The organism is Herbiconiux sp. VKM Ac-2851 (genome assembly GCF_013205105.1).
In the GTDB taxonomy this organism is placed as follows: Bacteria; Actinomycetota; Actinomycetes; order Actinomycetales; family Microbacteriaceae; genus Herbiconiux; species Herbiconiux flava.
In genome coordinates this window covers 675510-732510 of record NZ_JABMLJ010000001.1, presented here as the reverse complement: position 1 = coordinate 732510, position 57001 = coordinate 675510, and the positions used below count along the sequence as shown (strand labels likewise).

At 70.6% G+C, this 57001-nt stretch carries 54 protein-coding genes and 4 tRNA genes (2 of these 58 only partly in view); 47 read left to right on the top strand and 11 right to left on the bottom strand.

Going from position 1 to position 57001, the window contains the following annotated elements:
• The 3 genes from HQQ85_RS03400 to HQQ85_RS03390 all read right to left on the bottom strand — a co-directional run.
• On the bottom strand, positions 1-935 hold the 5' portion of the coding sequence (locus tag HQQ85_RS03400; protein WP_173181079.1) for a thiolase family protein. The gene continues 274 nt to the left of window position 1, outside the view; the window shows 935 of its 1209 coding nt (coding positions 1-935); it begins with the start codon at positions 933-935; its stop codon lies beyond the left edge, outside the window.
• Positions 936-1005: 70 nt separating this feature from the next.
• Entirely contained in the window at positions 1006-2208 is a 1203-nt protein-coding gene (locus HQQ85_RS03395) for an HRDC domain-containing protein (RefSeq protein ID WP_173181701.1), read from the bottom strand.
• Between the two features lie 37 nt (positions 2209-2245).
• Positions 2246-2842 carry a DUF3000 domain-containing protein gene (locus tag HQQ85_RS03390; protein ID WP_173181078.1) on the bottom strand — a complete coding sequence of 199 codons (597 nt, stop codon included), beginning with the start codon at positions 2840-2842 and terminating at the stop codon, positions 2246-2248.
• 72 nt (positions 2843-2914) lie between these two features.
• Here HQQ85_RS03390 and HQQ85_RS03385 point away from each other — a divergent pair, with 72 nt between their 5' ends.
• On the top strand, positions 2915-4105 hold the full coding sequence (locus HQQ85_RS03385; RefSeq protein ID WP_216851413.1) for an alpha/beta fold hydrolase: 1191 nt from the start codon (positions 2915-2917) through the stop codon (positions 4103-4105).
• 24 nt (positions 4106-4129) lie between these two features.
• On the opposite strand, the gene HQQ85_RS03380 is transcribed toward HQQ85_RS03385, so the two are convergent.
• Both HQQ85_RS03380 and HQQ85_RS03375 read right to left on the bottom strand, forming a co-directional pair.
• Positions 4130-4567 carry a SufE family protein gene (locus HQQ85_RS03380; RefSeq protein WP_173181077.1) on the bottom strand — a complete coding sequence of 146 codons (438 nt, stop codon included), beginning with the start codon at positions 4565-4567 and terminating at the stop codon, positions 4130-4132.
• Between the two features lie 54 nt (positions 4568-4621).
• Positions 4622-5521: a sulfurtransferase gene (locus HQQ85_RS03375; RefSeq protein ID WP_173181076.1), complete on the bottom strand. Its 900-nt coding sequence runs from the start codon at positions 5519-5521 to the stop codon at positions 4622-4624.
• 136 nt (positions 5522-5657) lie between these two features.
• Here HQQ85_RS03375 and zapE point away from each other — a divergent pair, with 136 nt between their 5' ends.
• Complete coding sequence (gene zapE, locus HQQ85_RS03370) at positions 5658-6695, top strand: cell division protein ZapE (RefSeq protein ID WP_173181075.1); 1038 nt, start codon at positions 5658-5660, stop codon at positions 6693-6695.
• Between the two features lie 268 nt (positions 6696-6963).
• A complete protein-coding gene (locus HQQ85_RS03365) occupies positions 6964-8202 on the top strand; it encodes an ammonium transporter (protein WP_173181074.1) in 1239 nt (412 codons plus the stop codon).
• 39 nt (positions 8203-8241) lie between these two features.
• Here HQQ85_RS03365 and HQQ85_RS03360 read toward each other — a convergent pair whose 3' ends face one another.
• Both HQQ85_RS03360 and HQQ85_RS03355 read right to left on the bottom strand, forming a co-directional pair.
• The gene (locus HQQ85_RS03360) at positions 8242-8997 is read right to left on the bottom strand and encodes an EI24 domain-containing protein (RefSeq protein WP_173181073.1); all 756 of its coding nucleotides are present in this window, start codon (positions 8995-8997) and stop codon (positions 8242-8244) included.
• A 75-nt stretch (positions 8998-9072) separates the two neighbouring features.
• Positions 9073-9148 (bottom strand) — tRNA-Val (locus tag HQQ85_RS03355).
• A 137-nt stretch (positions 9149-9285) separates the two neighbouring features.
• Between HQQ85_RS03355 and HQQ85_RS03350 the strand changes: the two genes are divergently transcribed.
• From HQQ85_RS03350 to HQQ85_RS03270, 17 genes are all read left to right on the top strand, one after another.
• A tRNA-Gly gene (locus HQQ85_RS03350) sits at positions 9286-9357 on the top strand.
• A 63-nt stretch (positions 9358-9420) separates the two neighbouring features.
• A tRNA-Cys gene (locus HQQ85_RS03345) sits at positions 9421-9494 on the top strand.
• Positions 9495-9523: 29 nt separating this feature from the next.
• Positions 9524-9595 (top strand) — tRNA-Val (locus tag HQQ85_RS03340).
• Positions 9596-9682: 87 nt separating this feature from the next.
• On the top strand, positions 9683-10252 hold the full coding sequence (locus HQQ85_RS03335) for an alpha/beta hydrolase (protein ID WP_173181072.1): 570 nt from the start codon (positions 9683-9685) through the stop codon (positions 10250-10252).
• Between the two features lie 30 nt (positions 10253-10282).
• Positions 10283-10588: a PGPGW domain-containing protein gene (locus tag HQQ85_RS03330; protein WP_173181071.1), complete on the top strand. Its 306-nt coding sequence runs from the start codon at positions 10283-10285 to the stop codon at positions 10586-10588.
• Between the two features lie 50 nt (positions 10589-10638).
• Positions 10639-12630 carry a threonine--tRNA ligase gene (gene thrS / locus HQQ85_RS03325; protein WP_371741744.1) on the top strand — a complete coding sequence of 664 codons (1992 nt, stop codon included), beginning with the start codon at positions 10639-10641 and terminating at the stop codon, positions 12628-12630.
• The gene (locus HQQ85_RS03320; RefSeq protein WP_173181069.1) at positions 12630-13199 is read left to right on the top strand and encodes an HIT domain-containing protein; all 570 of its coding nucleotides are present in this window, start codon (positions 12630-12632) and stop codon (positions 13197-13199) included. Before thrS ends, HQQ85_RS03320 begins: the two co-directional genes overlap by 1 nt.
• 27 nt (positions 13200-13226) lie before the next feature.
• On the top strand, positions 13227-14126 hold the full coding sequence (gene pdxS, locus HQQ85_RS03315) for a pyridoxal 5'-phosphate synthase lyase subunit PdxS (RefSeq protein ID WP_173181068.1): 900 nt from the start codon (positions 13227-13229) through the stop codon (positions 14124-14126).
• Entirely contained in the window at positions 14116-14724 is a 609-nt protein-coding gene (pdxT, locus tag HQQ85_RS03310) for a pyridoxal 5'-phosphate synthase glutaminase subunit PdxT (protein WP_371741743.1), read from the top strand. Before pdxS ends, pdxT begins: the two co-directional genes overlap by 11 nt.
• 46 nt (positions 14725-14770) lie before the next feature.
• Positions 14771-15535, top strand: a complete 765-nt coding sequence (locus HQQ85_RS03305; protein WP_173181066.1) for a YebC/PmpR family DNA-binding transcriptional regulator — start codon at positions 14771-14773, stop codon at positions 15533-15535.
• A 68-nt stretch (positions 15536-15603) separates the two neighbouring features.
• The gene (gene ruvC, locus HQQ85_RS03300) at positions 15604-16188 is read left to right on the top strand and encodes a crossover junction endodeoxyribonuclease RuvC (protein WP_173181065.1); all 585 of its coding nucleotides are present in this window, start codon (positions 15604-15606) and stop codon (positions 16186-16188) included.
• Positions 16188-16814, top strand: coding sequence for a Holliday junction branch migration protein RuvA (gene ruvA, locus HQQ85_RS03295; RefSeq protein ID WP_173181064.1), 627 nt, complete (start codon positions 16188-16190; stop codon positions 16812-16814). Before ruvC ends, ruvA begins: the two co-directional genes overlap by 1 nt.
• Positions 16811-17848 (top strand): Holliday junction branch migration DNA helicase RuvB, encoded by a 1038-nt coding sequence (gene ruvB, locus HQQ85_RS03290; protein ID WP_173181063.1) that lies wholly within the window; start codon positions 16811-16813, stop codon positions 17846-17848. The genes ruvA and ruvB overlap by 4 nt, the downstream gene beginning before the upstream one ends.
• 79 nt (positions 17849-17927) lie before the next feature.
• Positions 17928-18365, top strand: coding sequence for a preprotein translocase subunit YajC (gene yajC / locus HQQ85_RS03285; RefSeq protein ID WP_173181062.1), 438 nt, complete (start codon positions 17928-17930; stop codon positions 18363-18365).
• A 68-nt stretch (positions 18366-18433) separates the two neighbouring features.
• The gene (secD, locus tag HQQ85_RS03280) at positions 18434-20155 is read left to right on the top strand and encodes a protein translocase subunit SecD (protein ID WP_173181061.1); all 1722 of its coding nucleotides are present in this window, start codon (positions 18434-18436) and stop codon (positions 20153-20155) included.
• Complete coding sequence (gene secF / locus HQQ85_RS03275) at positions 20155-21174, top strand: protein translocase subunit SecF (RefSeq protein ID WP_173181060.1); 1020 nt, start codon at positions 20155-20157, stop codon at positions 21172-21174. Before secD ends, secF begins: the two co-directional genes overlap by 1 nt.
• A gap of 144 nt (positions 21175-21318) precedes the next feature.
• Complete coding sequence (locus HQQ85_RS03270) at positions 21319-23577, top strand: bifunctional (p)ppGpp synthetase/guanosine-3',5'-bis(diphosphate) 3'-pyrophosphohydrolase (RefSeq protein WP_173181059.1); 2259 nt, start codon at positions 21319-21321, stop codon at positions 23575-23577.
• 93 nt (positions 23578-23670) lie between these two features.
• On the opposite strand, the gene HQQ85_RS03265 is transcribed toward HQQ85_RS03270, so the two are convergent.
• The 3 genes from HQQ85_RS03265 to HQQ85_RS20900 all read right to left on the bottom strand — a co-directional run bounded on the left by HQQ85_RS03265 (position 23671) and on the right by HQQ85_RS20900 (position 26505).
• Positions 23671-24243 (bottom strand): SAM-dependent methyltransferase, encoded by a 573-nt coding sequence (locus HQQ85_RS03265; protein ID WP_173181058.1) that lies wholly within the window; start codon positions 24241-24243, stop codon positions 23671-23673.
• Between the two features lie 137 nt (positions 24244-24380).
• A complete protein-coding gene (locus HQQ85_RS03260; protein ID WP_173181057.1) occupies positions 24381-25610 on the bottom strand; it encodes a DUF349 domain-containing protein in 1230 nt (409 codons plus the stop codon).
• Between the two features lie 79 nt (positions 25611-25689).
• On the bottom strand, positions 25690-26505 hold the full coding sequence (locus HQQ85_RS20900; protein ID WP_371741742.1) for a peptidylprolyl isomerase: 816 nt from the start codon (positions 26503-26505) through the stop codon (positions 25690-25692).
• A gap of 60 nt (positions 26506-26565) precedes the next feature.
• Here HQQ85_RS20900 and HQQ85_RS03250 point away from each other — a divergent pair, with 60 nt between their 5' ends.
• The 16 genes from HQQ85_RS03250 (at position 26566) to HQQ85_RS03175 (ending at position 43530) form a co-directional block, all read left to right on the top strand.
• Positions 26566-27972, top strand: coding sequence for a replication-associated recombination protein A (locus HQQ85_RS03250; RefSeq protein WP_173181056.1), 1407 nt, complete (start codon positions 26566-26568; stop codon positions 27970-27972).
• A 192-nt stretch (positions 27973-28164) separates the two neighbouring features.
• Complete coding sequence (gene rpsD, locus HQQ85_RS03245) at positions 28165-28794, top strand: 30S ribosomal protein S4 (RefSeq protein WP_173181055.1); 630 nt, start codon at positions 28165-28167, stop codon at positions 28792-28794.
• A gap of 99 nt (positions 28795-28893) precedes the next feature.
• Entirely contained in the window at positions 28894-29325 is a 432-nt protein-coding gene (locus HQQ85_RS03240; protein ID WP_173181054.1) for a DUF948 domain-containing protein, read from the top strand.
• A gap of 458 nt (positions 29326-29783) precedes the next feature.
• Positions 29784-32189, top strand: a complete 2406-nt coding sequence (locus HQQ85_RS03235) for a carboxypeptidase-like regulatory domain-containing protein (RefSeq protein WP_173181053.1) — start codon at positions 29784-29786, stop codon at positions 32187-32189.
• Positions 32190-32286: 97 nt separating this feature from the next.
• On the top strand, positions 32287-32496 hold the full coding sequence (locus HQQ85_RS03230; RefSeq protein WP_173181052.1) for a hypothetical protein: 210 nt from the start codon (positions 32287-32289) through the stop codon (positions 32494-32496).
• An 86-nt stretch (positions 32497-32582) separates the two neighbouring features.
• Complete coding sequence (gene alaS / locus HQQ85_RS03225; RefSeq protein WP_173181051.1) at positions 32583-35273, top strand: alanine--tRNA ligase; 2691 nt, start codon at positions 32583-32585, stop codon at positions 35271-35273.
• Positions 35274-35275: 2 nt separating this feature from the next.
• Positions 35276-35776 carry a Holliday junction resolvase RuvX gene (gene ruvX, locus HQQ85_RS03220; protein WP_173181698.1) on the top strand — a complete coding sequence of 167 codons (501 nt, stop codon included), beginning with the start codon at positions 35276-35278 and terminating at the stop codon, positions 35774-35776.
• Positions 35769-37229, top strand: a complete 1461-nt coding sequence (mltG, locus tag HQQ85_RS21565; RefSeq protein WP_371741741.1) for an endolytic transglycosylase MltG — start codon at positions 35769-35771, stop codon at positions 37227-37229. Before ruvX ends, mltG begins: the two co-directional genes overlap by 8 nt.
• Positions 37230-37236: 7 nt before the next feature.
• Positions 37237-38148, top strand: a complete 912-nt coding sequence (locus tag HQQ85_RS03210) for a shikimate dehydrogenase (protein ID WP_173181050.1) — start codon at positions 37237-37239, stop codon at positions 38146-38148.
• 83 nt (positions 38149-38231) lie between these two features.
• Positions 38232-39431 (top strand): chorismate synthase, encoded by a 1200-nt coding sequence (gene aroC / locus HQQ85_RS03205; protein ID WP_173181049.1) that lies wholly within the window; start codon positions 38232-38234, stop codon positions 39429-39431.
• Complete coding sequence (locus tag HQQ85_RS03200) at positions 39428-39952, top strand: shikimate kinase (protein WP_173181048.1); 525 nt, start codon at positions 39428-39430, stop codon at positions 39950-39952. Before aroC ends, HQQ85_RS03200 begins: the two co-directional genes overlap by 4 nt.
• Complete coding sequence (aroB, locus tag HQQ85_RS03195; protein WP_173181047.1) at positions 39949-41028, top strand: 3-dehydroquinate synthase; 1080 nt, start codon at positions 39949-39951, stop codon at positions 41026-41028. Before HQQ85_RS03200 ends, aroB begins: the two co-directional genes overlap by 4 nt.
• A gap of 8 nt (positions 41029-41036) precedes the next feature.
• Positions 41037-41471, top strand: coding sequence for a type II 3-dehydroquinate dehydratase (locus tag HQQ85_RS03190; protein WP_173181046.1), 435 nt, complete (start codon positions 41037-41039; stop codon positions 41469-41471).
• A 106-nt stretch (positions 41472-41577) separates the two neighbouring features.
• Positions 41578-42138, top strand: coding sequence for an elongation factor P (gene efp / locus HQQ85_RS03185; RefSeq protein ID WP_173181045.1), 561 nt, complete (start codon positions 41578-41580; stop codon positions 42136-42138).
• A gap of 9 nt (positions 42139-42147) precedes the next feature.
• Positions 42148-42558 carry a transcription antitermination factor NusB gene (nusB, locus tag HQQ85_RS03180; protein ID WP_173181044.1) on the top strand — a complete coding sequence of 137 codons (411 nt, stop codon included), beginning with the start codon at positions 42148-42150 and terminating at the stop codon, positions 42556-42558.
• A gap of 18 nt (positions 42559-42576) precedes the next feature.
• Entirely contained in the window at positions 42577-43530 is a 954-nt protein-coding gene (locus HQQ85_RS03175) for a hypothetical protein (protein ID WP_173181043.1), read from the top strand.
• A 30-nt stretch (positions 43531-43560) separates the two neighbouring features.
• Here HQQ85_RS03175 and HQQ85_RS03170 read toward each other — a convergent pair whose 3' ends face one another.
• A complete protein-coding gene (locus tag HQQ85_RS03170; RefSeq protein WP_216851411.1) occupies positions 43561-45477 on the bottom strand; it encodes a choice-of-anchor I family protein in 1917 nt (638 codons plus the stop codon).
• Positions 45478-45714: 237 nt separating this feature from the next.
• On the opposite strand from HQQ85_RS03170, the gene pyrR reads away from it, so the two are divergent.
• The 11 genes in view from pyrR to metK are tightly spaced (at most 34 nt apart) and all read left to right on the top strand, a layout consistent with a single transcriptional unit that may run on beyond the window.
• Entirely contained in the window at positions 45715-46251 is a 537-nt protein-coding gene (pyrR, locus tag HQQ85_RS03165; RefSeq protein WP_173181042.1) for a bifunctional pyr operon transcriptional regulator/uracil phosphoribosyltransferase PyrR, read from the top strand.
• Positions 46248-47213, top strand: coding sequence for an aspartate carbamoyltransferase catalytic subunit (locus HQQ85_RS03160; protein WP_173181041.1), 966 nt, complete (start codon positions 46248-46250; stop codon positions 47211-47213). The genes pyrR and HQQ85_RS03160 overlap by 4 nt, the downstream gene beginning before the upstream one ends.
• Positions 47210-48535, top strand: coding sequence for a dihydroorotase (locus HQQ85_RS03155; RefSeq protein WP_173181040.1), 1326 nt, complete (start codon positions 47210-47212; stop codon positions 48533-48535). Before HQQ85_RS03160 ends, HQQ85_RS03155 begins: the two co-directional genes overlap by 4 nt.
• Positions 48535-49068: a hypothetical protein gene (locus HQQ85_RS03150; RefSeq protein ID WP_173181039.1), complete on the top strand. Its 534-nt coding sequence runs from the start codon at positions 48535-48537 to the stop codon at positions 49066-49068. The genes HQQ85_RS03155 and HQQ85_RS03150 overlap by 1 nt, the downstream gene beginning before the upstream one ends.
• Entirely contained in the window at positions 49068-50246 is a 1179-nt protein-coding gene (gene carA, locus HQQ85_RS03145) for a glutamine-hydrolyzing carbamoyl-phosphate synthase small subunit (protein WP_173181696.1), read from the top strand. Before HQQ85_RS03150 ends, carA begins: the two co-directional genes overlap by 1 nt.
• Entirely contained in the window at positions 50246-53557 is a 3312-nt protein-coding gene (carB, locus tag HQQ85_RS03140) for a carbamoyl-phosphate synthase large subunit (protein ID WP_173181038.1), read from the top strand. Before carA ends, carB begins: the two co-directional genes overlap by 1 nt.
• Positions 53554-54432: an orotidine-5'-phosphate decarboxylase gene (gene pyrF, locus HQQ85_RS03135; protein WP_173181037.1), complete on the top strand. Its 879-nt coding sequence runs from the start codon at positions 53554-53556 to the stop codon at positions 54430-54432. Before carB ends, pyrF begins: the two co-directional genes overlap by 4 nt.
• Positions 54429-55343 (top strand): guanylate kinase, encoded by a 915-nt coding sequence (gmk, locus tag HQQ85_RS03130; RefSeq protein ID WP_173181036.1) that lies wholly within the window; start codon positions 54429-54431, stop codon positions 55341-55343. Before pyrF ends, gmk begins: the two co-directional genes overlap by 4 nt.
• Positions 55344-55348: 5 nt before the next feature.
• Entirely contained in the window at positions 55349-55612 is a 264-nt protein-coding gene (rpoZ, locus tag HQQ85_RS03125; protein WP_173181035.1) for a DNA-directed RNA polymerase subunit omega, read from the top strand.
• A gap of 34 nt (positions 55613-55646) precedes the next feature.
• A complete protein-coding gene (coaBC, locus tag HQQ85_RS03120) occupies positions 55647-56903 on the top strand; it encodes a bifunctional phosphopantothenoylcysteine decarboxylase/phosphopantothenate--cysteine ligase CoaBC (protein ID WP_173181034.1) in 1257 nt (418 codons plus the stop codon).
• Positions 56900-57001, top strand: the 5' end (the start) of a protein-coding gene (gene metK / locus HQQ85_RS03115) for a methionine adenosyltransferase (protein ID WP_173181033.1). Its footprint extends 1107 nt past the window's final position; 102 of the gene's 1209 nt are visible here — the first part of the coding sequence; the start codon lies at positions 56900-56902; its stop codon lies beyond the right edge, outside the window. The genes coaBC and metK overlap by 4 nt, the downstream gene beginning before the upstream one ends.

Here is a 57001-nt window from a genome sequence, read left to right as displayed (position 1 = left end):
AGCTCGAACAGGCCGATGTCGTCGATCGACAGCCCGGCCTTGCGCAGCGCCTTCTCGGTGGACGGCACCGGGCCGATGCCCATGATCTCGGGCTCGACGCCGGCGAAGGCGAACGAGACCAGCCGCATGCGCACGGGCAGGCCGAGCTCCCGGGCCGCGGTCTCGCTCGCGATCAGCGAGGCGGTGGCGCCGTCGTTCAGCCCCGAGGAGTTGCCCGCGGTGACGCGGCCGTGCGGGCGGAACGGGGTGCGGAGGCCGGCGAGGCCCTCCATCGTGGTCTCGGGGCGCGGCGCCTCGTCACGCGTGGCGAGCCCCCAGCCCTCACCGCTCCGGATGGCGACCGGCACCAGGTCGGGCTGGATCTTGCCCGCCTCATAGGCCGCCGTGACCTTCTGCTGGCTGCGCAGCGCGTAGCGGTCGGAGCGCTCCTTGGTGAGCTGCGGGAAGCGGTCGTGGATGCGCTCGGCCGTGTTGCCCATGTTGAGCGCCTCGCCGCTGACCAGCCGCTCCGCGAGGAAGCGCGGGTTCGGGTCGGCGTTGAAGCCCATCGGGTGCCGGCCCATGTGCTCGACACCGCCCGCGATGGCGAAGTCGTAGGCGCCGAAGGCGATCGCCCCGGCCACCGTGGTGACGCTGGTCATGGCACCGGCGCACATGCGGTCGATCGCGTAGCCGGGCACCGAGAGCGGCAGGCCCGCGAGGATGGCGGTGGTGCGGCCGAGGGTCAGCCCCTGGTCGCCCTGCTGGGTGGTCGCCGCGATGGCGACGTCGTCGATGCGGTCTTTGGGGAGCTGCGGGTTGCGCTCGAGCACTCCGGTGATCGCCTTGACCGCAAGGTCGTCGGCGCGGGTCTGCCAGTACATGCCCTTCTCGCCCGCGCGCCCGAAGGGGGTGCGCATTCCATCGACGAAAACGACTTCAGTTCTTTCGGCCACAATGCCTCCTGGTTGGGAACGTCTCGATCGTAGAGGGGCCCCCTGACAGCCAGGAATCGTTTGATTCTTCCTACGAATCGGCTTTCTCGGCCGGATCGGCGCTTTGGTGGGGTTCCACAAAGGCTTGCAGGATCGGCTGTGCAGTGAGTTCAATCTGCCACGGGCGCGCACCGAGCTCGGCGAGGGCGTCGGAGAGGCTCTCGAGGGTGAGCGGCGACGGCGGATTCCAGGCCACGCGGCGCAGGAAGTCGGGCGTCAGGAGGTTCTCGAGCGGGATGGCGCGGTCGGCGGAGAGCTCGGCGAGGGCCGTGCGCGCGGTCTTCAGCCGCGCATCCGCTTCGGGATTGCGGTCGCCCCAGCTGCGCGGGGGAGGGAGGGCGTCGGTGCCACGGCGCTGCACGGGGATGTCGTCGGTCGTCAGTGCGCGCTCGATGGCGGCCCACCAGCGGTCGATCTCGCTGCGGCTGGCGCGGCCCGAGAACTGCTTCAGCGAGGCGAGCTCCCGGCGCGAGGTGGGCAGGGCGCGGGCGGCGACCATCAGCGAGGCGTCGGGCACGAGACGCCCGGGAGCGGTGTCGGTGGCCCGGGCGAGCTCGTCGCGGGCGAGCCAGAGCTCGCGGGCGGCGGCCAGGTGCCGGTCGGCCCGCAGCGCCGAGATGCCGGTGAGGCGGCGCCACGGCTCGGCGAGCGGCGGCTTGTCCTCCTTCGCCACGACGGCGGCGAACTCCTGCGCGGCGATCTCGAGCTTGCCCTGCTCCTGGAGGAGCACGGCCATCGAGTCACGCAGGTCGATCAGCAGCTCGACGTCGAGGGCGGCGTACTCGAGCCACGAGGCGGGCAGGGGGCGGGTCGACCAGTCGGCTGCCGAGTGCTCCTTCGCCAGGTGGATGCCCAGCAGCTCCTCGACCACGGTGCCGAGCCCCACCCGGGGGATGCCCAGCAGCCGCGCGGCGAGCTCGGTGTCGAAGACCGTGCTCGGCTCGAGGCCCACCTCCCGGAGGCAGGGGAGGTCCTGACTGGCGGCGTGCAGCACCCATTCGATGTCGCCGATCACCGACTGCAGGGGAGCGAACTCCTCGATCGCGGGCGGGTCGATCAGGAAGGTGCCCGAGCCGCGCCGGTAGAGCTGGATCAGATAGGCCCGCTGGGAGTAGCGGAAGCCGCTCGCGCGCTCCGCGTCGACGGCGATGGGGCCGTGGCCCGCGGCGATGGCCTCGACCGCGTCGTGGAAGTCGTCGACCGTGGTGATGACGGTGCGCGCCGGGACGGCGATGGGGGCGGGGGATGAAGCCGGTGTCTCGATGGGGTCCTCAGTCACGTCGTGCTCGCCTGGTCTGCAGCATCGTCACCCCGTCGACCACGGGGGGAAGGCCGGCCAGCATGCACAGCAGTTCGCTCCAGCCCTCGACGTGGGCCTGGATGTTGTGGTCGGTGGGGGTCCAGGATGCGCGGAGTTCGATCTGGGCCCCGTCACCCTGTGCCTGCAGCTCGCCGAAACCGGTCGAGATGATCTTCGTGGCGGTGCCCGAGGCGTTCAGGTAGTTGGCGCCGCGCGCGTCGAGCGCGTCGACGAGCCACGACCAGGCGACGTCGGCGAGGAACGGGTCGAGCCCGATCTCGGTCTCGAGCGGGGCCTGCGCGAAGCAGACCACCCGGAACTCGCCGCCCCAGGCCTCGGGGCGCTCCTCGTCGTGGAGCAGGATGAACCGCCCCGTGCCGAGCTCGGAGTCGGCGCCGTGCCGGGCAGGCGTGACGTCGGCCGCGAGCGCCACGGCGTTGGGGGCCAGGTTGCCGGGGGCGGGGATCTCGTGCACGACGAGCTCCTCGCGCGTGTCGGCCCGGCGCAGCGAGTCGAGCGCCGCGCCGAACGCCGCCGGAATGTCCGGGCTGAAGGGAGAATCGGGCACGTCTGCAGACTAGAGTTCTTTGCGTTCCACCCGGCGACGGCACGCCGGGTGCCGCCCGAAGGGAGAGCCCGCGTGAGCCCTGCGTCGACCCGGCCGAACGTCCGGCCGAACGTCCCTGTCTGGGCCGTGGTCGCCCTCGCCGCCGGAACCGCCGCCACGGTGGTCACCGCCGCGGGCGCCGTGGTCGCCGCCCTGACCTCCCGCGCGATCGTGACCCCGTCGCTCCCGGTCGACGACGTGCGCATCCTGGGCTACGACGAGGCGGGCGGCACGGTCGACCTCGCCGTCACGGCCGATTCGATCCTGCCCGGGCTCTACAGCCTCCGCTTCTCGGCCGACACCGGCCACGCGCGGATCGGTGAAGTGCTCTCGGTCTCCGACGGCGTCGTGCGGCGCTCGGTGCTGACCGTCGACTACGGCGACCTCTCCCGCGCGCGGAACGGCCGGATCAGCGGCTGGTACTACATCCACCCGAGCGAGCTCGGCGTGGCCGTCGAGGAGGTCGGCGTCCCGACCGCGGTGGGGCCGGCGCCCGCCTGGTACGTACCGGCGGTCGATCCCGCGTCCACCAAGTGGGTGGTGCAGGTGCACGGGCGCGGGGTGCGGCGCGGCGAGACCATCCGGGCGCTGCCGGTCTTCCACGAGCACGGCTACCACGTGCTGCACATCTCCTACCGTAACGACGGCGAGGCCCCGCGCTCGGCCGACGGCCGCTACGCGCTCGGCGACACCGAATGGGAGGACCTCGACTCCGCCATCACCTGGGCGGTCGAGCACGGCGCCCGCGACGTCGTGCTGATGGGCTGGTCGATGGGCGGCGCGATCTCGCTGCAGGCGATGGGGCGGGCGCGGCACCGCGAGCTGATCCGGGGAATCGCCCTCGAGTCGCCGGCGGTCGACTGGCGCGAGGTGCTGCGCTTCCAGGGGCGGGCGCGCCGGGTGCCCGAGCTCGTGGGGGATGCGGCCTTCGCCACCATCACGCACGCGCCGGGGCGCCTGGTGACCGGGCAGCAGCATCCGCTCGATCTCGACCGCCTCGACTTCGTCAAGCGCTCGGACGAGGTCGACGTGCCGGTGCTGCTCATGCACAGCGACGACGACGGCTACGTGCCCTCGGGCGCCTCCCGCAAGCTGGCCGAGGCCCGGCCCGACCTCGTCACCTTCGTGCCCTTCTCGATCGCCCGGCACACGAAGCTCTGGAACTACGACCGGGTGAAGTGGAACCGCGCGATCAGCGACTGGCTGACCGCTAACGGGCTGTAGCGGCCGCGCAGAAGCGGCTGCGGCTCAGGCCGCGACGCGCTCGCGCAGCTGCCGTTTGGTGCGGCCGAGCATGGCGGTCATGCCGCGGATGCGCAGCAGCGACACCGCCTCGGTCAGACCGATCGTGTTCGGGAAGTCGTCGGGGATGCCGAGCACCTCGTCGACGGTCAGCCCGTCGATGCCCTGCACCAGGATCGAGGCGAAGCCGCGCGTGGTCGGCGCCTCGCGCGGCGCGGTCGCGTAGAGGTGCACGACCCCGTCCTCGACCTCGACGAAGATGAACACCGGCGACTGGCACTCCTCGACCCGCTCCAGCAGATCGGGGTGCTCGCTGTAGCGCGGGGGCAGCTCGGGTAGCTCGTTCGCGAACTCGAGCAGCATCTCGAGCCGCTCGCGCTGTTCGAGGGCGAGGAAGTCGTCACGGATCTCGGCGAGCGTCGCCGGCAGCTGGTTCTCGGTCATCCCTTCAAGTATGCGCGCCGCCGGGGCGACCGGCGCCCCGGGCGGGCCGGAAGCTCAGCGCGCGGGCACCTCGCCGGGCTCGGCGCCCTTGACGATCGGCACCCGCACGGTGCTGCCCCACTCGGTCCACGAGCCGTCGTAGTTCCGCACGTCCTCGAAGCCGAGCAGGTGCGTCAGCACGAACCAGGTGTGGCTCGACCGCTCGCCGATGCGGCAGTAGGCGATCACCGGCTCGCCCTCGGTGAGGCCGGCGCCCTCGCGGTAGATGGCGTCGAGCTCGGCGACGGGCTTGAAGGTGCCGTCCTCGGCCGCGGCCTTCGCCCACGGCACGTTGGCTGCGCTCGGGATGTGGCCGGCGCGCAGGGCGCCCTCCTCGGGGTAGGCGGGAGCCGTCGTGCGCTCACCGCTGTACTCCTCGGGGGACCGCACGTCGATCAGCGGGTGGCCGAGGTGGGCGAGCACGTCGTCCTTGAAGGCGCGGATCTCGGCGTCGTGACGCTCGACGACCGGGTAGTCCACCGCATCCGGAACCGTGCGCTCGGTGGTGAAGGGGCGGTCCTCCGCGATCCACTTGTCGCGGCCGCCGTCCAGGAGGCGCACGTCCTCGTGGCCGAACAGGGTGAAGACCCAGAGGGCGTAGGCGGCCCACCAGTTGTTCTTGTCGCCGTAGATCACGACGGTGGAGTCGCGCGCGATGCCCTTGCCGCCGACGAGCGCCGCGAAGGCCTCGCCGTCGATGTAGTCACGGAGCACCGGGTCGTTCAGATCGGTGTGCCAGTCGATCTTGACGGCGCCCGGGATGTGGCCGGTCTCGTAGAGCAGCACGTCCTCGTCGGACTCCACGACCACGAGTCCCGGCTCGCCGAGGTGGGCCTCGAGCCACTCGGTCGACACGAGGCGCTCCGGATGCGCGTAGCCGGCGAACTTCGGAGCGGAATCGGTCTCGACAGTCATTTCACAACCTCCAGTTAGGGTAGGTGACACCCCCTACGAATCTAGGTCCTCCCCGGCCGGCTCTGCACGCCGGAGGTCACAGTTCGAGACACGGCGCCCGTCCAGACGCGGCGCACCCGAGACACAGGATGATCCGATGACAGCCGAGCAGCAGGCCGTGGCGCCGCGCCTCACCGAGCGGAGCCCGTCGATGTCGGCGGCCGAGCTCGCCGCGACCCTGGTGCCGCCCCGCCAGTTCGACACCGCGTCGTTCGAGAGCTACCGACCCGACCCCGACTACCCCTCGCAGGCCGAGGCGCTCGAGAAGATCACGGCCTTCGCCGGAAGCTGGAAGCCCGCCGCGAAGTCGGGCGGCTTCTTCAGCCGGGCGAAGAAGGGGCCGGCGACCAAGCCCGGCATCTACCTCGACGGCGGCTTCGGCGTCGGCAAGACGCACCTTCTCGCGGCCCTCTGGCACGCGGCGCCCGGCCCGAAGTACTTCGGCACCTTCATCGAGTACACCGCCCTCGTCGGCGCGCTCGGCTTCAGCGAGGCCGTGAAGCTGTTCCACGGCGCGCGCTTCATCGCCATCGACGAGTTCGAGCTCGACGACCCGGGCGACACCATGCTGATGACCCGCTTCCTCGGCGAGCTCGTCGCCGGCGGCACGCGCCTGGCCGCCACCTCGAACACCCCGCCGAACGCGCTCGGCGAGGGCCGCTTCGCCGCTGCCGACTTCCTGCGCGAGATCCAGGCCATCGCCGACCGCTTCGACATCGTGCGGATCGACGGCCTCGACTACCGCCGCCGCGACATCGAGGGCCACGCCGTCGCGTTCGGCAGCGACGCCGAGCTGCTCGCCGCCGTCGGGCGCCGGGTCGCGGCGGGGGAGTCCATCACCCTCGACCCGTTCGCCGAACTCGTCGAGCACCTCGGCAGCATCCACCCCTCGCGCTACATCAAGATGATCGAGGGTGTCGACGTGATCGCGCTCAGCGACGTCGCGCCCCTGCTGAATCAGACGGATGCGCTGCGGCTCGTCGCGTTCGTCGACCGCGTCTACGACGCTCAGATCCGCATCCTCGCCTCCGGCACCCCGCTCGACGAGGTCTTCGCGGGCGACATGCTGAACGGCGGCTATCGCAAGAAGTACCTGAGGGCCACGTCCCGGCTGATCGCTTCGGCGTCGCTATAGCTGCACCGGCCGCAGCCCGGGCATCCGCTCTGATCCCGAAAGCGCGGGATCGTGCATCCGCTCTGCAGATTCTGCGCGCCCCGTAACACCGAATTTACATTCGGCCCCGCCGTGTAACACGGCGTACACAGAACACGCCTCCCGGCGAAACGTGCTGTCGACAGACTGCACCTGCCTGCAATTGCGCCCCCGGCGTCGTGCTCGCCCTCGGCATCACAGCAATTCCAGTTGTACCCGCCCAGCACGTTATAGAGAGGTAACCATTCATATGGAAGAAGTAACCGGCAACCTGAACTCGTTGTGGTTGCTCGTTGCAGCCGCCCTCGTGCTCCTCATGACCCCTGGTGTCGCGTTCTTCTACGGCGGCATGGTCAAGGCGAAGTCCGTCATCTCGATGATGATGATGAGCTTCGGAGCAATGGGCCTCGTGGGCGTCCTCTGGGTGCTCTACGGCTACGGCATGGCCTTCGGCACCCCGCTGATCCCGGGTCTCCTCGGAAACCCCTTCGACGGCTCGATCGGCCTCGGCAGCCTCCTCGGCATCGACGAGTCGGGCGCCATGAGCCCGGACCTGGCCGGCCTCGCCTTCGCCGGCTTCCAGGCGACCTTCGCGATCATCACCGTCGCGCTGATCTCCGGAGCCATCGCGGACCGCGCCAAGTTCGGCGCCTGGATGGTCTTCGCCGGAGTCTGGGTCACCGTCGTCTACTTCCCCGTCGCCTTCTGGGTGTTCAACCTGGCTGAGGGCTGGGCTCCGGTCTGGGGCGTCAACGACTTCGCCGGTGGCACCGCGGTGCACATCAACGCCGGTGCGGCGGCCCTCGCTCTCGCCCTGGTGCTCGGCAAGCGCGTCGGCTTCCAGAAGGGCATCCAGAAGCCGCACAACGTGCCGCTGACCCTCCTCGGCGCCTCGCTGCTGTGGTTCGGCTGGTTCGGCTTCAACGCCGGCTCCGAGGCCGCTGTCGACGGCGTCGCCGCCATCGCCTGGATCAACACCCTCGCCGCTCCCGCCGCCGCCATCATCGGCTGGCTGATCGTCGAGAAGATCAAGGACGGCAAGCCCACCTCGATCGGTGCCGCCTCCGGTGCCGTCGCGGGCCTCGTCGCCATCACCCCGGCCTGCAACATCCTGACCCCGGGCTGGGCGATCGTGCTCGGCGTCATCGCCGGTGCCGTCTGCGCCCTGGCGATCGAGCTGAAGTTCAAGCTCGGCTTCGACGACTCGCTCGACGTCGTGGGCATCCACCTCGTCGGCGGCATCATCGGAACGCTCTACATCGGCATCTTCGGCGCCGGCATCGGCCTGCTCGACACCGGTTCGCTGGAGCAGCTCGGCAAGCAGGCAGGCGCGGCCGCGGTCGTGCTGGTCTACTCCTTCGTGATGGCCTTCATCATCGGCTGGATCATCCAGAAGACGATGGGCTTCCGCATCAAGAACGAGGACGAGGTCGCCGGCGTGGACACCACGGTGCACGGCGAAGAGGGCTACGCCCTCGAGACCGTCTGATCCGTCTCTCCTGCATCACCCCGTGAGCGGGGCGTCACCTCACAGGTGGCGCCCCGCTTCGGCGTTCGCGGTGCGGGCCAGGCGGGTGGCGCCGGCGACGGCGGCCGGCATCGCGACCACGGCACCGAGCGGGATGAGGAACACGAGGTAGGCGGCGACGCCGAAGCCGAGGGTGCGCGCGCGGCGGTGGCCGAGCATCCGTCGCCGTTCTTTGAGGGGGATGTCGCGGGCGTCGAAGGCGAAGCCGGTGAGCTCGAGCGCGAGCACCCAGCCGCCGAACAGGGCGCCGAGCACCGGGCCGGCGATCTGGCCCACCACCGGGATGAGGCCGACCGCGAACAGCAGCAGGCCGATGCCGAGAGCGAGCAGCAGCAGTCGCAGGGCGTTCAGGATGCCGCGGGCCAGCTGCCCCCAGAATCCGCCGGCGGGCTCCCCGGGGGCCTCGCCCAGGGTCTCCTCGGTGGCGCGCCAGATGCGCTCGTAGAACGGGTCTCCGACGGCCAGGGTGATGGCGGTGTAGGTGAAGACCACGAGCAGCACGCCGAGGCCCACGAGGGCGAGGGAGGCGGCGGCGCGGGTGATCTCGCGCCACGGCTCGTCCCAGCGGTCGGCGAAGGGCGTCGCCCAGTCGGCGAGGGCGGGGGAGTAGACCACCAGCAGCACGATGCCGGTCACGTAGACGGCACCGACGATGGCGGCGGGGACGGCGCCGAGGAGCATGAGGCCGGGGCGGCTCAGCCAGAAGCCGAGGCCGCGGCCGAACAGGCCGACGCCTTCGAGGAACGAGCGGATCATGCCCTGAGCTTATGAGGACTGCGCCTGTGAGGACTGCGCCTATGAGGACTGCGCCTATGGTGATGCGGAGGTTTCTGGTGGGCGATACCGGACTCGAACCGATGACCTCTTCCGTGTGAAGGAAGCGCGCTACCAACTGCGCCAATCGCCCGCGGTTATCGATAGTAGCGGACGAAACGGGGTGCTCGTGAACACCCGGGGGCGCGACACGCTGTTCCGGTGACGATTTGGCAATCGCCGAAAGAGTCGGCTAGTGTCTAATCCGTTCGCAGGAATGCTGAACGAAATGCGGATGTGGCGCAGTGGTAGCGCATCACCTTGCCAAGGTGAGGGTCGCGAGTTCGAATCTCGTCATCCGCTCGAGTGAAGTTACTCGGTTGTGAGAGCTCCGGTTCATCCGGAGCGATCGCAGTGCACGAACTGGGTGGCGTGGCCGAGAGGCGAGGCAGCGGCCTGCAAAGCCGTCCACACGGGTTCAAATCCCGTCGCCACCTCCACTCCACCACCAGAGGAGCCCGTCTCCACTGGGCGATTGGCGCAGCGGTAGCGCGCTTCCCTGACACGGAAGAGGTCACTGGTTCGATCCCAGTATCGCCCACAACGAAAACCCTCGGCCCGCACAGCATCTCCGGCCGAGGGTTTTTCTGATTCTGCACGCCGGTTCGCCCTCGAAAGGACTCCCGACATGGCCGACACCCAGATCTTCGATGCGGATGCCCGCGCGATCCCCTTCTCCGACGAGGGCGTGGGCCCGGCCGTCGTGATCGTCGCCGAGCGCGGCGAGGAAATCGGCTACCTCGCGCCGCTCGCGCACTCGCTCGTCGAGGAGGACTTCCGCGTCGTGCTGATCGGCCACCGCGCCGGTGCCGAGGCGCCCGACGCGGTGACCGCCGCGCAGGACGTCGAGGACCTGCTCGACCAGCTCGAGCTCCCCGCGGCCTGGATCGGCGGCCACGGCTTCGGCGGCTCCGCCGCCCGGCACATCGCCCACCGCCGGCACGACCACGTCGACGGCGTGCTGCTGTTCGGCGTGGAGGCCGGAGACGAGCTCCCGGCTCCCGCCGAGGGCATCCCGATGCTCGTCATCCAGGGCGACGCCGACGAGGTCACCCCGCCCGCCAACGGCGAGGCCCTCCGCGAGGCCGCCCCCGGGCTCGTCAGCATCGTGGCCGTCGAGGGCGGCGGCCACCGTTTCCCGGCCACCCACGTCGGCGCCACCTCCTGGGCCATCGAGGACTACCTCGACTGGGACTGATCTCCCAGCCCCTCGGGCTAGCGTCGTCGCATGACCGATGAACGCACCCCCGGAACCGCTCGCGTGGCCGCGGGCAAGGCTCGTGAGCTCATCCGCCGCAATCCCCGTGTGAACCGTGTCTACCGCACCGGCGTCGGCGTCGTGGGGGCCGGAACCGTCGCGCTCGGCGTCGTGATGATCCCGCTGCCCGGCCCGGGCGCGCTCGTGGCCGTCGGTGGTCTCGCCCTGCTCGGCACCGAGTTCGAACCCGCGAAGCGCGCCAGCACGAAGGCGAACGCCGTCGCCAAGAAGGCGTACGCGAAGGCCAAGGAGGTCAGGGCCGACCGCACCCCCTAGCGCCGGTAGAGTTGGTTCGTTCTGCACCGACAGCTAGGGAGCATGCGAGCGTGGCAACTGGATTCGACCTCTTCACCGACCGGGCCGTCGTGGCCCTGCGCGTCAACGGAGAGCTGAAAGACCTCGCCACGACCGTGGGCGACGACGACACCGTCGAGCCCGTCACGATCGACAGCCCCGACGGCCTCGCCATCCTGCGGCACTCGGCCGCCCACGTCGCCGCGCAGGCCGTGCAGGCGATCAACCCCGAGGCGAAGCTCGGCATCGGCCCGCCGGTGACCGACGGCTTCTACTACGACTTCGACGTCGCCGAGCCCTTCACCCCCGACGACCTGAAGGCCATCGAGAAGGGCATGGAGCGCATCGTGCGCGCCGGCCAGCGCTTCGTGCGCCGCGTCGTCACCGAGGACGAGGCCCGCGCCGAACTGGCCGCCGAGCCCTACAAGCTGGAGCTGATCGGCCTGAAGGGCGGCTCGGACGGATCGACGGACGGCGACGCCGAGCTGAACGGCGACAACGAGTCGGTGGAGGTCGGCGGCGCCGAGCTCACCATCTACGACAACGTCGACCCGAAGACCGGCGAGACCGTCTGGAAGGACCTCTGCCGCGGCCCGCACCTGCCGAGCACACGGATGATCGGCAACGGCTTCGCGCTCACCCGCCTCGCGGCGGCGTACTGGCGCGGCTCCGAGAAGAACAAGCAGCTGCAGCGCGTCTACGGCACCGCCTGGCCCACGAAGGACGAGCTGCGCGCCTATCAGACCCGTCTCGAGGAGGCCGCGAAGCGCGACCACCGCAAGCTCGGCGCCGAGCTCGACCTGTTCTCCTTCCCCGACGAGATCGGATCGGGCCTCGCAGTCTTCCACCCGAAGGGCGGCATCATCCGCTCCGAGATCGAGGACTACCTGCGCCGCCAGCTCGTGGCGAACGACTACGAGCTCGTCAACACCCCGCACATCACCAAGGCGCACCTGTTCGAGACCAGCCAGCACCTGCACTGGTACAAGGAGGGCATGTTCCCGGCGATGCACCTCGACGAGGAGCAGGACGCCGAGGGCAACATCACCCGCCAGGGCCAGGACTACTACCTCAAGCCCATGAACTGCCCGATGCACAACCTGGTCTTCCGGGCGCGCGGCCGCAGCTACCGCGAGCTGCCGCTGCGTCTCGCCGAGTTCGGCACCGTGTACCGCTACGAGAAGAGCGGAACGCTCTCGGGCCTCACCCGCGTGCGCGGCCTCACCCAGGACGACGCGCACATCTACGTCGCGCCCGGCGAGGTGCGCGAGGAGCTCACCCGTCAGATCGACTTCATGCTGGAGGTGCTCCGCGGCTACGGTCTCGACGACTTCTACCTCGAGCTGTCGACCCGCGACCCCGAGAAGTCCGTCGGCACCGACGAGATGTGGGAGACCGCGACCGAGACGCTCCGCGAGGTCGCCCTCGCCTCGGGCCTCGAGCTCGTGCCCGACCCCGGGGGAGCGGCGTTCTACGGCCCGAAGATCTCGGTGCAGGCGCGCGACGCCATCGGCCGCACCTGGCAGCTGTCGACCATCCAGCTCGACTTCAACCAGCCCGAGCTGTTCGAGCTCGAGTACACCGCGCCCGACGGCTCCCGTCAGCAGCCCGTGATGATCCACCGCGCCCTGCTCGGCTCGATCGAGCGCTTCTTCGCGATCCTGCTCGAGCACTACGCGGGGGCGTTCCCGGTGTGGCTGGCACCGGTGCAGGTGGTGGGCATCCCGATCTCCGACGACCACGCCGACTACCTCGCCGAGGTGATCAGGCGGCTGAAGAAGCGCGGCATCCGCGCGCAGCTCGACGACTCGGGCGACCGCATGCAGAAGAAGATCCGCACCCACACCAAGGACAAGGTGCCGGTGCTGCTCATCGCCGGCGGCGAGGACGTGGCGGCGGGCTCGGTCAGCTTCCGCTTCCGCGACGGCTCGCAGGAGAACGGCGTCGCCGCCGACGAGGCCATCGAGCGCATCGTGGCGAGCGTCGAGAAGCACCTGCAGGTCACCACCGCCGGCCAGCTCTGATGGAGCAGCACGAGCACGGCGCGCACGACGAGCTGCAGAGCGCGGCCGAGTTCGCCGGGGTCCCCGACGCCTTCCAGCGCCTCTGGACCCCGCACCGCATGGCCTACATCGAGGGCGGCCCGCAGCCGCACATCGACGAGTGCCCGTTCGACCGCGCGCCCACGCTCTCCGACGAGGAGGGCCTGATCGTCGCCCGCGGCGAGCACGCCTACGTGCTGCTGAACCTCTTCCCCTACAACTCCGGCCACCTGCTCGTCTGCCCCTACCGGCACGTGTCGACGTACGACCTGGCGACGGATGCCGAGGTCGCCGAGATCGCGAGCCTCACCCAGACGGCCATGCGCGTGCTCACGGCCGTGTCGAACTGCGACGGCTTCAACATCGGCATGAACCAGGGCCGCGTCGCCGGCGCCGGCGTCGCCGGGCACCTGCACCAGCACATCGTGCCGCGCTGGGCGTCGGATGCGAACTTCTTCCCGATCATCGCCCGCACGAAGGCCCTGCCGCAGCTCCTCGGCGACGTGCGCGCGATGGTCCAGGCGGCCTGGCCCGCCCCCGCTGCACGGTAGGATTCTCCTGCTTCCCGAAAGGACATGATGAGCGACACCACCAACCACCAGCTCGGCTCGAGCCGCGTCAAGCGAGGCCTCGCCGAGATGCTGAAGGGCGGCGTCATCATGGACGTCGTGACCGCCGAGCAGGCCCGCATCGCCGAAGACGCCGGAGCGGTCGCCGTGATGGCGCTCGAGCGCGTCCCCGCCGACATCCGCTCGCAGGGCGGCGTCGCCCGCATGAGCGACCCCGACCTGATCGAGTCGATCATCGCCGAGGTGTCCATCCCCGTGATGGCGAAGGCCCGTATCGGCCACTTCGTCGAGGCCCAGGTGCTGCACGCGCTGAACGTCGACTACATCGACGAGTCCGAGGTGCTGAGCCCCGCCGACTACGTCAACCACATCGACAAGTGGAACTTCACCATCCCCTTCGTCTGCGGTGCCACCAACCTCGGCGAAGCGCTCCGCCGCATCACCGAGGGCGCGGCCATGATCCGCTCGAAGGGCGAGGCCGGCACCGGCGACGTCTCCGAGGCGACCAAGCACATCCGCACCATCAAGCAGGAGATCGCTCGCCTGTCCAGCATGTCCAAGGACGAGCTGTACGTCGCCGCCAAGGAGCTGCAGGCGCCCTACGACCTCGTGGTCGAGGTCGCCGAGACCGGCTCGCTCCCCGTCGTCCTCTTCACCGCGGGCGGCGTCGCCACCCCGGCCGACGCGGCCATGATGATGCAGCTCGGCGCCGACGGCGTGTTCGTCGGCTCCGGCATCTTCAAGTCGGGCAACCCGGCGGCACGCGCCGCGGCCGTCGTGAAGGCGACCACCTTCTATGACGACCCGAGCGTCATCGCCGAGGTGTCGCGCGGTCTCGGCGAGGCGATGGTCGGCATCAACGTCGCCGACGTCCCCGCCCCGCACCGCCTCGCCGAGCGTGGCTGGTAGTACGCCGCCGGTCGGGGTGCTCGCCCTGCAGGGCGACTTCCGCGAGCACCTCGCCGTGCTCCGCGGCCTGGGTGCCGAGGCCGTTCCGGTGCGCCGTCCCGAGGAGGTCGAGCTCGTCTCGGGCCTCGTCATCCCGGGCGGCGAGTCGAGCGTGATGGACAAGCTGTCCCGCGCCTTCGGCGTGGCCGAGACGCTGAAGCGCCGCATCGGGGAGGGCCTGCCCGTCTACGGCACGTGCGCCGGCCTGATCATGCTGGCCGACCGGGTGCTCGACGGCATCCGGGGTCAGCAGAGCCTGGGCGGTCTCGACGTCGCCGTGCGCCGCAACGCCTTCGGCTCGCAAACCGACTCGTTCGAGGCCGAGCTCGACGTGCCGGTGCTGGGGGAGCCGCCGATGCACGCGGTCTTCATCCGCGCACCGGTGGTCGACTCGCTCGGGCCGGGGGCGCGGGCCCTCGCCACGCTGGCCGACGGCACCGTCGTGGCGGTCGAGCAGGGGAGCCTCCTCGGCACCTCGTTCCACCCCGAGATGACGGCCGACTACCGCTTCCACCAGTACTTCCTCGACAAGGTCGCCGCGCGGTCCTCCCGCTCCTGAGAGCGCCCTCGCGTAGACTTGTCACCGACTTCCGAAGGAGAACCTCGTGTCCGGACACTCTAAATGGGCGACCACCAAGCACAAGAAGGCCGTCATCGACGCGCGCCGTGCCAAGTCGTTCGCGAAGCTCATCAAGAACATCGAGGTGGCCGCCAAGATCGGCGGTGCCGACATGTCGGGCAACCCCACTCTCGTCGACGCGGTGCAGAAGGCCAAGAAGACCTCGGTGCCGAACGACAACATCGACCGCGCCATCAAGCGCGGAGCCGGCCTCACCGGTGAGGTCATCGACTACCAGACCATCATGTACGAGGGCTACGGCCCGAACGGCATCGCCCTGCTGATCGAGTGCCTCACCGACAACAAGAACCGCGCCGCGGCCGACGTGCGCACCGCCATGACCCGCAACGGCGGCACCATGGCCGACCCCGGCAGCGTGGCCTACAACTTCAGCCGCAAGGGCGTCATCACCGTCGCCCACGCCGGCGAGCTCACCGAGGACGACGTGCTGATGGCGGTTCTCGACGCCGGCGCCGAGGAGGTCACCGACCGGGGCGAGACGTTCGAGGTGCTCACCGATCCCTCGCACATGGTCGCCGCGCGCACCGCGCTGCAGGAGGCCGGCATCGACTACGACTCGGCCGACGTCGAGTTCGTCGCGAGCCTGCAGGTCGAGGCGGACGCCGAGACCGCCCGCAAGGTGTTCCGGCTGATCGACGGCCTGGAGGACTCCGACGACGTGCAGAACATCTACACGAACATGGACCTGACGCCCGAGGTGCAGGCCGAGCTCGAGGACGAGTCCGACTGATCCGGGTGGTCCCGAGCTGATCCGGGTGGTCCCGAGCGGTCGGAAGGGCGACGCATGAGGGGTGTGGCATGAGAGTGCTGGGTATCGACCCCGGGCTGACCCGTTGCGGTGTGGGCATCGTCGACGTCTCGCCGACCCGCACCGCGGTGCTGGTTCACGTCTCCGTCATCCAGACCCCGCCCGAGATGCCGCTCGAGCTCCGCCTCCTGGCCGTCGCGGCCGGAATCGAGGCGGTGCTCGACGAGCACCGTCCTGACCACCTCGCGGTGGAGCGGGTCTTCGCCCAGCACAACGTGCGCACCGTGATGGGCACGGCGCAGGTCAGCGGCATCGCCCTGCTCGCCGCGGCGCGCCGTTCGCTGCCGGTCGGGCTGCACACCCCGTCCGAGGTGAAGGCCGCCATCACCGGCTACGGCCAGGCCGACAAGAAGCAGGTCGGCACGATGGTCGCCAAGGTGCTGAAGCTCGCCGAGATCCCGCGCCCGGCCGATGCGGCGGATGCGCTCGCCCTGGCGATCTGCCACGCCTGGCGTCTTCCTCCCGCGGGTCCGGTCACCGCATCCGGAGCATCGGGCCTCACCCCCGCCCAGCAGGCATGGCGCGCCGCCGAGCAAGGGACGAAGTCGCGGGTGGCCGCCCGTAGGCTGGCCTGATGATCTCTGCCTTGCGCGGCACCGTGCTCTCCCTCTCGGGCGGTACCGCCGTCATCGACGTGGGCGGTGTCGGCTTCTCGGTGGCCGTCACGCCGCGGCACGCCCTCAGTCTCCGAACCGGTTCGGAGACGACCGTGCTGACCACGCTGATCGTGCGGGAGGACAGCCTGTCGCTGTTCGGCTTCCCCGACCAGGACTCGCTCGACATCTTCTCCGCGCTCGTCGGGGTGACCGGTGTCGGGCCGAAGTCTGCGCTCGGTGTGCTCGCCGAGGTGACGCCCTCCGAGGTCGCGTCGGCCGTCGCCCGCGAGGACGACGCCGTCTTCCGCAAGGTCTCGGGCATCGGCCCGAAGACCGCGAAGCTCATCGTCGTCTCGCTCGCCGGCAAGCTCGCCCTGCGTCACGCCCCCGCGCCCGAGGAGCCGGCCGCCGGCACCTCGCCCGTGGTGCGCGGCAACGTCGAGCGCGCGCTGGTCGGCCTCGGCTACCCCGAGCGCAGCGCCACCGCAGCCCTCGACGAGGTGCTCGAAAGCGCCTCCGCGGTCGATGCCGGCAACGTGCAGACCCTGCTGCGGCTCGCCCTCGCGGTGCTCGGCCCGGCCAAGAACACCGGGGGAGCGCGATGACCCCGGCCTTCGACGGCAACGAGGTCGTGAACCCCGAGGTCGAGGGCGATGCCGAGGTGGCCTTCGAGGGCGCCCTGCGCCCCAAGTCGCTCGCGGAGTTCGTGGGCCAGCGCAAGGTGCGCGGTCAGCTGCAGCTGCTGCTCGACGCGGCCGCCATGCAGGACCGCACGCCCGACCACATCCTGCTCGCCGGCCCGCCCGGGCTCGGCAAGACGACGCTCGCGATGATCGTGGCGCACGAGACCGGCCGTCCGCTCCGGATGACGAGCGGACCGGCCATCCAGCACGCCGGCGACCTGGCCGCGGTGCTCTCCTCGCTCGTGCCGGGCGAGGTGCTCTTCATCGACGAGATCCACCGGATGGCGCGCTCCGCCGAGGAGATGCTCTATCTCGCGATGGAGGACTTCCGCATCGACATCATGGTGGGCAAGGGGGCGGGGGCGACGAGCATCCCGCTCGACCTGGCGCCGTTCACCCTGGTCGGCGCGACCACCCGCTCGGGCCTGCTGCCGAACCCGCTGCGCGACCGCTTCGGCTTCACCGCGCACCTGGAGTTCTACGAGACCGAGGAACTGGTTCGCGTGCTGCACCGGGCGGCGGCCCTGCTCGGCGTCGAGATCGAGGAGGAGTCGCTGCGCGAAATCGCGTCGCGCTCCCGGGGCACGCCCCGCATCGCGAACCGCCTGCTGCGGCGCGTGCGCGACTTCGCGCTCGTGGCAGGCACCGATGCGACCCTCTCCGCCGTCCGTGCCGCCCTCGAGCTCTACGACGTCGACGAGCTGGGCCTGGACCGCCTCGACCGCGCGGTGATGACCACCATCCTGCAGCGCTTCGACGGCGGCCCCGTCGGGCTCAGCACGCTCGCCGTGTCGGTCGGCGAGGAGGCCGAGACCATCGAGGCCGTGGTCGAGCCGTTCCTCGTGCGGATCGGCCTGATCTCGCGCACCCCGCGGGGCCGGATCGCCACGAAGGCGGGCTGGGCCCACTTCGGCCTGGAGCGCGATTCCGCGGCCCTGTTCGGCGATGACCTATAATTCAAGCTGGTCTTCAGGCTCAGCACCCTAAGCTGTTCCTCGCTCAACAACCCCCACCATCTGGAAGGCGCCGTTTTTCATGGCATTCGATCCGTTAACTATCGTCATGCTGGTCGTTCTGGCCGTCCTGGTGATCTTCATGTTCCGCAACAGCCGCAAGCGTCAGCGCGAGGCCCAGGAGCTGCAGAGCAAGGTGGCGGTGGGCGCCGAGGTCATGACGAACTTCGGCGTGTACGGCACCGTGCTCGAGATGGACGAGGAGGAGAACCAGGTCCTCCTGGAGACCACTCCCGGCACCGTGCTGAAGGTTCACCGGCAGACGGTCACCCGCGTGGTCACCCCTTCGCCGCTCGCTCCGATCGACGACGAGACGGTCGCCCTCGACGGCGAGCCCGCCTATGGCGAGCGCCTCGACGACGCCGACGCGAGCGCGACCCCGCTGCTCGACGGCCCCACCACCCGCATTACGGATGCCCCCGACTCCGCCGCAAAGTCCGACAAGAAGGGCGACGAGTAGCAACTCGTCCGACCTCTGACTCACGCTCGTCGCGATGGCGCTCGAGCGTACAGAAAGCTGAGTAACTGGTGGCACAATCGACCGCCGTGAAGAAGGCGTGGAAGACGCTGATCTGGCTCGGAGTGATCTTCGCAGTCCTGATCGGAACGATCGCCGGAGGGGTGCTGTTCAGCACCGCCACATGGACCCCGAAGCTCGCCCTCGACCTCGAGGGCGGCACGCAGATCATCCTGACGCCGAAGCTGGAGTCGGGCCAGGAGGTCTCCTCCGAACAGCTCGACCAGGCGGTGTCGATCATCCGCCAGCGCGTCGACGCCAGCGGCGTCTCCGAGGCCGAGGTCACCACCCAGGGCGCGCGCAACGTCGTGGTGTCGATCCCGGGCCAGCCCGACGACGCCACGCTGAACCGCATCGAGTCCTCGGCGAAGCTCGACTTCCGCGCCGTGCTGCTCGCCGGGGTCGCCACCCCGTCGGCCAGCACCTCGCCGAGCGCCTCGCCCGACCCGAGCCTGTCGACCGTCCCCACGGCGACGCCCACCAACGGCAGCGACCTGGCCTACGTCACCCCGGCCCTGCAGGCGCAGTTCGACAGCTTCGACTGCGCGTCCGAGGCCGCTGAGGACGCGGGCCAGGCGCCCGCCGACCAGCCGCTCGTCACCTGCGACGACAACGGCGTGAAGTATCTGCTCGGCCCCGTCGAGATCGAGGGCGCCGACATCGCCGACGCCTCGGCCGGAGTGGCGACCACCCAGCAGGGCGCCTCCACCGGCCAGTGGGTCGTCGACATCTCGTTCAACGACGCCGGCACCGCGAAGTTCGCCGACGTCACCACCCGCCTGTTCGGGCTGCAGGGCGTGCAGAACCAGTTCGCCATCGTGCTCGACGGCAAGGTGATCACGGCCCCCACCACGGGCGGCGCCTTCACCGACGGCAAGGCCCAGATCTCGGGCTCGTTCACGCAGAACTCGGCGCAGTCCCTGGCCGACCAGCTGAAGTTCGGTGCCCTGCCGATCGGCTTCGAGACGCAGTCGTCCGAGGCCATCTCGGCCACGCTCGGCTCGACGCAGCTGCTCTCCGGGCTCATCGCCGGCGCCATCGGCCTGATCCTCGTGGTGATCTACTCGCTGCTGCAGTACCGGCTGCTCGGCACGGTCACCATCGCCTCGCTGGTCGTGGCGGCGGCGCTCACCTACCTCCTGGTCACGCTGATGTCGTGGCGCATCGACTTCCGCCTGTCGCTCGCCGGCGTCGCGGGTCTGATCGTCGCGATCGGCATCACGGCCGACTCCTTCATCGTGTACTTCGAGCGAATACGCGACGAGCTGCGTGACGGTCGCGCTCTGAACTCCTCGGTGCAGGCCGGCTGGAAGCGCGCGATCCGCACGATCACCGCCTCCGACGCGGTGAACTTCCTCGCCGCCGCCGTGCTCTATGTGCTCGCCGTCGGCAACGTGCGCGGTTTCGCGTTCACGCTCGGCCTCACGACCATCGTCGACATCGTCGTGGTGATGCTGTTCACGCATCCGCTCATGACGCTGCTCGCCGAGCTGCCGTTCTTCCGCGACGGCCACAAGCTCTCGGGCCTCGACCCGCGGGCCCTCGGCGCCGTCTACCGTGGCCGGGCGCAGTTCCGGGCACCGGCGGCGAGCGTCACCGCGGCCAAGAAGGGCTCCTCCAGCCGTGAGGCCGTGAAGCGCCAGACGATCGCCGAGCGCAAGGCCGCCGAGCTCGCCTCGAGCGGCACCGGCGCCGGCTCGACCCGTACGACCGACGAGGGGAAGAACTCCTGATGGCCAGCTTCTCCCAATTCGGAAACGACCTCTACTCGGGCAAGCGCTCGATCGACTTCGTCGGCCGCCGCCGCATCTGGTACATCGTCTCCGCGGTGCTCGTGCTGATCGCCCTGATCGGCCCGTGGCTGCGCGGCGGCTACGAGTTCGGCATCGAGTTCCGCGGCGGCTCGGAGTTCACCGTGTCGCAGGTCTCGAGCATGGATCAGACACTGGCGACGGATGCGGTGAACGACGCGGCCCCGGGTGTGAACCCGCGCGTCAGCACCCTCGGCGGCGACTCGGTGCGCGTGCAGACCGACGAGCTCGACAAGACCCAGACGTCGACGGTTCAGGATGCGCTGGCCTCCGCCTACGGTGTGCCCTCCGACGACGTCACCACGTCGTTCATCGGCGCGACCTGGGGGCAGGACATCACGACCCAGGCCATCCGCGGTCTGGTGATCTTCCTCGTGCTCGTCGCCGTGTTCATGGCGCTGTACTTCCGCACCTGGAAGATGGCGGCCGCGGCGCTGATCGCGCTGCTGCACGACCTCGTGATCACGGCGGGCGTCTACGGCCTCACGGGGCTGGAGATCACCCCGGCGGCGGTGATCGGCTTCCTGACCATCCTCGGCTACTCGCTCTACGACACGGTGGTGGTGTTCGACAAGATCCGCGAGAACACGGCGGGCATGACCGAGCGCGGCACGCAGACCTTCCCCGAGATGGTGAACCTCGCGATCAACCAGACGCTGGTGCGCTCGATCAACACCTCGATCGTGGCCGCGCTGCCCGTGGCGTCGATCCTGATCATCGGGTCGTTCGTGCTCGGTGCCTCGACGCTCCGTGACATCTCGCTGGCCCTGCTGATCGGCATCATCGTCGGCACCTACTCCACGATCTTCGTGGCGGCGCCGCTGTACGTGCAGTTCCGGGAGAAGGAGCCGAAGATGCGCAAGCACGACGCCCGCGTGGAGACCGACCGGGAGCGCGCGGCGAAGACCGCCGTCGCCGCGGACGCGACCGCCTCGGCCTGACGTCATCCGGCAGCCCGGCCGGCCCCTCGATCGGTTCGTCCGGGTCGCCGGTCGGCCCGCCTGCTCGCCCTCGGCGCAATCGCGCCGGGGGCGTGCGTGCATCCGGCCCTCCGCGCTGGGGGATAATCGTCGTGGAGGCCTGACATGACCGAGACGAGCACCACCTCGACCGCGACGCTGCGACGTCTCGTTCCGCGCCTGTTCTCCCGCGCCCAGCCGGCCGGGGCCGTCGACGAGCTGCTCCGCACGGTGCGCACGAACCACCCCAAGGCCGACCTCACCATCCTCGAGCGGGCCTATGCCTCGGCCGAGAAGGCGCACGACGGCCAGAAGCGCCGCAGCGGCGAGCCGTACATCACGCACCCGCTCGCGGTCGCTCAGATCCTCGCGGAGCTCGGCCTCGGTTCGAAGGCCGTCGCGGCGGCCCTCCTGCACGACACGGTGGAGGACACCGACTACTCGCTCGACATGCTGCGCCACGACTTCGGCGACGAGGTCGCCATGCTCGTCGACGGTGTGACGAAGCTCGACAAGGTCAAGTACGGCGACAGTGCGCAGGCCGAGACGGTGCGCAAGATGATCGTCGCGATGTCGCGTGACATCCGCGTGCTCATCATCAAGCTCTGCGACCGGCTGCACAACGCCCGCACCTGGGGCTTCGTGCCCGCCGAGTCGGCGGCCCGCAAGGCCAAGGAGACGCTGGAGATCTACGCCCCGCTGGCGCACCGCCTTGGCATCCAGTCGATCAAGTGGGAGCTCGAGGACCTCTCGTTCGCCGTGCTCTACCCCAAGCTCTACGTCGAGATCGAGAACCTCGTCCGCCAGCGCACCCCGCAGCGTGAGGAGTACGTGCAGCAGGTCATCGACGCCGTGGGCGACGACCTCAAGTCGGGCAAGATCCGCGGCAAGGTCGTCGGGCGCCCGAAGCAGTACTACTCGATCTACCAGAAGATGATCGTGCGCGGCCGCGAGTTCGACGAGATCTACGACCTGGTGGGCATCCGTGTGCTGGTGAACACGGTGCGGGACTGCTACGCGGTGCTCGGCTCGATCCATGCGCGCTGGAACCCGATCCCCGGCCGCTTCAAGGACTACATCGCGACGCCGAAGTTCAACCTGTACCAGTCGCTGCACACCACGGTGATCGGCCCGGGCGGGCGTCCCGTCGAGATCCAGATCCGCACCACCGAGATGCACCAGCGCGCCGAGTTCGGTGTCGCGGCGCACTGGAAGTACAAGGAGCGGATGAACGGCGGCAAGTCCTCCTCGGCCGCTCCCACCGGCATGCCCGACACCGACATGGCCTGGCTCGCCCGCATCAGCGACTGGCAGGCCGAGACCGTCGACCCCGGTGAGTTCCTCGACTCGCTGCGCTTCGAGATCGGCGCGAAGGAGGTCTACGTCTTCACGCCCAAGGGCAAGGTGATCGGCCTGCCCGCCGGCGCGACCCCCGTCGACTTCGCCTACGCCGTGCACACCGAGGTGGGGCACCGCACCATGGGCGCCAAGGTGAACGGGCGGCTCGTGCCGCTGGATTCCACCCTGGGCTCGGGCGACGTCGTCGAGGTGTTCACCTCCAAGAACCCCGACTCCGGCCCCTCGCAGGACTGGCTGAGCTTCGTGCAGAGCCCCCGCGCGCGCAACAAGATCCGCCAGTGGTTCACCAAGGAGCGGCGTGACGAGGCCATCGAGCAGGGCCGCGACGCCATCGCCCGGGCGATGCGCAAGCAGAACCTGCCGCTGCAGAAGCTGATGAGCCAGGACTCGATCGCCGATGTGGCCTCGCAGCTGCACTACGACAACGTCTCGGGCCTGTACGCGGCCATCGGTGAGGGTCACATCTCGACCCAGTCGGTGATCGAGAAGGTGCTCGCCTCGCTGCAGACCGAGGTCGAGAGCGACGACTCCGACGTCGACGTCTTCGTGGGCAACCGGCCGCGGGTGACGCACAGCGACTCCGGCGTGCTCGTGCGGGGGGCTCCCGACATCCTGGTGAAGCTCGCCAAGTGCTGCACCCCGGTGCCGGGCGACCCGATCGTCGGCTTCGTGACCCGGGGCTCGGGCGTCTCGGTGCACCAGTCGGACTGCCACAACGTGGCGTCGCTGCTGAACGAGCCCGAGCGCATGATCGACGTGGAGTGGGCGCCGTCGTCCAAGAGCGTCTTCCTGGTGCAGATCCAGGTCGAGGCGCTCGACCGCTCCGGGCTGCTCTCCGACGTCACGCGGGTGCTCTCAGAGCATCACGTGAACATCCTCTCCGCCTCGGTCAACACCTCGAGCGATCGTCTCGCGATCAGCCGCTTCGTCTTCGAGATGGGCGACACCACCCACCTCGACCGGGTGCTGAACGCCGTGCGACGCATCGACGCCGTCTACGACGTCTACCGCGTCAGCGGCGGCTGAGCGAACACCGGCCGCCGCTCGAGCGCCCGCCGTGGCTTGGGTCCTCGGCACCGCTCGGGGTCCCGGCGTCGGGTGTGTCCGGCGTGGGCGGGGTCAGAGCTCCAGGGCCGCCAGGCGGTCGAGCGCGCGCTGCTTGTGCGGCAGGTGCGGTGAGCGGTGCAGCACGGCTTCGGCCCGCTCGCGGCCGTGGGACTGCATCAGCAGCAGAGTGACGATCGCGCTGCGGTGCCGCCGGTCGAAACCGCCGTCGGGCTGCAGGCGCAGCAGGTCGAGCGCCGTGCGGAGAGGCGTGGTGCTGAGCACGCCCCGCACGAGCAGCAGCTCGTCGGGCCGGAGCACCGCCTGCCTCAGCGTCCACGCGACGTTCGGCCCCACGCGCACCCGGTGATCGCTGCGCAGGCAGAGCTCGAGCGGGGCCGGCGGTGCCGCCCAGGCGCCGTGCAGCCACGCGGCGGTGCGCCGTTCGACCACGAGGCCGGCCGGCAGCCGGGGTACCAGGGCCAGCGCCCTCAGCTCGCGCGCTCCGCGCAGGTCGACCGTTCGGGCGATGTCGGGGGGAGAGAAGCGGTCGCCGACTCCGACGAGCTCGCCGTCGAGGCGGGCGGCGTGGAGTTCGGCCAGCGGGAGCTCGGCGGGGCCGAGGAGGAAGGGCAACGAGGGGGGCATGCCCCGATGGTGCCAGGAGACGGGAAAGGCCGGGTCGCGCATCCGGAATCTGTGGATGAACGACCCGGCCTTCGGGCCGGTGGAGGAGAAGATCAGCCCAGGGGCTATCAGCCCAGGGACGATCAGCTCAAGGAAGATCAGCCCAGCGCGTCGAGCCAGACCTTGCGCGCGTCGAGCGCCTCCTGCAGTTCGGCCGCCTTCTTCGCGTCGCCGGCCGACTTCGCGTCGTCGATCTCGCGCTGCAGCTTCTCGATGGCGCCGGTCAGCTGCGAGGCGAGGCCCTCGCTGCGGGCCTTCTTCTCGGGGTTGTTGCGGCTCCAGTGCTCCTCGTCGAGCTTGCGAACGGCGGCCTCGACGCGGCGCAGGCGGTCTTCGACCGTCTTGACCTGCTCTCGCGGCACCTTGCCGATCTCGTCCCAGCGACGCTGGATCGAGATCAGGGCCTCGCGGGCCTTGGTGCGGTCGGTCTCCTTCAGCAGCGGCTCGGCCTCCTCGAGGAGGGCGAGCTTCGCGGTGAGGTTCTCGCCGAACTCGGATTCGTCGCGGGCGACGACCTCGCTGCGGGCGGAGTACAGCACGTCACCGGCGGCCTTGAACCTGTCCCAGAGCGCGTCGTCGTACTTCTTGCCGGCCCGGCCGGTGGCCTTCCACTGCGCGAGCAGGTCGCGGTAGGCGGGGATGCCGTCGGAGCCGCGGGCCTCGAGCGCCTCGGCCTGCTCGACGAGCGCCTGCTTGCGCGTGCGCGCGTCGCGGTGCACCTGGTCGAGCTCGGCGAAGAACGCCTTGCGCTGCGTCTCGAGCGTGGTGCGGGCCTCGCGGAACCGCTTCCACAGCTCGCCGGCCTCGGTGCGGGGGAGCCGCGGGCCCTCCTGCTGGTGCTTCTGCCAGCGGCCGAAGAGCTCGTCGATCTTCGCGGTGACGTTCTTCCACTGCGCCTTGGCCGGATCATGACCCGCGAGGGTCTCCATCTCGACCACGATCTCGGTGCGGTCGATGATCGCCTGGTCGACCAGCGCCTTGTCTTCGGCCGACTGCTTCTCGGTGATCTCGGAGACCGTCGACTGCAGCGCCTCGACGCGCTTCTGCAGGGCTGCGAGGTCACCGACGGCGTTGGCCGAGGCGACCGAGGCCGACAGCGTCTTGACGGTCTTCGCGATGTCGGCCGCCGGAGCGCCGCGCTTGGCGCGCTGCTCGAGCAGGGTCACCTGCCCGGCGAGATCGGTGAACTTGCGCTCGAAGTAGGCGATGGCTTCTTCTTTGCTGCCATCGGGATACTGGCCGACGAGACGCTCGCCCTCGGCCTCACGGACGTAGACGGAGCCGTCGTCGTCGACTCGCCCCCACGGGTGCTGATCTGAATCGGTCACGGAACCATCCTGTCGACGATGTCTGGAGTACGGCCACAAGCCTAGAGCACGGGACGCCCCGAGCACCGGCCGTGGTGGGCTACTGGACGGTGACGTCGGTGATGACGGCCGCTGCGGCGGGCTTGCCGTCGGGCGCACCGTCGACGGCACCGGCCGCGATCACCGAGGAGTCGAGCTGGTCGAGCCCCGAGGTGACCTGTCCGAGCACGGTGTAGCCGCCCGCGGCGTCGGAGGGGATCGTCGAGTCGTCGTAGACGATGAAGAACTGGCTGCCCATGCTGTAGCCGTTGCCGCCCTGCCGGGCCATGGCGAGCGTGCCGGCGGGGTAGACGTCGTCGGCGGGGGCGTTCTCGACCGGGCCGTAGCTGTAGCCCGGGCCGCCGGTGCCCGTGCCGGTGGGGTCGCCGCACTGCAGCACGAAGATGCCGCTCGTGGTGAGGCGGTGGCAGGAGGTGCCGGTGAAGAAGCCCGACTGCGCCTGCGAGATGAAAGCCGAGACCGCCTGGGGCGCCGCGGCCCCGTCGAGCGTGATGCCGAGCGGGATATCGTTGATCGTCATCGTGCCGGTCCAGTCGCGGCCCTCGGCGACGCTCGTCGGCGGGACGTCACCGGTGTTCTGGCCCTCCGACGCGTCGTCGCCGTCGGCGGGGGCGTCGGTCGCGGCCGGCGTCGCGGTGGGGGCCGAGGAGGCGGCGGGCGCACCGGGGCCGCCGCTGAAGTAGAACAGCTGCGCGACGGTGACGCCGGCGATCAGCACGACCACCACGACGGCTGCGATCACGTTGTCGCGGGTACGTCGGCGGATGCGCTCGGTGTGCGCCTGCTGCCGAGCCTGGTACTCGCGCAGACGGGTGCGGGCCTCACGAGCAGCACGCTCCTGGTTGCTGGGTGCCACAGGTCCTCCAGTGTCATCGTTCCGCCGGGCGCTGTCGGCCCATCACAGTACCCTAGACGCATGGCTCTTCAGCAACCGGGACTCCACTCCGGGGCGGTCCCTCTTGCGGTGCGCATGCGCCCCAGAAGCCTCGACGAAGTGGCCGGTCAGCGCCACCTCCTCCGGCCGGGTTCCCCCCTCGTCAACCTCGCGACCGACCGCACCGGGGCGGCGGGTTCCGTCTCCGTCATCCTCTGGGGGCCGCCCGGCACGGGCAAGACCACGCTCGCGCAGGCGATCGCGCACTCCTCGGGCCGCAAGTTCGTCGAGCTCTCGGCCGTCACCGCCGGCGTGAAAGACGTCCGGCAGGTGATGGAGGACGCGTTCCGCAACCGCGACCTCTACGGCCTGTCGACCGTGCTCTTCCTCGACGAGATCCACCGCTTCACCAAGGCCCAGCAAGACGCGCTGCTGCCCGGCGTCGAGAACGGCTGGGTCATCCTGGTCGCCGCGACCACCGAGAACCCCTCCTTCTCCGTCATCTCACCGCTGCTCTCGCGCTCCCTCCTGCTCACCCTCGAGCAGCTCACCGACGACGACCTCGGTGTGCTCATCGATCGTGCGGTGACGGATGCGCGGGGCCTCGCCGGCACGGTCGAGCTCGACCCCGAGGCGCGGGCCGCCATCATCCGCATGGCCTCGGGTGACGCCCGCCGTGCCCTCACGGCGCTCGAGGCGTCGGCCGGCACGGCGCTGGCGGCCGCGGAGGGCGCGGGAGCCGCGGGCCACGAGGACGACGACGAGGACGACGACGAGGACGATGAGGAGGGGGACGAGCATCCGCTGCCCGTCATCACCCCCGAGGTGCTGGAGCAGTCGGTCGATCGGGCGCTGCTGCGCTACGACCGCAACGGCGACGAGCACTACGACGTGATCAGCGCGTTCATCAAGTCGGTGCGCGGCAGCGACGTCGACGCCTCGCTGCACTACCTCGCGCGCATGTTCGAGGCGGGGGAGGACCCGCGGTTCATCGCGCGCCGGGTGATCATCCTCGCCGCGGAGGACATCGGCATCGCCGACCCGCAGGCGCTGCCGATCGCGGTGGCAGCGGCCGAGGCCGTGCAGATGATCGGCATGCCCGAGGGGCGGCTGCCTCTGGCTGAGGCCGTCGTCTATCTGGCCACCGCGCCGAAGTCGAACGCGGCGTACATGGGAATCAATGCCGCCATCGCCGACGTCAAAGCGGGCAACTTCGGCCGGGTGCCCAAGCACCTCCGCGACGCGCACTACGCGGGGGCCAAACGGCTCGGGCACGGCAAGGGCTACAAGTACCCGCACGACAGCGAGGTGGGGGTCGTGCGGCAGCAGTACTTGCCCGACGAACTGGTCGGGAAGGTCTACTACGACCCCACCGATCACGGGCACGAGCGGGAGGTCTCGGCGCGGCTCGCGAAACTCCGCGACATCACGCGGGGAACGCCGGGCTGACGGCATCCGCTGTGCTATTCTCGTAGACGCCTAATCAGCGTCATTTCGGAGCGGCTGCCGATCGATGTTCGATGACGGGATCGCGTTCTTTAGCCGAACCGCCCGGCGACACCCTCTTACTTGGAACCCTGTGGGTTCACGCGCACTCGTGTGCGCAATTCATCTTGTAAGAACTTCTACGAAAGGACGTAAGTGGCTACCAAGTCGCGTACGCGCAGCAAGACCCGCCTCTCGCGGGCACTCGGCATCCCCCTCACCCCGAAGGCGGCCAAGTACCTCGAGAAGCGCCCCTACGCTCCCGGTGAGCACGGCCGCACCAAGCGCAAGCAGGACAGCGACTACGCCGTCCGTCTGCGCGAGAAGCAGCGTCTGCGTGCCCAGTACGGCATCCGCGAGAAGCAGCTGACCATCGCCTTCGAAGAGGCCCGCCGCGCGAAGGGCCTGACCGGTGAGAACCTGGTCGAGCTCCTCGAGATGCGCCTCGACGCCCTCGTGCTGCGTGCCGGCTTCGCCCGCACCACCGCGCAGGCCCGTCAGATGGTCGTGCACCGTCACATCCTCGTCGACGGCCAGCTCGTCGACCGCCCCTCGTTCCGCGTGAAGCCGGGCCAGATGATCCACGTCAAGCAGCGCTCCGAGGGCACCGAGCCCTTCCAGGTCGCCGCCGCCGGTGGTCACATCGACCTGCTCCCGAAGACCCCGGCCTACCTCGAGGTCGAGCTCGACAAGCTCCAGGCGCGCCTCGTCGCCCGCCCGAAGCGCGCGCAGGTCCCCGTGACCTGCGAGGTCCAGCTCGTGGTCGAGTACTACTCGGGCCGCTAGCAGCACGAGTCACGACATACTAGAGAGCGGGTCGCCCACGGGGTGGCCCGCTCTCGTCGTATCCGGCCCCGTCCGGGTCGCTTTCCTGAAGGAGTCACCGTGACCGGTGGAGATATCGCAGGCCTGATCGCCGCCGGAGTGTTCGCCGTGCTGGTCGGCCTGATCGCCGTGCCCCTGCTGAAGCTCGGCGGCGTGTTCGACCAGACCCGCGACTCCATCAAGGACGTCAGCGACGGCATCACGCCGATCCTCGCCGAGTCGACGGTGACTGTGCAGGAGGCGAACAAGCAGCTCGCCCGCGTCGACGTCATCACCCGGAACGTCGAGGAGGTGACGGGCAACGTCACGTCGCTCGTCGCCCTGTTCGCGGCCTCAGTCGGCGGGCCCCTGATCCGCCTGGCGGGCTTCAGCGCCGCCGTGCGCGCCGGACTCACGAGCCTCCGGGCCGCGAAGGAGGCCGACGACGTCGTCTCCCACAAGAAGCCTTCGAAGAAGCGCTCGTCGACGTCCGGCTCCAACAAGAAGCGCTAGCCCGCTTCTGCACCCCGCACGGGGGAGTTGTGGTCGGGGGAGCGCGCCGATAGTTTTCTCGACGGGGCAGGCGGGGGACGCCGGCTCTGCTCGGGCAGCACCGCTCGTCGACCCGGGGAGACCACGTGCCTCTGCACCTGCGCGTCGCGCGAATCCGCCGAACCATCGCGGGAGCCCTGCTGACCACAGCGTTGCTGGGCGGGATGCTCGGCGGCGCAGGAGCGGCGGTGGCGTCGACTCCCACACCGACTCCCACGCCCACGTCGACGGCCGCTCCGGCACCGGTGCACACCTCCACTCCGTCACCGTCACCGTCACCGTCTCCGACGCCGGTGCCATCGACGGGACCGGTACCCACCCCGGCACCCACGCCGACTCCGACCGCGGCGCCGACGCCGACGTCTGCGCCGACACCGACTGCTGCGCCGACACCTCAGCCCACGCCTACGAAGACTTCAGTGCCGACGCCGGCCGCGACGGAGCCCCCGGCCCAGCGCGCCGCAGCGGTGGGAAGCATCTCCGGTGTCGTCCGCAACGCGGGCACCGGCGCAGTGATCCCGAACACCTTCGTCTCCGCTTCGCAGCGCAATGGAACGGGGTTCTGGGGCTACACCTACACCGATGCGCAGGGTGCCTACCGCATCGACTCGGTCCCGACCGGGGACTACGTCCTCTCCTTCCAGAACCAGCCCTCCTACGTCAACGAGTACTGGAACGACACGACCGACTTCCTCTCGGCGACGCTCCTCCGGGTGGACGGCTCGGACGTGACCGGCATCGACGCCGGCCTCGTGCGCACGGGTGCCGTGAGCGGCACGGTGACCGACGCATCCACGGGCCGGCCCCTGGCGGGTGTCAGCGTGCAGGCCCGACCGAAGAGCGGCAGCTACACCTTCGGGCAGACCGCCGTCACCGACGCCGCCGGGGCGTACCGGATCACCGGTGTCGCCCCGGGTGCGACGACTCTCTCGTTCGACGCGTCGGCCGAGTCCGCGTACATCGACGAGTGGTGGAACGACCGGGCATCCCAGAGCGAGGCCACGTTCTTCACCGTCTCGAGCGGCAAGACCACCGTCGGCCGTGACGCCGCTCTGGCACCGGGCGGCAGCATCAGCGGCACGATCAAGGGCACCGGAGGTGTCCCGCTGCAGTACGTCAGCGTGCAGGTCGTGAACCCCGACGGCAGCATCGTCGGCTGGGCCAACACGAACGCCGCGGGTGCCTACGTCATCGGCGGGCTCCGTTCGGGCAGCTATCTCCTCGGCGTCGATCTGTCACCGTCTGCGGACTACACCCCGCAGTGGTGGAAGGGGAAGCCGACCCGCGAGACCGCGACGCCGATCGCGGTCACCGCCGGCCAGGCCGTGACGAAGCGGGACATCACCCTCACCCGCGGCGCGACCGTGAGCGGCACGGTGACATCCGCGACCACCGGCGCCCCGCTGTCGATGGTGACGGTCTCGGCCGTCGACGCCTCCGGCTTCAGCTCGAAGAGCGGCTACACCGACGCCGGCGGCGCCTACACGATCACCGGTCTCCCGGCCGGAAGCTATTCGTTCAAGTTCGCCCCGAGCTCCGCCGCCGACAGCGCCGCCTACGCCTACCAGTGGAGCGGTGGTGCCGGCCTCCGCTCGGCCGCGACGACCACCACGGTCGCCACCTCCCAGGTCGTGACCGGCGTGAACGCGTCCCTGACGAAGGGTGGCTCGATCTCAGGCATCGTGAAGGATGCACAGACGCTCGTGCCCCTGCCCCAGGCCAACGTGAACGTCTACGACGCCGATGGAGCGTATGCCGTTTACACCTACACCTCGGGCAAGGGCGCCTACACCGTGCGCTCCCTTCCGGCGGGCACCTACCGCATCTCGTTCAGCACCCTCGACGACCACGCACTGCAGTGGTGGAGCGGCAAGTCGATGCTCAGCAATGCGAACCCCTCGGCACTGCCCGCCGGTGGCGCGCTGACCGGGCGCAACGCGCTGCTGAAGACCTCCGGCACCGTCGCCGGGCGGGTGACGGATGCGGCCGGCGCCCCGATCAAGGGCATCTGGGTCACCGGCTGGCTGTTCGACTCGACCGGCACCGCGGCCGCGTCGAGCACCACCACCGACGCCGACGGCCGGTACACCCTGCTCGGTCTCCCGCCGGGTCAGGTGAAGATCGGCTTCAGCGACCACCACTGGACCGAGCCCAGTACGAAGGGACGCTACGTCGACACCTTCTGGTCGGGCGCGGCGAGCGTCGACGCCGGCACCCCGGTCACGGTGACCGGCGGGGGCGTCGTACCCGATGTCTCGACATCGATGACCCTCCGGCCCAAGCCCTTCACGACCAGCCCCGTCCCGACGATCACGGGCACCGCGGCCGTCGGCAGCATCCTGAAGGCGGTCACCACGGGCTGGTCGCCCGCCCCGGCGTTCGGCTACCAGTGGCTGCGCTCCGGGACCCCGATCCCTGGAGCGACGGCATCCTCCTACCGCCTGGTCAAGGCCGACGCGGGAGCCACGATCTCGGTCGCCGTGACGGGCACCCGGACCGGGTACACGACGACGACCCGAACCAGCTCCGCGACCGCCGCGGTGCTGGCCAAGCTCAGCGCGACGCCGACCCCGACCATCAGTGGGGTGCCGGCCGTCGGCACGACGCTGACGGCACAGCCGGGTGCCTGGGCCCCCGCACCCGTCGCACTGAGCTACCAGTGGCTTCGCGACGGCGTGCCGCTGACCGGCAAGGTGAAGTCGGTGTACCTGCTGAGCGCCGCCGACACCGGGCACAGCATCTCCGTCGCCGTCACCGGCACGAAGCAGGGCTACGCCATCGTGACCCAGACGTCATCGCCCGTCGCCATCCGCACAGCAGGCTGATCGGCGGCCTTCGCGAGCGCCGCCGGACCGGCGGGCTAAGCTTGACGAAGGCTTGATCGGGCGCCGCCGTGCGCCCGGAACGAACGAGGAGAACGCAATGAAGAAGATCCTGTGGCTCGTCATCGGCATCGGCGTCGGTTTCGCCGTCGCCCACCAGGTGAACCAGACCAAGAGCGGCAAGGAGTTCTTCTCCGAGCTCGACCGCAAGACCAAGGAGTTCAGCGACTCGCTCGTCGACGGCTACCGCGAGCGCGAGGCCGAGCTCCGCGACGCCATCTCCGGCGCCGGGGACGCGCTCTCCAAGTAGCCGGGCCCGGGGTCCGGTCACACGCCGGTGCCCCGCCCGAAGATCCGAACTCCGCGCCGATCCGAACCGGGAACACCACTTCACCCATGCTCACCGCTGACATCCGCAACCGCTGGCTCGACTTCTTCGGCGATCGCGGCCACACCGTCGTGCCGTCCGCCTCGCTCGTCAGCGACGATCCGTCGCTGATGTTCACCGTCGCCGGCATGGTGCCGTTCATCCCGTACCTGTCGGGGCTCGTGCCCGCACCGTACCCGCGCGCCACGAGCGTGCAGAAGTGCATCCGCACCCTCGACATCGAGGAGGTCGGCAAGACCACCCGGCACGGCACGTTCTTCCAGATGAACGGCAACTTCTCGTTCGGCGACTACTTCAAGGAGGGCGCGATCGGGTACGCCTGGGAGCTGCTCACCACGCCCGAGTCCGAGGGTGGCCTGGGCCTCGCCGAGCGCGACCTCTGGGTCACCGTCTACGAGGACGACGACGAGGCGATCGACATCTGGAAGCGGGTGGCGGGGGTTCCGGATGCACGCATCCAGCGCTTCGGCAAGGAGGACAACTACTGGTCCACCGGCCAGCCCGGGCCGGCCGGCCCCTGCTCGGAGATCTACTTCGACCGCGGCCCCGCCTACGGTGCCGAGGGCGGCCCCGCGGCCGACGAGAACCGCTACATCGAGATCTGGAACCTCGTGTTCATGCAGTACCTCCGCGGCGAGGGCACCTCCAAGACGGAGTTCGAGATCCTCGGCGAACTGCCGCGCAAGAACATCGACACCGGCATGGGCCTCGAGCGCGTCGCGTTCCTGAAGCAGGGCGTCGAGAACCTCTACGAGATCGACCAGGTGCGCCCGGTGCTCGACCGCGCCGCCGAGATCTCGGGCCGACGCTACGGCGCCGACCACGACGACGACGTGCGGATGCGCGTGGTCGCCGATCACGTCCGCTCCGCCCTCATGCTGATGAGCGACGGCGTCACGCCCGCCAATGACGGCCGCGGCTACGTGCTGCGGCGCCTCCTCCGCCGCACGGTGCGCTCGATGCGCCTGCTCGGCGTCGACACCGCCACCATGCCCGAGCTGCTGACCGCGTCGCGCGACGCGATGAAGGCGGCCTACCCGGAAGTCGAGACCGACTTCTCCCGCATCTCGCGCGGCGCCTACGCCGAGGAGGAGTCGTTCCTCCGCACGCTCACGGGCGGCACGACCATCCTGGACACCGCGGTCGCCGCCGTGAAGCAGAAGGCCGGCGCCTCGGGCACCGATGCCGCCCCCGTGCTCGCCGGCGACACCGCGTTCCTGCTGCACGACACCTACGGCTTCCCGATCGACCTCACGCTCGAGATCGCCGAGGAGTCGGGTCTCGCCGTCGACCGCGTCGCGTTCGAGTCGCTGATGGCCGAGCAGAAGCAGCGCGCCACGGCCGATGCCAAGGCGAAGAAGCTCGGTATCACCGACCTCACGGTCTACAGCCAGTTCCGCGCCCTCGGCGAGACCGTGTTCCGCGGCTACGACGAGCTCGAGGCCGAGTCGCCCGTGCTCGGCCTGATCGTCGACGGCGTCTCGGTGACGTCGGCCGTCGCGGGGGAGCAGGTCGAGGTGATCCTCGCCGAGACCGCCCTCTACGCGGAGTCGGGCGGCCAGGAGGCCGACGCCGGCACGATCGTCGGCGACGGCTTCGAGCTGACCGTGCTCGACGTGCAGAAGCCCGTGAAGGGGCTGATCAGCCACCGCGTCGAGGTGACCAGCGGCCAGGTGGCCGTCGGCGACCAGGCGCGCTCGGTCGTCGACCCGTCCTGGCGTCGCGGTGCGACCCAGGCGCACTCGGCGACGCACCTCATCCACGCGGCGCTGCGTCAGACGCTCGGCGAGGAGGCCCACCAGGCCGGCTCGTACAACAAGGCCGGCTACATGCGGCTCGACTTCTCGTGGAACCAGCCGCTCTCGGCCGCGACCCGCACCGAGATCGAGGAGATCGCCAACACCGCCATCCGCGACGACCTGCCGGTCGTCACCCGCGAGCTGCCGCTCGACGAGGCCCGCTCGATGGGCGCCATGGCGCTGTTCGGCGAGAAGTACGGCGAGGTCGTGCGCATGGTCGACATCGGGGGCCCATGGTCGCGCGAGCTGTGCGCCGGCACCCACGTCTCCACCAGTGCGCAGATCGGCCTGATCAACCTGCAGGGCGAGTCGTCGATCGGCTCGGCCAACCGCCGCGTCGAGGCTCTCGTCGGGCTCGAGGCGTTCCGCGAGTTCGCCGCCGAGCGGGCGCTCGTGTCGCAGCTGACCTCGTCGCTGAAGGCGCCGCGCGACGAGATCGCGACGCGCGTCGCCGACCTGGCCGCGAACCTCAAGGCGGCCGAGAAGAAGATCGCCGCGTTCGAGGCCTCGCAGCTGTCGACGCGCATCCCGGCCCTGGCCGCCGCCGCGCGCCCGGCCGGCGCCGTGTCACTCGTCGCCGCCGACCTGGGGGAGCTGCGCTCGCCCGACGACGTGCGGCAGCTCGCCACCGGTGTGCGCGAGGCCCTGGTCTCCAGCGGCTCCGCCGCCGCGGTCGTCGCCCTCGCCGCCGCCGTGAACGGCAAGCCCGTCGTGATCGTGGCCACCACCGACGGCGCCCGCGCGGCCGGCGTGAAGGCCGGCGCCCTCGCCAAGATCGCCGCCGGCGTGCTCGGTGGCGGCGGAGGCGGCAAGGACGATCTGGCCCAGGGCGGCGGCACCGACGTCGGCGCCATCCCCGCGGCGCTCGAGGCCATCGGCCGGGCAGTGACGGCCGAGTGAGCATGCGCAGCGGGGTGCGGGTCGGCGTCGACGTGGGCAGGGCCCGCATCGGTGTCGCCCGCACCGACCTGCACGGCATGCTCGCGACCCCGGTCGAGACCGTGCCCCGCACCGCTCCCGGCGAGGTGCCCGAGACCGGGCCGAGCGCCGACGTCATTCGCATTCTGGACATCGCCGACGAGCTCGACGCCCTCGAGTTCGTGGTCGGTCTACCCCTGTCGATGAGCGGTGCCGACACCGCCTCGACCCAGGATGCGCGGGACTTCGCCGCCCGTCTCGGCGCGGCATCGGGCCGCCCGGTGCGGATGATCGACGAGCGGCTCAGCACCGTCTCGGCCCAGGCCGCCCTGCACCGGAACGGCCGGAACACCAAGAGCTCCCGCCCCGTGATCGATCAGGTCGCCGCGGTTATACTCCTTCAACATGCCCTCGACAGCGAGCGTGCCACAGACAGACCCCCCGGCATCCTCCTCGACCCGAGTCAAGGAAAAGGCAGTGACTGACCGACAGCCCGCACAGGACCATCCGTTCGCCGAGTTCTTCCGACAGGAGCCGGCGACGCCGCCGAGCCCCGCGGAATCGCCCCGGCGGGCCGCCCGAGAAGCCGCGACACCGACGTCCGCGAGCCCCACCGCCGCGGCCCCGGCAGAGCCGGCACCCGCGACCCGCGCGTCGATGAACCGCTCGTCGACCCGCACCGTCGACGACGACGTCGAGCACGTGGGCATCGAGCACTTCGGGCTCGGCGGCGACGACGCCGCCCACCCCGGCGGCCCGGGCTCCGGGTCCGGCGGCTCCGGCCGCACGGGCGGCGGCAGCGGCGGTTCGGGCGGCAGCGGCGGCTCCGGCGGCGGACGCCGCTCGTCCGGCGGAGGCCGCCCCCCGCGCGAGCGCCGTCGACGTCGCTGGATCACCCCGGTCATCGTGCTCGTCGTCATCCTCGGCCTGATCGCCGGTGCCGGCGTGTTCGTCTGGAATGTCTTCGGTGAGCAGGTGCAGAGCCTGATCGCCGGCAGCCCCTCAGCCGACGACTACCAGGGCAGCGGCGAGGGCGAGGTGATGTTCGTCGTCAACGACGGCGACGTCGGCGAGACCATCGGCGACAACCTCGCCGAGGCCGGCGTCATCGCCAGCTCCCGCGCCTTCTACGAGCTGCTGCTCGACCAGGACCCGGCGCCCGTCTTCCAGGCCGGCACCTTCCGGCTGGCCGAGAAGATGAGCGCCCAGTCCGCGCTCGACGCCCTGCAGAGCCCCGACTCGAAGGTCGACTTCACCGTCACCATCCCCGAGGGCTCGAGCGCCAAGGGCATCTACCAGGAGCTGGCCGACGTCACGGGCATCCCGATCGAGGAGTTCCAGGCCGTCGGCGCGAACTACGCGGCGCTCGGCGTGCCGGCGAACGCCCCGACCATCGAGGGCTTCCTCTTCCCGGCGACCTACGTCTTCCAGCCGGGCGAGACCGCGACCGACATGATCACGACCATGGTGAACCGCAGCTTCCAGTCGCTCGACGCCGCCGGCGTCGCTCCCGACGACCGCCTCCGGGTGCTCTCGCTGGCCGCGCTGATCCAGAAGGAGGCCGGCAGCGTCGAGGACATGGCGAAGGTCTCCCGGGTCTTCACCAACCGCCTCGACCAGGGCTGGAACATGGAGTCCGACGCGACGGTCGCCTACGGTGCCGGCCACAGCCGGGTCGAGACGACCCAGGCCGAGCGCGAGGACGCGAACAACATCTACAACACGTACTACTACCCCGGCCTGCCGGTCGGCCCGATCTCGAACCCGGGCGACGACGCGATCAACGCGGCGCTGCACCCGGCCGACGGTCCGTGGATGTTCTTCGTGACGGTCGACCTCGACACCGGCGAGACGGTCTTCTCGACCACCGCCGACGAGCACGCCGCCGCCGTGGAGCGCCTGCAGGCCTGGTGGGCCGCCCACCCCGACGTGGAGTAGCGGCACGGTGTCCGAGACGTTCGTGGGCGACGAGGCCGACGGCCTGGTGCTAGAGCGGCGCCTCGGCGTGCTCGGCTCGCCGATCGCGCACTCGCGGTCGCCGCTCCTGCACCGCACCGCCTATCGCGCGCTGGGTCTGCCCTGGCAGTACGACGCGCACGAGGTGACGACGGATGCGCTGCCGGCCTTCATCGACGGCCTCACGGCCGAGTGGCGCGGCCTCTCGCTCACCATGCCGCTGAAGGAGACGATCCGGCCGCTCGTCACGAGTGTCGACGCGGTGGCCGAGGCGAGCGGAGCCGTGAACACCGTGCTCGTCACCGAGCACGACGGACGCCGGGAGCTCAGCGGCTTCAACACCGACGTGCACGGCATCCGACAGGCGCTCGAGCGTGCCGGGGTGACCGAGGCGCGTCGCGTGATGATCGTCGGGGCCGGCGCGACCGCCCGCTCGGCCGCCGTCGCGGTGGCCCAGCTCGGCGCCGAGCACGCCGACATCGTGCTGCGGAGCCCGGGCAAGGCGGGCTCCGTCGTCGAGGCGGCCCGCGCCGCCGGGCTCAGCACCGAGGTGGTCGCCCTGCACGATCCGGGGATGCGGTTGATCGAGCCCGACCTGACGATCAGCACCCTGCCCGGCGGGGTCGGGGTGGGCGTGAACTTCGTCGACGCCGCGGCACCGCGCAGCTCGAGCATCCTGGACGTGGCCTACCACCCGTGGCCGAGTGAGCTCGCGACGATCTGGCAGGGGGCCGGCAGCCTCGCGGTGCCGGGGCTCGCGATGCTCGTGCACCAGGCGGTCGCCCAGATCCGCGTGTTCGTGCACGGCGACCCGCTGGTGGTGCTCGACGGCGAGGAGCGCGTCCTCGCGGCCATGCTCGACGCCGTGGGGCTCGACGCGGCGGGGCGACTCCGCGACTGAGCCACCGGCGGCGACCGCGTCGAGGAGCCGGTGGGCGCCGGGGCTGAGCTGAGGAGTCCTCCGTCTGTGGGAGGATCGTAACCATGCTTCGTTGGCTCACCGCCGGGGAGTCCCACGGTCAAGAACTCGTCGCGATCGTCGAGGGCCTTCCGTCCGGCATCCCCGTCACACTCGATCAGCTCCGCACCGACCTCGCTCGGCGGAAGCTCGGCTACGGCCGCGGCGCCCGCATGAAGTTCGAGCAGGACGAGCTCGCCATGACCGGCGGCGTCGTGCACGGCCGCACCCTCGGCAGCCCGGTCGCCGTGCGCATCGGCAACACCGAGTGGCCGAAGTGGACCGAGGTGATGGGCGTCGAGCCCCTCGACGAGGAGCTCCCCGGCCGAGGCCGCAGCGCCCCGCTGACCCGTCCCCGCCCGGGTCACGCCGACCTGGTGGGCATGCAGAAGTACGACTTCGACGAGGCCCGTCCCATCCTGGAACGCGCGAGTGCCCGGGAGACCGCGGCCCGCGTCGCGCTCGGCGCCATCGCCCGCGCCTTCCTCGGCGAACTCGGCATCACCCTCGTCAGCCACACCCTGTCCATCGGCCCGGTGCGCGTGCCCGAGGGCGCCGCCCTGCCGAAGCCCGGCGACGTCGACGCGCTCGACGCCGACCCGGTGCGCTGCTTCGACGCCGCCACCAGTGCGCTGATGGTCGCCGAGATCGACGACGCCCACAAGGAGGGCGACACGCTCGGCGGTGTCGTCGAGGTGCTCGCCTACGGCCTGCCCCCGGGGCTCGGTTCGCACGTGCACTGGGACCGTCGGCTCGACTCCAAGCTCGCGGCCGCGCTGATGGGCATCCAGGCCATCAAGGGCGTCGAGGTCGGCGACGGCTTCGAGACCACGCGACGCCGCGGCTCGGCCGCGCACGACGAGCTGTACCGCGAAGGTGACGAGATCACGCGCTCCACCGACCGCGCGGGCGGCACCGAGGGCGGCATGTCCACGGGCACCGTGCTGCGGGTGCGCGCCGGCATGAAGCCGATCGCGACCGTGCCGCACGCCCTGCACACGATCGACGTGGCCACGGGGGAGGACGCGGCGGCGCACCACCAGCGCTCCGACGTCTGCGCCGTGCCCGCCGCCGGCGTCGTGGCCGAGGCCATGACGGCGCTGGTGCTGGCCGACGCCGTGCTCGAGAAGTTCGGCGGCGACTCGGTCGGCGAGACCCGCCGCAACCTCGAGGGCTACCTCGCCGCCATCCCCGAGGCACTGCGCACCGGCATCGCCCGCGCATGAGAGTGGTGCTGATCGGCCCGCCGGCCTCGGGCAAGTCGCGCATCGGCAAGAAGCTGGCGCGGATGCTCGGCACCGGCTTCGTCGACACCGACCGCCTCGTGGTGAAGGAGCACGGCCCGATCCCCGAGATCTTCGCCGATCACGGTGAGGCGCATTTCCGCGCCCTGGAGCGGGCGGCCGTCGTCACGGCGCTCGAGAGCGACGGGGTCGTCGCCTTCGGGGGAGGCGCGGTGCTCGACCCCGACACGCAGCGCGACATCGCGTCGTGGCCGGTCGTGCTGCTGAGCGTGCATCCGGATGCCGTCGCCGGCCGCCTCGGCAACGGCAAACGCCCCACCGTGCCCGACGTCGAGACCTGGAAGGTCGTCTACGAGCGCCGCCGCGAGCTCTACGAGAGCCTCGCCGACCACACCGCCGACACCAGCTCGCTGCCCACCGAGAGGGTGGCCGCCGAGATCATGGAGTGGCTCGGCAGCGCCGACGCCGCGAACATCACGAAGCAGAAGGAGATCGAGCGATGAGCGCCGAGCCCACCGTCATCCCCGTCACCGGAGAGAACGGCTACGACGTGCTCGTCGGCCGCGGCATCCTGGGGCGGGTCGCCGAGGGCTTCGGGCCCGGGGTGAAGAAGGTGCTGATCGTGCATCCGCCGACCCTCGGCCAGGCGGCCGCGAGCCTGCGCGAGAGCCTGCTCGACCGCTACGAGGTGCTGCTGGCCGAGATCCCGGATGCGGAGGCCGGCAAGCGCATCGAGGTCGCCTCGTTCTGCTGGCAGGTGCTCGGGCAGGCCGACTTCACCCGCACGGATGCGGTCGTCGGCTTCGGCGGCGGAGCCGTCACCGACCTGGCCGGCTTCGTCGCGGCGACCTGGCTGCGCGGGGTCACCCTTGTGCAGGTTCCGACGACGCTGCTCGGGATGGTCGACGCGGCCGTGGGCGGCAAGACCGGCATCAACACCAACGAGGGCAAGAACCTCGTGGGCGCCTTCTACGCGCCGTCGCTCGTGGTCGAAGACCTGGACACGCTCGCCCCGCTGCCGCGGAACGAGATCCTCGCCGGGTTCGGCGAGGTCGTGAAGTGCGGGTTCATCGCCGAGCCCGAGATCCTCGACATCATCGAGGCCGACGTCGACAAGGCCACCGACCCCACCTCCGACGAGCTTCGGCGGCTGATCGAGCTGTCGGTCGCCGTGAAGGCGCGGGTGGTGAGCTCGGACTTCAAGGAGGCGGGCCTCCGCGAGATCCTGAACTACGGACACACCCTCGGGCACGCGATCGAGCACGCCGAGCGGTACCAGTGGCGGCACGGCGCGGCGGTGGCCGTCGGCATGATGTTCGCGGCCGAGCTCGGCCGCCTCACCGGGTCGCTGTCGGACGAGGTCGTCGACCGGCACCGCCGCATCCTGACCTCGCTGACGCTGCCCACCGAGTACCCGGCCGGGCGCTGGCAGACGCTCCTCGCCACCATGCAGCGCGACAAGAAGTCGCGCGGCGGGATGCTGCGGTTCATCGTGCTCGACGACCTGGCGCGGCCCTCGGTGCTCGCCGGTTCCGAGACCTCCCTGCTGTTCGCCGCGTACCAAGAGATCGCCTCCTAGGAGCTCGCATGTCGTCTGTCCTCGTCCTCAACGGCCCGAACCTCGGGCGTCTCGGCAGCCGCGAGCCCGATGTGTACGGGTCGCAGGACCTCGACTCGCTCCGGCAGCTGCTCGAGACCGACGCGGCCGGCCGGCTCTCGATCGACCTGCGGCAGACCAACGACGAGGCCGAGCTGGTGTCGTGGCTGTACGAGGCCGTCGACACGGCGACCCCGGTCATCCTGAACCCCGCTGCGTTCACGCACTACTCGTACGCGCTGCGGGATGCGGCCGCGCTCGTGACGAAGGCCGGGGTGCCGCTGATCGAGGTGCACATCTCGAACCCGCACGCGCGGGAGACATTCCGGCACACCAGCGTGATCTCGGGGATCGCGACCGGGGTGATCGCGGGGTTCGGGTTCGGGTCGTACCGGCTCGCGCTCGCGTCGCTGCTCTGGCGCTGACCGCGCGGGCCTGAGCGGCCGCCGAGGCTGACCCGGTACACTCTTCGAGGACCTTCGCGACCGACATGCCGGTCGCACCTCATTCTTCGAACGGAACATCTCCTCCATGGCTTCAACGAACGACATCAAGAACGGCACCGTGCTGGACATCGACGGCCAGCTCTGGAACGTGATCGAGTTCCAGCACGTCAAGCCGGGCAAGGGCGGCGCCTTCGTGCGCACCAAGATCAAGAACGTGCGCACCGGCAAGCTCGTCGACCGCACCTTCAACGCCGGAGCGAAGATCGAGACGGCCAACGTCGACCGCCGCGACTTCCAGTACCTGTACAAGGACGGCGAGGACTTCGTGTTCATGGACACGAGCGACTACGACCAGATCACCATCCCCGGCACGATCGTCGGCGACGCCGCCAACTTCCTGCTCGAGCAGCAGACCGCGACCATCGCGCTCACCGACGGCGAGCCGCTCTACGTCGAGCTCCCCGCCTCGGTCGTGCTCGAGATCACCTACACCGAGCCGGGCCTGCAGGGCGACCGCTCGACCGGCGGCACCAAGCCCGCCACCGTCGAGACCGGCTACCAGATCAACGTCCCGCTGTTCCTCGAGATCGGCACCAAGGTCAAGGTCGACACCCGCACGGGCGACTACCTCGGCCGGGTCAACTAGGCCCCGTCGTTGAGCGCACGCACGAAGGCCCGCAAGCGGGCCCTCGACATCCTCTACGCCGCCGACGTGCGGCAGATCCCGATCACCGAGGCCCTCGCGGCCGAGGCGGGCCGGGCGGCGAGTGAGCCCGACCGCCAGAACTCGTGGCTCTACGCCCGTGAGATCGTCGACGGCGTCGTCGACCGCTTCAGCGAGATCGACGAGACCATCGAGAGCTACGCCCAGGGCTGGACGATCGCGCGCATGCCGACGATCGACCGCGCTCTGCTGCGCATCGGCGTCTGGGAGATCCTCTACAACGACGAGGTGCCCGCGGGCGTCGCGATCGCCGAGGCGGTCGAGCTCGCCAAGACGCTCTCGACCGACGATTCGGGCGGCTTCGTGAACGGCGTGCTCGGCAAGGTGGCCCAGGCGGCCTAGCCCGCCCCGGGGATGCGCATGCGACGGTTCGTGCCCGGGGTCGTGCTGGCCGTCGTCTCCGTCGTTCTGAGCGGATGCACGGCCGAGGCCCCGGCTGCACCGGCCTCCGACGCGCCACACGCCTCTCCACCCGCCTCCGCCGTCGGCGCCGCGACCGGTCCCGAGGTCTGGGGGAGCGTGTCGTTGTGGGTCTCCCCGGAGGGCGAAGTCACTGTCTGCCAGGTGCCGTTCACCGACGGCGGATGGGGCGAGCCGTCCGTGTGCGACGACGGGCTGCGGGTGGAAGGGGACGGTGTCACGGAGCTCTCCGAGTCCGCCCCACGGGGACGGTGGAGCTGGTCGAGCCACGCCATCACCGGGCACGTGGAGGGTGCGCGTTTCCGGCTGACCGGCATCGACACAGCCGAGGCGATCGCCCTCCAAGACGCCGCCTCGGCGCCGCCCGTCCCCTCCGAGCCGCAGCCGAGCTACTCGACCGACGAGGAGAAGTCGGCGGCGCTGTTCGCGCAGGCCGATCCGGAGCAGTACGGCTGTGCGGAACCCGAGGGCGGGTGGCGTGACGCGGGCGACCTGGAGGGGCTGATCGGCCCGTACACCGCCGGATACCCGGGGCAGGTCGTCGGCTGGGCCCCGCTGTACGTCGCCGACGGCGTCAGTGTCGCCTTGATCGGCGCCGCGGCCGAGGCCGACCTAGGCGCCGTGCGCACGGGCATGCAGAAGCTGTTCCCCGATGCGGCCTGCATCGTGACCTCATCGGTCTCGGCGATCGAGCTGCAGAGCGCACTCGACGAGCCGCTGTTCGGCCCCGACCCGGTGCTGATCCGCACCGGATCGGATGCGGCCGGTCGCACCACGGCCGATCCCTACCTCGCGATCTTCCGCGCCGCACCGAGCGACGAGCTCGACGCCGCCATCGCGCGGTACCCCGCCGGCATGGTGCACCTCTGGACCTGGTTCCACCGGCTGCCCTGAGCGATCGGCTCAGGGCAGCCGGGGGTGCGGTCAGGCGCGGCGGCGCAGGCGGCGGGTGAGGTAGGCCGCGAGGGCTCCCGCGCCGACGAGGAACGTCGCCAGGGCGGCGAAGCCGGCCGCGTCGGAGCCGGTCGCCGCGAGGGCGGGGCCAGGAGTCGAGGGTGCCGCGCCGGGAGCGGGAGCCCCGGGAGCAGGAGCTGGCGCCGGGGCGGTCGACGTCGGGTCGGGGATCGGCGCCGGGCCGGCGGTCGAGCTGACGGCGAAGGCCGTCGTGGTGCCCGAGACCTCGTTGCCCACGAGGAGCATCGGGGCGCCCGTCGGGGAGTCGGCGGCCGGGACGAAGGCGAGGCCCTCCGGGCCGAGGTCACCCGAGGCCGCCAGGGCCTCCGGAGACTCGGACGGGTCGGTCACCGAGAAGTCGCGGTTGTTCACGTAGGTGACGAACTGCGCCGCAGCCGGGTCGGTGATGTCGTAGACCATGACGCCGCCGACGCGTTCGAGGCCGATGAAGGCGTAGCGCCGGCCGTCCACCTCGCCGAGGGCGAGGCCCTCGGGCTCCGGACCCTTGTCGTCGCTCCGGGAGTCGAACGCGACCTCGGTGTGGTCGGAGTTGAAGGCGCCCTCCGGCAGGGCGGCCGCGGTGATCTCCTCGAAGTCCGAGCCCGAGTCGAACACCTGCTGCCCATCCGACGACCAGATCGAGAACGAGCGTCCGCCGAACGAGTACAGCGAGGAGTAGCAGCCCGCGGCCTCGTCGAAGCCGTCGGCCGTGGTGACCTTCAGCCGGCCGAGCTGCTCGTCCGTGACGAACGGCGCCAGCGGGGCGCAGACGTCGAGGTCCTCGACCCGCGCCTCCTCCGAGTAGCCCTCCCAGTCGCGGCTGTCGCCCTCGTTCGCCGAGACCACGTAGCTCTCTCCGCCGACGGTGTAGCTGCCGATCGCATCGGGTTGGTAGAGGCCGCGCACGGGCCAGGTGGTGATGTCCACCGCGTCGTCCTTATCGGAGGCGTCGAACGGCGTGACCGAGAAGTCCTGATAGCCGAGCGGGTGGATCTCGGTGACCGTCGCCGAGGCGATGTCGACGACGGCGATGGCGTTCGCCTCCTGCAGCGACACGTACGCCGTGCCTCCGGAGACGGTCACGTACTCGGGCTCCAGGTTCTCGGAGACCGGGTTCACGGCGCCGTCGCGCACGCCGAAGACGCGCACGCCCTCGGGCAGCGTCTTCGGCCCGCCCGCCTCGAAGTCGTGGAAGCCGGCGCTCCGCACCGCCGACTGGGCGGGCGCGGTCACGGTCGACGGAACGGCCACGATCGAGACGGTGCCTTCGGGGTCGGCGCTGTAGTCCTCGGCCGGCTCGCCCTCGTTCGCCACCAGTGCGGTGGCACCGTCGGGGGAGAAGGTCACCATGTCGGGCAGGGCGCCGACGCGCACCGCCCCGAGCGCGGTGCCGCTGCCGGCCGCGTCGAAGAACACCAGCCAGCCGTCGGCCGTCTTCGGGTCGGCCTCGACGGCGAGCGCCACCAGCCCGTCGGCGCGCACGGCGACCGAGTTGGCGACGGCGGTGGCCGGGATGGTGGAGCCGTCGGCGGCGACCACACCGGCGGTGGCGAGGTCGAACATCCGCTCGGGCGCCGTGGGATCGGAGAGGTCGAGCACCTGGGCGACGCCGGCCTGCGCGTTCACCACGAAGGCGCGCTTGGTCGCGCCGTGGAACTGCACGATCTCGGCGGCGCTCTCGTCGAACACCCCGGTCGAGAAGCTGCCGAGCGGGCTCAGGCCGATCGCGGCCTCCGGCGCCGAGGCGACGACGGGGGAGAACGGCGCGGTGGGGTCGGGCTCGAGGACGGCGTTCGCGGCGGCCGGCCCGAAGGCGACCCCCGCGACGATCGTGCAGGTGGCCAGGGTGGTGCTGGCCAGGGCGGTGAAGGCGGCGCGGCGGCGCATGGGGCTCCTCGGGAGGGGTCTCGGCGTTCGGATGCCCCAGCCGACCGCATCCGTGTGAACGACGGGTGACGCGGGCGTGAACGGGACGATCCGCAGCACTGTCCCGAAGGCCCTATGATGAGGATAGCTCGAGCCTGCGGACAGCTCGGGCGAGCAGCTCGAGCAGGCTGCTAGAGTCAAGGGGTACACAGGCATCCTTTAAGGCCGTCCGGGAGGCGGGGAAGGAGGTCGGTCGTTATGGCACGCACCGTGCTGCAGCAGGCTGACATAGCCCGGGCGTTGACTCGGATCTCGCACGAGATCCTCGAGTCCAACCGGGGAGCGGACGATCTGGTGATCCTCGGGATCCCGACACGCGGGGTGATCCTCGCCGAGCGGATCGGTGCGCTGATCGCCGGCATCGAGCCCGGCAGCGATCCCGCCGGCATGGTGGGCGCGCTCGACATCACGATGTACCGCGACGACCTGGCGAAGCACCCCACCCGTACGCCGCACCCGACGCAGGTGCCCCGGCAGGGCATCGACGGCAAGACCGTCGTGCTGGTCGACGACGTGCTGTACTCGGGCCGCACCATCCGGGCTGCGCTCGACGCGCTCAGCGACCTCGGCCGCCCGCGCGCCGTGCGACTCGCCGTGCTGGTCGACCGGGGCCACCGCGACCTGCCGATCCGGGCCGACTTCGTGGGCAAGAATCTGCCGACGTCCCGCTCCGAGCGCATCAACGTGCGCCTCGCCGGGCTCGACGCCACCGAGGAGGTGACGATCGAAGGATGAGACACCTCCTCTCCACGAAAGATCTGAGCCGCGACGAGGCCGTCCGCATCCTCGACATCGCCGAGGACATGGCCGACGTGCAGAACCGCGAGGTCAAGAAGCTGCCGACGCTCCGCGGCAAGACGGTCGTGAACCTCTTCTTCGAGGACTCCACCCGCACCCGCATCTCGTTCGAGGCCGCCGCCAAGCGGCTCTCGGCCGACGTGATCAACTTCTCGGCGAAGGGCTCGAGCGTCTCCAAGGGCGAGAGCCTGAAGGACACCGCGCAGACCCTCGCCGCGATGGGCGCCGACGGCGTCGTCATCCGCCACCACGCCTCGGGCGCGCCCCAGGTGCTGGCGCAGAGCGACTGGATCGACGCGGGCGTCGTGAACGCGGGCGACGGCACGCACGAGCATCCGACCCAGGCCCTGCTCGACGCGTTCACCATGCGCCGGAGGCTGCACGCCGAGGCGAGCCGCGGCAAGGCGCTCGACGGCGTTCGCGTCGTCATCGTCGGCGACATCCTGCACTCCCGCGTCGCGCGCTCGAACCTCTGGCTGCTCGAGACCCTCGGGGCCGAGCTGACCTTCGTCGCGCCCGCCACCCTGGTGCCCGTCGGCGCCGAGACCTGGCCCGCCGCGGTGGGCTTCGACCTCGACGCCACGCTCGCCGCCGTGCGTCCCGACGTGCTGATGATGCTGCGCATCCAGAGCGAGCGGATGAACGCCGCCTACTTCCCCAACGCCCGCGAGTACGCGCGGCAGTGGGGCCTCGACGACGAGCGGATGGCGGCCTTGCGCCTGGATACGATTGTGATGCACCCCGGACCGATGAACCGCGGCCTCGAGATCTCGTCGGGCGCGGCCGATTCCGCGCAGTCGACCGTGCTCGAGCAGGTCGCGAACGGGGTGTCCATCCGGATGGCAGTGCTCTACCTGCTGCTGTCCGGCGAGCGAGGCGAGCGAGAGGCCCTGAGTTGAGCGAGCAGAGCTACCTGCTGAAGGGCGCGACCCTGCCGAACGGTGCCGGCGCCGACATCCTGATCGAGGGTGGCCGCATCGTGACGACCACGACCGGCGCGAGTGCAGCGGGCGCCACGGTCGTCGACGCCGAGGGCCTCGTCGCCCTGCCCGGCCTCGTCGACCTGCACACGCACCTCCGCGAGCCCGGCTTCGAGCAGAGCGAGACGGTGCTCACCGGCACCCGCGCCGCCGCGGCCGGCGGCTTCACCGCCGTGTTCGCCATGGCCAACACGCTGCCCGTCAGCGACACCGCGGGCGTCGTCGAGCAGGTGCAGGCACTCGGCCGCGCCGCCGGCTACGCGACCGTGCGCCCGATCGGCGCCGTCACCGTGGGCCTCGGCGGCGAGCGCCTCAGCGAGATCGGCGCGATGGCCCAGTCGCGCGCCGGTGTGCGGGTGTTCTCCGACGACGGCAAGTGCGTGCACGACTCGCTGCTCATGCGCCGCGCGCTGGAGTACGTCAAGACCTTCGACGGCGTGATCGCCCAGCACGCGCAAGACCCGCGGCTCACCGAGAACGCCCAGATGAACGAGGGCGCCCTGAGCAGCGAGCTGGGCCTCAAGGGCTGGCCGGCCGTCGCCGAGGAGTCGATCATCGCCCGCGACGTGCTGCTCGCCGAGCACGTCGGCGCCCGCCTGCACATCTGCCACCTCTCCACGGCCGGCTCGGTCGACGTGATCCGGTGGGCGAAGGCCCGGGGCATCCAGGTGACCGCCGAGGCGACCCCGCACCACCTGCTCCTCACCGAGGAGCTCATCCGCAGCTACGACGCCCGCTACAAGGTGAACCCGCCGCTCCGCCGTGACGAGGACGTGCAGGCGCTCCGCGAGGCCGTGGCCGACGGAACGATCGACATCATCGCCACCGACCACGCCCCGCACCCCCGCGAGGCGAAGGAGTGCGAGTGGGATGCGGCGGCCTTCGGCATGGTCGGGCTCGAGTCGGCCCTGCCCGTGGTGCAGACCGCGCTCGTCGACACCGGGCTCCTCGACTGGGCCGGCGTCGCCCGGGTGCTCTCCCAGGCCCCTGCCGCGATCGGTCGCCTGGAGCGTCACTCCCACGCCTTCGAGGACGGCGCCCCCGCGAACGTCACGCTCGTCGACCCGACCGCCTCGAGCGTCTTCGACCTCGAGCGCCTGCACGGCCGCAGCCAGAACTCGCCCTACCTCGGCGCCACCCTCTCGGGCAGCGTGCGCTGGACCTTCCACGAGGGCTTCGCCACCCTCCGCGACGGCGTGCTGGCTCCCGTGGCCGAAGCGGCCGAATCGGCGGTGCGCTGATGGAGCGGATCGTCCCCGGGGTGCTCGTCACCCTGTTCGCCGCTCTCGTGCTCGGCGCCATGGTCTGGGCCTGGCGGGCGAGGCGCCGCCGCCAGTCGGCGTTCGGCCGGGCGACGGATGCTCCGGCCGAGGCCGCGCGCGGCCGGGAGCTCGCCCGGGCATCCGTTCTCTACGTCGCCACCACCGCGGCGGGCGACCCGCTGAACCGGCTGACCATCCCGGGTCTCGCCTTCCGCGGACGCGGCGTGCTGACGGTGCTCGAGACGGGTCTGTCGCTCGTCGTCCCCGGCGAACCCGAGACCTTCATCGCCCGCGAGCGCCTGCGCTCGGTCGGCACCTCCACCTGGACCATCGATCGCGTCGTCGAGCCCGGCGGGCTCGTGCGCATCGACTGGACCTACGACTCCACCACCGGCCCGGCCGAGGTCGAGAGCTACGTCCGCGCCACCGATCTCGGTGACGCGGGCCGGCTGATCGACGCCGCCGGCGCCATCATCCCGAACAACACCCCTCAGGGAGGAACCTCGTCGTGATCACAACCGAACCCGCCGTGCTCGTGCTGGAAGACGGTCGGCGCTTCGAGGGCCGTGCCTACGGAGCCCGCGGGCGCACCCTCGGCGAGGCCGTCTTCGCCACCGGCATGACCGGCTACCAGGAGACGCTGACCGACCCCTCCTACGCCGGCCAGATCGTCATGCAGACCGCGCCGCACATCGGCAACACGGGCGTCAACGACACCGACAAGGAGTCGGCGAAGATCTGGGTCGCCGGCTACGTCGTGCGCGACCCCTCCCGCGTCGTGTCGAACTTCCGTGCCCAGCGCAGCCTCGACGACGACCTCGAGACCGACGGGGTGGTGGGCATCTCGGGCATCGACACCCGCGCGGTCACCCGCCACATCCGCAGCGCCGGCGCCATGCGCGCGGGCATCTTCTCGGGTGCGGAGTACGAGCTCTCGGCCACCGAGCAGCTCGGCGCCGTGCGCGCCGGTGCCGAGATGGCCGGCCAGAAGCTGTCGAGCGTCGTGTCGACCCGCGAGCGCTACCAGGTGCCGGCCATCGGCGAGCGCGTCGGTTCGGTCGCGGTGCTCGACCTGGGCGTCAAGACCTCCACCCTGAACTACCTCGCCGAGCGCGGGCTCGACGTCGAGGTGCTGCCCGAGTCGGTCACGGTCGACGAGGTGCTCGAGATCGCTCCGGATGCCCTCTTCTACAGCAACGGCCCGGGCGACCCCGAGGCCTCCGAGAGCCATGTCGAGCTGCTGCGCGAGGTGCTGAAGAGCGGCGTGCCCTACTTCGGCATCTGCTTCGGCAACCAGCTGCTCGGACGGGCGCTCGGCTTCGGCACCTACAAGCTGCCCTTCGGCCACCGCGGCATCAACCAGCCCGTGCTCGACAAGCTCACCGGCCGCGTCGAGATCACCAGCCAGAACCACGGCTTCGCCGTCGACGCGCCCCGCGAGGGCGTCGTCGACTCGCCCGCCGGCTTCGGTCGGGTCGAGGTGAGCCACCTCAGCCTGAACGACGACGTGGTCGAGGGCATCCGCTGCCTCGACATCGACGCCTTCTCGGTGCAGTACCACCCCGAGGCCGCCGCCGGCCCGCACGACTCCATGTACCTGTTCGACCGCTTCCGCGAGATGGTGCTCGCACGCCGCGAGTCGCCGGCCGGCCAGCTGCCCACCGCTTCCTCCGAAGGAGACCACGAGTAATGCCACGCAGAGACGACATCCAGAGTGTTCTGGTCATCGGCTCCGGCCCGATCGTCATCGGTCAGGCCGTCGAGTTCGACTACTCGGGAACGCAGGCCTGCCGCGTGCTCCGCGAGGAGGGCGTGCGCGTCATCCTGGTGAATTCGAACCCGGCCACGATCATGACCGACCCCGACTTCGCCGACGCCACCTACGTCGAGCCGATCACCTGGCAGGTCATCGAGACCATCATCGCCAAGGAGAAGCCCGACGCGATCCTGCCGACCCTCGGCGGCCAGACCGCGCTGAACGCGGCGATCCAGCTGCACGAGCACGGCATCCTCGAGAAGTACGACGTCGAGCTGATCGGCGCGAACTTCGAGGCGATCAACAAGGGCGAAGACCGGCAGATCTTCAAGCAGCTCGTGATCGACGCGGGCGCCGAGGTCGCGCGCTCCTACATCGCGCACACCGTCGAGGAGGCCGTCGGCTTCGCCGAAGACCTCGGCTACCCGCTGGTCGTCCGCCCCTCCTTCACGATGGGCGGGCTCGGCTCGGGCTTCGCCTACACCGAGGAGGAGCTGCGCCGGATCGTCGGCGACGGCCTGCACCAGAGCCCGACCACCGAGGTGCTCCTGGAGGAGTCCATCCTCGGCTGGAAGGAGTACGAGCTGGAGCTCATGCGCGACACCGCCGACAACACGGTGGTCGTCTGCTCGATCGAGAACGTCGACCCGGTCGGCGTGCACACGGGCGACTCGATCACGGTGGCGCCCGCGCTCACCCTGACCGACCGCGAGTACCAGAAGATGCGCGACATCGGCATCGACATCATCCGCGCCGTGGGAGTGGACACCGGCGGCTGCAACATCCAGTTCGCCGTCGACCCGGCCAACGGTCGCATCATCGTGATCGAGATGAACCCCCGGGTGTCCCGCTCCAGTGCGCTCGCGTCCAAGGCCACGGGCTTCCCGATCGCCAAGATCGCCGCGAAGCTCGCGATCGGCTACCGGCTCGACGAGATCCCGAACGACATCACCAAGGTGACCCCCGCCTCCTTCGAGCCCACGCTCGACTACGTGGTCGTCAAGGTGCCTCGCTTCGCGTTCGAGAAGTTCCCGGCCGCCGACCCCACCCTCACCACCACCATGAAGTCGGTGGGCGAGGCCATGGCCATCGGCCGCAACTTCACCCAGGCGCTGCAGAAGTCGTTGCGCTCGCTCGAGAAGCGCGGCTCGTCGTTCCACTGGGACGGGGAGCCCGGCGACAAGGACGAACTGCTGGCGATCGCCGCCGTGCCGACCGACGGCCGCATCGTCACGGTGCAGCAGGCCCTCCGCGCGGGGGCAAGCATCGAGGAGGCCTTCGAGGCCACCAAGATCGACCCCTGGTTCCTCGACCAGATCGTGCTGATCAACGAGGTCGCCGAGGCGATCACGGCTTCCGAGAACGCCGACCACGCCATGTTCACCCTCGCCAAGGAGCACGGCTTCTCGGATGCCCAGATCGCCTCGCTCCGCGGCTTCGGCGAGAAGGACGTGCGCGAGGTGCGCCACATCCTGGGCATCCGCCCGGTCTACAAGACGGTCGACACCTGCGCCGGGGAGTTCCCGGCGCTCACGCCGTACCACTACTCCAGCTACGACCTCGAGACCGAGGTGGAGCCGTCGGACGCCCGAAAGGTCGTCATCCTCGGCTCCGGCCCGAACCGCATCGGCCAGGGCGTCGAGTTCGACTACTCCTGCGTGCACGCCTCGTTCGCCCTGCACGACGCCGGGTACGAGACGATCATGATCAACTGCAACCCCGAGACGGTCTCCACCGACTACGACACGAGCGACCGGCTCTACTTCGAGCCGCTCACGCTCGAGGACGTGCTCGAGGTCATCCACGCCGAGTCGCAGTCGGGCGAGCTCGTCGGCGTCGTCGTGCAGCTCGGCGGGCAGACCGCCCTCGGCCTCGCCAAGGGGCTGAAGGAGGCCGGCGTGCCGATCCTCGGCACCACCCCCGAGGCCATCGACCTCGCCGAGGAGCGCGGACTGTTCTCGGGCATCCTCGACCAGGCGGGCCTTCTCGCCCCGAAGAACGGCATCGCGGTCGACTACGAGACGGCCGTCGCCGTGGCCGAGGAGATCGGCTTCCCCGTGCTGGTGCGCCCGAGCTACGTGCTCGGCGGCCGCGGCATGGAGATCGTCTACGACACCCCGTCGCTCGCCGACTACTTCGAGCGGATCGCGGGCCAGGGCATGGTCGGCACCGCCAACCCGCTGCTGGTCGACCGCTTCCTCGACGACGCGATCGAGATCGACGTCGACGCGCTCTACGACGGCCACGAGCTCTACATCGGCGGCATCATGGAGCACCTCGAAGAGGCCGGCGTGCACTCCGGCGACTCGAGCTGCTCGCTGCCGCCCGTGACGCTCGGCCGCTCGCAGATCGACGCCGTGCGCGACGCCACCCTCGCCATCGCGCAGGGCATCGGCGTGCAGGGGCTGCTGAACGTGCAGTTCGCCATCGGTGCCGGCATCCTCTACGTGCTCGAGGCCAACCCCCGCGCCTCCCGCACCGTGCCGTTCGTGTCGAAGGCCCTGGGCATCCCGCTCGCGAAGGCCGCCTCGCGCCTCATGGTCGGCGTCACCATCGCCGAGCTGAAGGCCGAAGGCATGCTGCCCGAGCAGGACGGCTCGCGGGTTCCGCTCGACTCGCCCGTCGCCGTCAAGGAGGCCGTGCTGCCGTTCAAGCGCTTCCGCACCAAGGAGGGGCTGATCGTCGACTCGGTGCTCGGCCCGGAGATGCGCTCGACCGGTGAGGTGATGGGCATCGACCGCGACTTCCCCCGCGCCTTCGCCAAGAGCCAGGAGGCCGCGTACGGCGGCATGCCGCTGACGGGCACGGTGTTCGTCTCGGTCTCCGACCGCGACAAGCGCGCGATCGTGCTGCCGGTGCTGCGGCTGCAGCAGCTCGGCTTCGAGATCCTGGCCACCAGCGGCACGGCCGAGGTGCTGAACCGCAACGGCATCCACGCCGGCATCGTCGGCAAGTACTCCGAGAACGCGGCCCAGAACGCCGCGGACGGCGACGGCGAGCCGGTCGAGACGATCGTCGACCTGATCAACGCGAACAAGGTCGACATCGTCATCAACACGCCCTCCGGCCGCTCGGCCCGGGTCGACGGCTACGAGATCCGGGCCGCCGCCGTTGCGGCCGACAAGCCGCTGTTCACGACCATCGCCCAGCTGGGCGCGGCCGTGGCCTCCTTCGACGCCCTGAAGGACGGCTTCGAGGTGACCTCGCTGCAGGAGTACGCCATCGCCCGGAACGCCCGCCGGTGAGCGGCGCTCCCTTCGGCGCCCGTCTCGACGGGGCGTTCGCGGCGCACGGGCACCTGTGCGTCGGCATCGACCCGCACCCCTACCTCCTCACGGAGTGGGGCCTCGGGCGCGACGCCGCGGGCGTCCGCGACTTCGGCCTGCGGGTCGTCGAGGCGGCCGCGGGCCGGGTCGGCATCGTCAAGCCGCAGGTGGCGTTCTTCGAGTCGTTCGGCTCGGCGGGCTTCGCGGCGCTCGAGGACGTGCTGGCCGCGGCCCGCGCGGCCGGCCTGCTCGTGATCGGCGACGCCAAGCGCGGCGACATCGGCTCGACCAACGACGGCTACGCGGCGGCCTGGCTGACCGCGGGCTCGCCGCTCGAGGTCGACGCACTGACCGTCACCGCCTACACCGGCATCGGCGCCCTCGCCGGTCTGCTCGACACCGCCGAGGCCGCCGGCAAGGGGGCCTTCGTGCTGAGCGCGACCTCCAACCCCGAGGCGCGCGTGCTGCAGACGGCGACGACGGATGCGGGCGACACCCCCGCGCGCACGGTCGCGCGACTCGTCGCCGACGAGGTCGCCGCCCGCAACACCGACCGCACCCGCCTCGGCGACCATGGCCTGGTGCTCGGCGCCACCCAGCGCCTCGAGGACTACGGGTTCACGAGCGACGCCAGCCGCACCCTCTCGACCACACCGGTGCTCGCGCCGGGCTTCGGCTTCCAGGGCGCCTCGTTCGACTCCATCCCCACCGTCTTCGGGCAGCTCGCGCCGAACGTCGTGGTGAGCGTGTCCCGCTCGGTGCTCGCACTGGGCTCCGCCAGCCCCGCCGGGGCCGCCGGCCTCGCCGAGGCGATCGAACGCGAGAGCGCCGCTCTCGGGGAGGTGCTGCGATGAACCCGCCCGATGTGGACCGTGTCGCCGCCAGCCGTGCGGCCGTCGCGGCACGCCGTGCCCGCGCATCCGTCAAGCGAGCTGTCACCGAGCGCCGGCTGAGCGCCGTCGCCGTGCTCGAGACCGCTCTCGGCAGCACCGAGAGCATCGAGGCCGGCATGCGGGTGCGCGATCTGCTGATGGCGATCCCCGGCCTCGGGCCCGTGCGCATCGAGCGCGTGATGGACTCGCTCGGCATCGCGACGTCGAAGCGACTGTCGGGGCTCGGCGTGCACCAGCAGCAGCGGCTCCGGGCGTATCTCGAGCGCCGGGCGCCCAAGGTCGCGGCCACCGGCGACAGCCGCCTGGTCGTGCTGGCCGGACCCACGGCCGTCGGCAAGGGCACCGTGTCCACGTACATCCGCGAGAACTACCCCGAGGTGCACCTCTCGGTCTCGGCCACCACCCGGGCTCCGCGCCCGGGCGAGGTCGAGGGCGTCAGCTACTACTTCGTCTCCGACGAGGAGTTCGATCGGATGATCGAGGCGGGGGAGTTCCTCGAGTGGGCCGTGGTGCACAACAAGTCGCGCTACGGCACACCGCGCACCCCGATCGACCGCGCCCTCGCGGCCGGGACGAGCGTGCTGCTCGAGATCGACATCCAGGGCGCGCGCCAGGTGAAGGCGGCCGAGCCGAGCGCCACGCTGGTGTTCCTGCTGCCCCCGACCTGGGACGAACTGGTGCGCCGGCTGATCGGCCGCGGCACCGAGACCGCCGAGGAGCAGGAACGCCGACTGACCACCGCGAAGGTCGAACTGGCGGCCCAGGACGAGTTCGACTTCCGCGTCGTGAACCGCGATGTGCAGGCCGCGGCGGCGGAGGTCGTAGAATTGATGCAGATTCAGAAGGCGACTGACCTTCCCAGCAAGGAGTGAACACCGTGCCCACCAACAAACTCGGCATCATCGACCCGCCCATCGACGAGCTGCTCTCGAAGGTCGACTCGAAGTACGCCCTGGTGATCTTCGCCTCCAAGCGCGCTCGCCAGATCAACGACTACTACGCCGACCTGCACGAGGGAAGCCTGTTCGACAACGTCGGCCCGCTGGTCGACTCGACCATCGACGACAAGCCGCTCTCCGTCGCCATGCACGAGATCAACGAGGACAAGCTGACGATCCGCCCCGCGGCGCCCATCGAGTAGCACCTCCGTTCGTCCTCCTCTCATCGGAGCGCAATTGAACATCGTCGTCGGGATCACGGGTGGCATCGCGGCCTACAAGGCCGTGAACGTCATCCGTGGTCTCGTTCTGCGTGGGCACGACGTGCACGTGGTCGCCACCGAGCATGCCCTGAAATTCGTGGGGCGGCCGACGCTCGAGGCGATCTCGCGCAACACGGTCTCGACCGACCTGTACGACGGCGTCGCCCAGGTGCGGCACGTGGCCATCGGCCAGGCCGCCGAGCTCATCGTCATCGCCCCGGCGACCGCGAACACCATCGCGAAGCTCGCCGCCGGGCTCGCCGACGACCTGCTCGGCAACACGGTGCTCGCCAGCCGGGCGCCGCTCGTCATCGCGCCCGCCATGCACACCGAGATGTGGCAGAACCCGGCCACCGTCGCGAACGTGGCCACGCTGCGCTCGCGCGGGGTGCACCTCGTGGGGCCCGTCAGCGGGCAGCTCACCGGTGCCGACTCCGGGGTGGGGCGGATGGCGGAGCCCGACGAGATCGTGGCCGCGGCGCTCGAGATCGCAGCGGGGACTGCCACGACGACGGTGCCCGATCGTTCCGGCATTGGTGACGGCGCGGCGCGCATCCGGGACCTGGAGGGCCGGAGGGTTCTCGTGACCGCGGGAGGCACCCGCGAGCCGCTCGACCCGGTGCGCTACGTCGGCAATCGCTCGAGCGGCAAGCAGGGCGTGGCGATCGCCGCCGCCGCCCGCGACCGCGGCGCGCACGTGACGCTGATCGCCGCGCACGTCGAGGTGGGGCTGCCCGAGGGCGTCGACGTCGTGCGCGTCGAGACCGCCGCCGAGCTGCTCGATGCCACGACCGTGGCGGCGCCCGAGAACGACCTCACCGTGATGGCGGCCGCCGTGAGCGACTACCGGCCCGTCTCGGTCAGCGACTCCAAGATCAAGAAGACCGCCACCGGCGAGCGGCTCACGCTCGAGTTGGTGCAGAACCCCGACATCCTCGCGACGATCTCGGCCGGGCCCCGCGACGGGCGCCTCGTGGTCGGCTTCGCCGCCGAGACCGCCGACACGCGCGAGGAGCTGCTCGAGCTCGGCCGCGCGAAGATCGCGCGCAAGGGCTGTGACTTCCTCGTCGTGAACGGCGTCGGCTGGAGCACGGGCTTCGCCACGGAGAGCAACACGGTCCTGGTGCTGGATGCCGCCGGGGATATAGTCGTCGAGGCATCCGGCAGCAAGACGTCGGTGGCTGATGACATCCTCGGAGTGTTCGCCGCCGCCCTATCAGGAGCACCATGACCTCCCTTCGCCTCTTCACGTCCGAATCCGTCACCGAGGGCCACCCCGACAAGATCTGCGACCAGGTCTCCGACACCATCCTCGACGCGCTGCTGACG

What these genes read in the sequence shown, in the direction of transcription:
- HQQ85_RS03380 (WP_173181077.1), bottom strand. Translation starts at nt 4,567, where the DNA reads ATGACCGAGAACCAGCTGCCGGCGACGCTCGCCGAGATCCGTGACGAC.
- HQQ85_RS03375 (WP_173181076.1), bottom strand. Translation starts at nt 5,521, where the DNA reads ATGACTGTCGAGACCGATTCCGCTCCGAAGTTCGCCGGCTACGCGCAT.
- zapE (WP_173181075.1), top strand. Translation starts at nt 5,658, where the DNA reads ATGACAGCCGAGCAGCAGGCCGTGGCGCCGCGCCTCACCGAGCGGAGC.
- HQQ85_RS03365 (WP_173181074.1), top strand. Translation starts at nt 6,964, where the DNA reads ATGGAAGAAGTAACCGGCAACCTGAACTCGTTGTGGTTGCTCGTTGCA.
- HQQ85_RS03360 (WP_173181073.1), bottom strand. Translation starts at nt 8,997, where the DNA reads ATGATCCGCTCGTTCCTCGAAGGCGTCGGCCTGTTCGGCCGCGGCCTC.
- HQQ85_RS03335 (WP_173181072.1), top strand. Translation starts at nt 9,683, where the DNA reads ATGGCCGACACCCAGATCTTCGATGCGGATGCCCGCGCGATCCCCTTC.
- HQQ85_RS03330 (WP_173181071.1), top strand. Translation starts at nt 10,283, where the DNA reads ATGACCGATGAACGCACCCCCGGAACCGCTCGCGTGGCCGCGGGCAAG.
- HQQ85_RS03320 (WP_173181069.1), top strand. Translation starts at nt 12,630, where the DNA reads ATGGAGCAGCACGAGCACGGCGCGCACGACGAGCTGCAGAGCGCGGCC.
- pdxS (WP_173181068.1), top strand. Translation starts at nt 13,227, where the DNA reads ATGAGCGACACCACCAACCACCAGCTCGGCTCGAGCCGCGTCAAGCGA.
- ruvC (WP_173181065.1), top strand. Translation starts at nt 15,604, where the DNA reads ATGAGAGTGCTGGGTATCGACCCCGGGCTGACCCGTTGCGGTGTGGGC.
- ruvA (WP_173181064.1), top strand. Translation starts at nt 16,188, where the DNA reads ATGATCTCTGCCTTGCGCGGCACCGTGCTCTCCCTCTCGGGCGGTACC.
- ruvB (WP_173181063.1), top strand. Translation starts at nt 16,811, where the DNA reads ATGACCCCGGCCTTCGACGGCAACGAGGTCGTGAACCCCGAGGTCGAG.
- yajC (WP_173181062.1), top strand. Translation starts at nt 17,928, where the DNA reads ATGGCATTCGATCCGTTAACTATCGTCATGCTGGTCGTTCTGGCCGTC.
- secF (WP_173181060.1), top strand. Translation starts at nt 20,155, where the DNA reads ATGGCCAGCTTCTCCCAATTCGGAAACGACCTCTACTCGGGCAAGCGC.
- HQQ85_RS03270 (WP_173181059.1), top strand. Translation starts at nt 21,319, where the DNA reads ATGACCGAGACGAGCACCACCTCGACCGCGACGCTGCGACGTCTCGTT.
- HQQ85_RS03265 (WP_173181058.1), bottom strand. Translation starts at nt 24,243, where the DNA reads ATGCCCCCCTCGTTGCCCTTCCTCCTCGGCCCCGCCGAGCTCCCGCTG.
- HQQ85_RS03250 (WP_173181056.1), top strand. Translation starts at nt 26,566, where the DNA reads ATGGCTCTTCAGCAACCGGGACTCCACTCCGGGGCGGTCCCTCTTGCG.
- HQQ85_RS03230 (WP_173181052.1), top strand. Translation starts at nt 32,287, where the DNA reads ATGAAGAAGATCCTGTGGCTCGTCATCGGCATCGGCGTCGGTTTCGCC.
- alaS (WP_173181051.1), top strand. Translation starts at nt 32,583, where the DNA reads ATGCTCACCGCTGACATCCGCAACCGCTGGCTCGACTTCTTCGGCGAT.
- ruvX (WP_173181698.1), top strand. Translation starts at nt 35,276, where the DNA reads ATGCGCAGCGGGGTGCGGGTCGGCGTCGACGTGGGCAGGGCCCGCATC.
- aroC (WP_173181049.1), top strand. Translation starts at nt 38,232, where the DNA reads ATGCTTCGTTGGCTCACCGCCGGGGAGTCCCACGGTCAAGAACTCGTC.
- HQQ85_RS03200 (WP_173181048.1), top strand. Translation starts at nt 39,428, where the DNA reads ATGAGAGTGGTGCTGATCGGCCCGCCGGCCTCGGGCAAGTCGCGCATC.
- aroB (WP_173181047.1), top strand. Translation starts at nt 39,949, where the DNA reads ATGAGCGCCGAGCCCACCGTCATCCCCGTCACCGGAGAGAACGGCTAC.
- HQQ85_RS03190 (WP_173181046.1), top strand. Translation starts at nt 41,037, where the DNA reads ATGTCGTCTGTCCTCGTCCTCAACGGCCCGAACCTCGGGCGTCTCGGC.
- efp (WP_173181045.1), top strand. Translation starts at nt 41,578, where the DNA reads ATGGCTTCAACGAACGACATCAAGAACGGCACCGTGCTGGACATCGAC.
- HQQ85_RS03175 (WP_173181043.1), top strand. Translation starts at nt 42,577, where the DNA reads ATGCGACGGTTCGTGCCCGGGGTCGTGCTGGCCGTCGTCTCCGTCGTT.
- HQQ85_RS03170 (WP_216851411.1), bottom strand. Translation starts at nt 45,477, where the DNA reads ATGCGCCGCCGCGCCGCCTTCACCGCCCTGGCCAGCACCACCCTGGCC.
- pyrR (WP_173181042.1), top strand. Translation starts at nt 45,715, where the DNA reads ATGGCACGCACCGTGCTGCAGCAGGCTGACATAGCCCGGGCGTTGACT.
- HQQ85_RS03160 (WP_173181041.1), top strand. Translation starts at nt 46,248, where the DNA reads ATGAGACACCTCCTCTCCACGAAAGATCTGAGCCGCGACGAGGCCGTC.
- HQQ85_RS03150 (WP_173181039.1), top strand. Translation starts at nt 48,535, where the DNA reads ATGGAGCGGATCGTCCCCGGGGTGCTCGTCACCCTGTTCGCCGCTCTC.
- carB (WP_173181038.1), top strand. Translation starts at nt 50,246, where the DNA reads ATGCCACGCAGAGACGACATCCAGAGTGTTCTGGTCATCGGCTCCGGC.
- gmk (WP_173181036.1), top strand. Translation starts at nt 54,429, where the DNA reads ATGAACCCGCCCGATGTGGACCGTGTCGCCGCCAGCCGTGCGGCCGTC.